Here is a 56,012-nt window from a genome sequence, read left to right as displayed (position 1 = left end):
AGCTTGGCAGTCATCAATTCACGCTCAAAAGTTGATCAATATGGCAGAAGCTTACCCACTCAAATTTCAAGAGAACCAACAATGTCTTGCCCGGCTGGATTGACAGCTTGCCCGCCAAAGAAGAGCGCCGCGAAAGCGTGCCCATGCAGCGCTATGGCACCAGCGAAGAAGTGGCCGCGACCATCGCCTTTTTGGCCTCAGAAGGCGCGGCCTACATCACGGGCCAGAACATCCGCGTCGACGGCGGCTTGATGCGCTCGGTGTGAACGTCTGCGGGCACGTTCGCCCCTGCCGCTCACGCCCTGCGTTTCAAGGGTTGCAAAAATCACAACGGGCCGGATCGGCCCAGAGTTGGGTGTGGACTGCCCGGTGTTCTTCGTGGCCGCATTTTTTGCAGCCCCAGATTTCGGCTTTGGGCAATCGGGTCAAGCTGCCGCAGTCACGACAGGGCAGGCCCGGAATCTGCTGGCTGAGCCAGTAGCCCGGTGTGTCACAGCTTGGGCACATCGACAGCAATTTTTGAATCAGGTCCCCGGTCGCCTTGAGGATGGTTTTCTGGCGTGTTGGATTGCAAAAAGCCCGCAGATCGTTTTCGACAAACACCACGCCATTGGCGGATTTGGCTTGGGCCAGGTGAAAGGCCTTCAGCAATGTTTCGCGATCGCGGATGCCTTTGTCCATGTCGGGGTGCTCGGCGTGTTCCGGTCGCAGCACAAGATGGTGTTCTGGAAAACCAGCCTCTGCGGCAAAGCGCTCCAGCTCTTGCAGGTTGGTCACCATCCGGTGCAGGCTTTGGGCGGGGCCGTGTGCAAAGCCGGTCACTTCAATCCCTGACAAACGATCGACCCACAACACGACCTCGGTGTTCCAGGGCATGAAAGCGCCAAAAGGGTCGGGGCCAAACGAGCCTTCACTGGCCAAGCCGACAGACGCACCCGTCAGCGCCATACCGATGCTGGCTTTTTTGCGGGCCGCATCGAGTTGGGAGCCGGCTCGGGTCAGTTCACGCGTGAATGTGCCCAATTGGTCGGTGTCATACCCATCGGTGTGAACCAACTGGCAGCCCAACGCGGCTTCGAGCGGCTCGCGTACGAGATCCTGCTTGCCGTGTTGCGTCAGGATGGCGACTTGGTGACCTTGATAAAAGAGGGGCGGTGCTGTGCTCATGTCAGCACCGCTTGCGCCACCGCCAGATAAACCGGGATGCCCAGCACGATGTTCAAGGGAAAGGTCAAGCCCAGGCTCAGTCCGAAATACAGCGCGGGTTTGGCTTCGGGCAGGGCGGTGCGCAGTACAGCGGGCACGGCGATGTAAGACGCGCTGGCGGCCAACACCATGAGCAAGGCCCCATTGCCTGCGCTCAGTTTCAAGATGACAGCCACACCCAGGGCCAGTGCCGCATGAACGACAGGGCCGAGTACGGCATAAGCGATCAGCACGGGTGACTGGCCTTTGACCTGCGGCAGGTTGCGCGCGGCCATCAAGCCCATGTCGAGCAGGAAAAAGGCCAACATGCCCTTGAAGAGGTCCACCGAGAAGGGGGCCATCGCCTCTTTGCCCGCTTCGCCCGTGACCAGGCCGATCACCATGGCGCCCAGCAGCAACAACTGCGCGCCATCGGTGAAGGACTCGTGAAGGATTTTGCCTATCGACGCGCCATGAGGCGTGGCAGGTCCACCCAGTGCGGCCCCGCCACCCGCTTGCATCACCACGCCCGAGGCCTGCTTTTGCCGAAGCGAATTCGCCAACACCACGGCCAGGATGATGGCGGGCGATTCCATCAGGGCCATGGCTGCAGCCATGTGTCCGCCGTAGGGCACGCCCTGGTTTTCCAGCGTCTGCACCGCCGTGACAAAGGTCACCGCGCTCACCGAGCCGTACGTGGCGGCCACGGCCGCTGCGTCAAAACCCGAGACAAAGCGCCGCAGCACGGCGTAACCGATGAGCGGAATGACAATGGCCAACAACACGGCGGCCGCCAGACTGATGCCCACGCTGGCCGTCAGGCCCGATTGCGACAGCGCAAAGCCGCCCTTCAGACCCAGGGCCATCAACAGGTAGAGCGACAAAAAGCGCGAGATGGCGGGCGGGATTTCGAGGTTGGATTTGACGGTGCCCGCCAGCACGCCGAAGATGAAAAAGAGGATGGCCGGGTCGATCAGATTTTGCATGTAGGTGTTCCTTGGGCCGATGATAAAAACGGACCATGCATTTGTAAAATCGAATATTCAATGATTGACTATAGATAAAATTCTATGAACCAGCTGTGGGCTGGGGCGCGGCCGATGAGAGTTTCAGTTCAACCACGGCGATCGTCGTGATCGGCGGACTGCTCACTGTTGATCCGGCGCGATGGTGTTTGCATGAACCTTTTGTTGTAGGAGCAGCGCCCTCGCCGCGATGGAGCCTTGCAGACCACCACACATCACCCAGGTAGCGGGCCTCCCACGCTCATCGCATCGCTGATCGCTGTGCCCAAGACAAACTTTTCACTTCAAACTTCACTGGACCGGATCAATCAGGGAGCCTGTCGGTCAGATTCAATGTCCAGTTCGCACCGGCATGATGTGCAGCGCCCCCGGCGCGATCAACAACTGGACCCAGCCGCCAGCCCCCACTTGCAGGCGCCGCAGCACTCGGCTGGTCAGGTTCAAGGTGATGGTTTGGCTGGGCAGGGCTTCGGGCCGGAGCGTGCACAAGCTGATTTCACCCAGCGACAAGACCTCCAGCAGCTGGCAGCGCAAGCGGGTGTGGCCCGGCTCTGCCAGACTGGGCATCTCGCCGTCGGCCATCACGTCCACCTGCTCCCCGTTCAGCACCCAGGTCACGCGGGTGCCGTCGTCGATCTTGTTTTTGTCAAACACCGCCAGGTCCAGTCCGGCTTGTGGCTGCGAGGGATCTGTCCAGCACAAGCGCCCCCAGCCGGCTTCGCCCTTCAAAAAGCGCCCTTCAAAGTGGTTTTGAATGCCCACCAGTTCGGCCACCCGGGCGTTGCGCGGGCTGGCAAACACGCGGGCGGGTTCTCCCGTTTGCAGGGTCTGACCCGCGTCCACGATCACCACCCGGTCAGCCAAGCGGCGGGCCTCGGCCAGGTCGTGCGTGACCAGCACCATGGGCACCGACACCTTTTGGCGCAAGGCCGCCAGCTCGCGGTAAAGCGTCTGGCGCGTGGGCGCGTCCACCGCAGAAAAGGGCTCGTCGAGCAACAAGACGCCGGGCAAAGTTTCAGGTGGCTTGCCAGGGTTTGACGCCAAAGCGGGCGTGGGCATGACCCGCACCAGCGCACGCGCCAGTGCCACGCGCTGCTGCTGCCCGCCCGAGAGTTGCGAAGGTCTGCGCTGGCTCAGCGTGGCCAGCCCCAACCGCGCAAGCAATGTCTGCACATCCGCGCCCGACCAGCCCGGCCCGGCGGCCAGCGCCACGTTGGCCTGCGCCGTCATGTGCGGAAACAGCGCGTAATGCTGGAACACCAGGCCAGCACGGCGCTCTTGCGGGCTGAGCTGCACGCCCGCCGCCGTGTCCAGCCAAGCCTGGCCCGCCACCCGAATGTGGCCTTGCACATCGGCAGGCGTCCACAAGCCCGCGATGGCGCGCAGCATGCTGGTCTTGCCGCTGCCCGAAGGCCCGACCAGGGCCACCAACTCGCCCGCACCGCAGTCAAATTCGGCCTCCAGCCGGATCGGGCTGGCCGAGCGCAATTGCACTTGCAGGCCGTTCATCAGCGCTCCTGCAGGGCGCGGCCACGCTGGCCCACCCGGTCAAACGCCAGCACGAGGCTGAGCGCCAGCAAGGAAATGCCGACCAGCGCCAGCGCCATGACATGGGCCGACTGCAAATCCATGCCTTGCACCTTGTCGTAGAGCGACACCGACAGGGTGCGGGTCTCGCCCTCGATGTTGCCGCCCACCATGAGCACCACGCCAAACTCGCCCAACGTGTGCGCCACCGTGAGCGCCATGCCGGCCAGCAAACCGGGCCAGGCCAGCGGCAGCTCGATGCGCCAAAAGGTCTGCCAAGTGGACAAGCCCGACACCCAGGCCGCCTCGCGCAGGCTGTGCGGCACGGCTGCAAAGGCGCGCTGAATCGGTTGCACCATGAAGGGCAGGTTGACCAGCACGCTCACCAGCAGCAAGCCTTCGAGCGTGAACACCAGCCGGATGCCCGAGGCCGCCAGCCACGCGCCCAAAGCGCTGCCTTGGCCAAAGGCCACCAAAAAGTAAAAGCCGATCACTGTGGGTGGCAGCAACAAGGGCAGCAGCAGCAAAGCCTCGACCACCGGCCGCCCGGCCCAGGCGGTCACGGCCAGCCAGCGGGCCAGGGCCAGACCCACCGGCAACAGCGCCAGGGTGGTCAAAACCGCCAAAGTGAGCGAAACGTGAAGGGCGGACCAATCCATAAGGCGGGGTTTGCAGACGAGTGGAAGTGCAGGTTGTTGGGCTGGATTATTGCGGCAAGGCGTACCCATGCCGCACAAACACCGCCTGCGCCGGCGGGCTGAGCAAAAACCGGTGCCAATTTGCCGCCGCCGCACCCGCGCCCTTGAGCAGCACCATGCGTTGATGCAGGGGGGCGTGCAATTCAGCAGGCAAGGGCAAGACCTGCAAGCTGAGGGCGATTTCAGGGGCTTGGGCCAGTGCCAAAGCGGTGATGCCCGCCTGCGCTGCACCCGTGGCCACAAACTGGGTGGCCTGGCCGATGTTGTCGCCCAGCACCTGGCGTGCGGCCGGCAATGGCCCAACGCCTGCGCGCTGCAAAGCTTCCACAGCCGCCACGCCGTAGGGGGCCAAGGTCGGGTTGGCGATGGCGAATTTGTCGCCGGGCTTCAGGGCGCGCACCACCGCTGCCAAGCCTTGGGCCAGCGGCAGTGCTGAATTTTTAGGCACGATCAGCGCCAGTCGGCCCGTGGTGTAACGCTGCCCGGCGTCCACCGCGCGACCGGCTTTGTGCAGCTCGGCCACCCAATCCTCATCGGCGGAGATGAATTGCTCAACCGGCAAGCCCTGCAAAATCTTTCGCGCGAGGTTGCCCGAAGCGCCGTAATTCACGTCCACCTGAACCCCAGTTTGTTGCTTGTATTGGCTCGTCAAGTCAGCCAGCACAAACTTCAGGTTGCTGGCTGCGGCGATTTTGAGGCGCACAGGCCCCTGGCCTAGGGCCAGCGCAGAAAACGGCGTCATGGTCACCAGGGCGAGCAGGGCACCAGTGAGCAAGGTGCTGGCGCGTCGGTCTTTTCGGAAGCGGTCAGAAAAAACAGCGTGCATAACGTCATGCTTCTTTTGCATAGATATAAAGGTGTTTTGGTCACAACTGACAGGCACGCAACAGGCAGGCTCCCTAAAATCGAGACCCCGCTGGTTACCAAGCCGTTACAACCCGAATCCGGGCTCATCAACCAGTATCTCAGCCCCACAGCCGTTTTTTCAAAGCCCCTGCGCAGAGGTTTTGAAAAAACGATTTTTAAACTTGGAGCACTTCCCATGAACTCACCCGTGATGCAGGGCCTGAACCTCAATACGCCCACTTACGTGAAAAACGCCAAGCTGATTGCCTGGGTCGCCGAAATGGCCGCCCTGTGTAAGCCCGCCAAGATCTATTGGTGTGACGGCAGCCAAGAAGAATACGACCGCCTGTGCGCCGAACTGGTGGCGGCCGGCACCTTCAAAAAGCTCAACCCTGCCAAGCGCGCCAACTCTTACCTGGCTTGCTCCGACCCGTCGGACGTGGCCCGCGTGGAAGACCGCACCTACATCTGCTCGGCCCAAAAAGAAGACGCCGGCCCCACCAACAACTGGATGGAACCCGCGCAAATGCGCGCCACCCTGAACCCGCTGTTTGACGGCTGCATGGCTGGCCGCACCATGTACGTGGTGCCGTTCTCGATGGGCCCCTTGGGCTCACACATCAGCCACATCGGCATTGAACTCAGCGACAGCGCTTACGTGGCCGTGAACCAGAAAATCATGACCCGCATGGGCAAAGCCGTGTACGACGTGCTGGGCACCGACGGCGAGTTCGTGCCCTGCATGCACACCGTGGGCGCACCTTTGGCTGCTGGCCAAAAAGACACCACCAGCTGGCCTTGCAACCCCACCACCAAGTACATCGTGCACTACCCCGAGACCCGCGAGATCTGGTCTTATGGTTCGGGCTACGGCGGCAACGCGCTGCTGGGCAAGAAGTGCTTTGCGCTGCGCATCGCGTCCAACATGGGCCGTGCAGCTGCCAATGGCCCCTCCGGTAGCCAAGGCTGGTTGGCCGAGCACATGCTGATTTTGGGCGTGACCAATCCCGAAGGCAAAAAGTACCACGTCGCAGCAGCATTCCCCAGCGCCTGCGGCAAAACCAACTTCTCGATGCTGGTGCCACCCGCTGCGTTTGACGGCTGGAAAGTCACCACCATTGGCGACGACATCGCCTGGGTCAAGCCCCACACCGACGGCAAGATGTACGCCATCAACCCCGAGGCTGGCTACTTTGGCGTGGCCCCCGGCACCAACATGAAGACCAACCCCAACTGCATGCTGAGCCTGCACAAGGACGTGATCTTCACCAACGTGGCCCTGACGGACGATGGCGACGTGTGGTGGGAAGGCATGGAAAAGGACACCGGCTCTTTGCCCGACCATTTGATCGACTGGCAAGGCAAGGACTGGACGCCCCAGATTGCCAAAGAGACCGGTGCCAAAGCCGCTCACCCCAACGCCCGCTTCACCGTGGCCGCCACCAACAACCCCGCACTCGACCCCGCTTGGGACGACGCTGCGGGCGTGCCGATCGACGCGTTCATGTTCGGTGGCCGCCGCTCCACCACCGTGCCTTTGGTGACTGAAGCGCGCAGCTGGACCGAAGGCGTTTACATGGCCGCGACCATGGGCTCTGAGACCACCGCTGCCGCCTTTGGCGCGCAAGGCGTGGTGCGCCGCGACCCCTTCGCCATGCTGCCGTTCTGTGGCTACAACATGAGCGACTACTTCCAGCACTGGCTGGACACCGGCGCCAAGGCCCAGGCCGCTGGCCACAAATTGCCCGCCATGTACTGCGTGAACTGGTTCCGCAAGGGCGAAGACGGCTCGTTTGTCTGGCCCGGCTACGGCGACAACATGCGCGTGCTCAAGTGGATGATTGACCGTCTTGAAGGCAAGGCACAGGGCGAGCAAACCATGTTCGGCGTGGCCCCTACGTACGGCGAAATCAATTGGTCCGGTCTGGATTTCAGTGTCGAACAGTTCACGGCTGTGACCAGCATCGACCCCGCCGCTTGGCAAGCCGAGTTCAAGCTGCACGACGCGCATTTCGAGCAACTGGCTTACAACATGCCCAAGGCATTGCTGGACACCAAGGCCGCGCTGGAAGCACGCTTGGGCTAAAGAGCAGGGTCTGCGCCCAACCGGCGTCGAGTCTTGAAACCGCCACGGCCACAAACCGAGGCGGTTTTTTTACGCGTCTTACAGATTCGGCACGCTGAGGTTTGACAATTTGTTCACTTAACCTGTTGGTCGGCGGCTTCAGCCCCGACGTGAAGCCTGCACTGAAGGCCGCAATGTCGGGGCTGAAGCCACCGACCTACAGGACCCTTGTCAAAACTTCTACGTGTCGAACCTATAAAAATCACTGCTTGAAATAAAACTCACCAATCGCCTGGTCATAAAGTGCGGGGGTTTGTTCATGACCCACGGAGCGGGCCAGGCGGACCACTTCATTGCGTACATTGCGCAAGACCCGATCTACAGAAAGGCCTGGCTTTAACATTTCCTTGACAAAAATGCGGGTGAACAGGCCATTTCTTTCTTTGTCGTTGTCGCCCAGGCGGTCCAGCGCCTGCTGACCGGAACCGGCCGAGAACATGATCATTTGCCCGGTGGCAGCCGATGTGGGGGCCAGACCCCGACCCCCAATGGCGCGGCCTATGCCTTTGAAGGGGTTGTCGCGGCAAGCGTCGATCACGGCCAGGGCAAACTTGGTTTTCTTCTCTTCCAGGTCATCCAGCACTTTTTGCAAGAGGATGGCATCGTCCTTGACCTGGTCTTCCTGATCCCCCTTCACATCGATGGGCAACAAATAGTTGGCATTGCCCAGCTGCACCCCATGGCCTGCGTAAAAGAACAAGACTTCATCACCTCCGCTCAATTGCTGCCGGAAATCGCGCACGGCTTGTTTGAATTTCTTTTCGCTGAGGTTCAAGTGCTTGTAAACCTTGTAGCCCACCGCCTCCAGCGACTTGGCCATGGCATCGGCATCAGCGCCTGCGTTGTTGAGTTTGGGCACGTCGGTGTAGAGGTCATTGCCAATCACCAAGGCCTTGCGATTGGCGTAAGTCACAGGGGCTTTGGCCGCAGCTTCGGTCTGGGCCAAGGTTGCAGCTTCATCTTTGGCTTTAGCCGTAGCGGCTGCTGCTGCTGCTGCCGCGTTTTCCTTTTGCAGTTTGGCCAGCATTTGCGTCATGGCTTCCAGCTGCTGGGCCATTTTGCGTTTTTCTTCATCCAGGGCTTTGCGCTCTTGATCGAGTCGCAGCTGTGCGGCTGTGTCGGGGGCAGCTGCCACAGATAGAGCGGCCGGCGGCAAGGGCTTGGGGGCGGCCGTTGGAGCTTCTGTTTTGGCCGGGGCAGTGACGCTGGCCACCACCGCAGCAGGAGCGGGCTTGACTGCCGCAGCAGGTGCGGGCTCAATTTTGGCGGGTGTCACAGCCGCTGGGGCCACAGCAATGGTGACGGCAGGAGGCGCAGGCGGTGTTATGGTCACCGGCACAGCGGCGGGTGCTGACAAAGCGGAGGGAGTGGAGGGAGTGGAGGCTTGTGCCACCGCGTTCACCGGATAAGCCAGCGCCATGATGGGTTGAGGCTTTTTGTTGAAATAACTTTGTTGCATCGACTCGATGTAAATCGAGGCCCAGGTGTCGAGCATGGTTTGCTCTGGCCGTGGATCACCTGCTTTGACGGCTTCCCTGAATTGAACAGCGCCGATGCCTTTGGGCGGCAAGATGAAAGCATCAATGCGCAGGCCCTTGCCGTTGAACTGCTGAACCGACAATTCGGCTTGGAACATGCTGGATTTGAAGGATTTGCCCGGCTCTTCAAAACCTTTGACCACATCAAGCCACCACTCTTTGTCATTGGCGTTGGTCCAAGCGCTGACATTTCGCCAATTGTCAAAATTACCCAGGGCAAAAAAGCGTGAGCACTTGTTGATCAATTGGTTGGCTTGAGTTCCATGTTGGTTGACCAGGAAGTGATTGGCCGTGCTGGACTGACAATTCGTGTTGCCCCATCGCACCGATCCCGTGGCCTGGCGTACCACCAAAAACGGTACGCGCGCATCGGCTTGTGTGTTTTTCAGGGTGTAGGTTTCCCAGGCATAACCCACGCGTGTGTTCGTGCTGTTGTGGCTGGACAGCCAGGCGCCTTCAGGCAAGGCCACGCTGGAGCCCCCGCCCATCGGCAAGAAATCTTTGTAGGTCGAACCGACCACGGGTTGTGCCATGCCAGGCAACAGCGAAAAAGCCAGACACGCAGGCATCACCCATCGCAAAACGACCCTCGCCTTGTCCTGAAGCTTGTGGAGAAATAAACGGCTTATGTTCGGGGTCATGCCAATGGGCCTTCAAGAGTGAATGCACCCTGGATGCCGCAGCGCGTTCAACGCAGGGCTTTGGGATGCGCAAATTCAATGGTTCTGATTGTTACACTGATAGCCAACACACAGACTAACCAGCCCAAACGACCTCTGAATCATGCGCCTGCCCTACATTGCCACCTGGCTTGCACTGAGCTTGATCACCCCTTGGGCTGCACAGGCCCAGGTCAAGTTGATCACCGAAGAAGAGGCCAAAGCCCCAAACCTGCAAGTGCCCACCACTCGGGCCATCACGCGCGGGCCGGGCATCAAGCTGTTGTCATCCCCGGACGTACAGGCCAAAGCATTTGCTTTGAAAATTGCCTTTGAGCCCCGGGGCGGCGCCCAAATTGATGCGGCGTCGATCAAGTTGGAATACCTCAAACAACCTGTCCTGGACCTGACCGCACGCATCCAATCAGGATTGGGCGGCAACCAGTTGAACCTGCCGCAAGCCAGTGTGCCTGTGGGTGCCCACCCCATCCGGGTGTCCGTGCGCGACAGCGAAGGGCGTGAGGCCAGCACCGTGATCCATCTGAGCGCCAAGTGAGCCGCAGCACCTTTGACTGTCCTTATTGCTGCAGCGACATCCCGCTGCAGGCCTCGGTGTGCAGCCATTGCACCCGCGATCTGGTGCTGTTCAAGCCCCTGGCTTTGCGCTTGCAGGACCTGGCCGATGAAGTGGCGCAGCTCAAGACCCAGGTTCAGCAGCAATCTGAGCTATGGGGGCAAATACCAGTTCAGGAGATGGGTGCAGCGGCTTTGTCGTATGCCCATGAACACGAGCAGCCCCCTCAGTCCGAACCCGACCATTTGGTCAAGGCCCCGTCATGGATGGCTTTGAGCCTGAGCGTTGCGCTGACCACGGCCGCCATCGGCCTGTGCCATTGGGTTTTGCTTTTCGTTTATGACGTGCGTCCCCTGTTTTTGCGGCTGCTGACCATTTTGCTGCCTGTGTTGACGGGCTATATCTGCGCACGCCAAAGCCGTCTTGGGGGGCTGTGGCAAGCGCTCGCTGCAGGCGCGGCGGGGATGGTTTCGGTCTGGCTGATGCTGGCGATCACCGCATACATGGATGGCGTGCCACTGTGGCCAGACAATCCCAGGGATTGGCGTGAAACGCTGGAGTACACGGCTTCGATCACCTTGGCCTTCTTCACGGGCTTTTTGATTCACAGCCTGCTCAGCCGTTGGGCGCGTGAGCAGCGCCAGAAAATCAGCCTCAAAGTCCTGCTCTCACGCGATGCCAATGGCAAATACAAAATCGCCGAGGTCACCCATCAGGTGCAAAGCCTGGTCGCTGCGGTCGCGCCGCTCGTGTCTGCGGGCACGGCCCTGTATTCGGGCCTGAAGATTTTTCTCTCGAATTGACCGCACCTTTTGAAAGCGACGCGCCCATGAAAACAATGATGTGGCCCTTGTTGGCACTGACCGCCATGGCCAGCGCCGGGGCACAAGGCCAGACCTCGGCAACGGCGCGTTCGGCGCTGGTCATCGGTCTGAGCCAATATGCGGCCAGCACCGGCGCCGCCACATTGGAGGGCGTGCCCCACGATGTGGACAGCGCGCAGCGCATTGCCAAAGCCATGGGCATACCCGGGCAGCACACACGCGTGTTGCGCGACCAGCAAGCCACCAAGGCTCAAATCCTCGAAGAAATCCGGCTGCTGGGTGAACGCACCCGAGAGGGTGGTCGCAGTTTCATTTACTTTTCGGGGCACGGCACCCGGTATTGGGACCCCAGCGTCAAGGGTTGCGTCGAAGGCCTGCTGACCCATGACGGTCAGGCCATCACCCATGCCGAGCTGGCGCAGGCGGCCCAAAAAGTCACCGCCGGTGCCGACAAGCTCATCACCATGATTGACGCCTGCCATTCCGGCGGTGTGGCTTCTGGCAAGGCGGGCACGCGCTCGCTGGGGGGCATTGAGCTCAAACCCAAATTCAGCTTCAAGGCCAGCAGCGCGGCCGATGCCTGCGCGCAGCCCTCGAACATGAAAACCCGCAGCCTGTTGGGCGAAGTCACCCGTTTGGGCGCCTTGCAGGAAAACGTGGTGCAAATCACCTCCTCCCGCCCCGATGAAGTGAGTTTTGACGAACCTGGCAAAGGCGGCTTGGCCACGCAGGGCGTGCGCGATTGTCTGCTGGGCAAAGCGGTCGATACAGATGGCTCCGGAGCGGTGTCGCTCGCTGAAATCCAGCAATGCGCCCAGAGCGTGATTGACCGCAAGCTGCAGGGCGTCAAAGACCTCACGCCCCACCATGTGACTGTGTCCGGCAACCGCAATTTGATCCCTGTGCCCCAGCAGCGGCCCACCCCCGTGGCAGCGGCCCCCGCTGTGGTGACCGCGCTGGCGGCTCCGGTGCCTGCACCAACACCCGCTCCGGTACCAGCACCAGCACCAGCACCAGCACCAGCACCAGCACCGGCACCGGCACCGGCTCCGGCTCCGGCTCCGGCTCCGCTGGCCCAGGTGCCAAGCAGCCCATCTCCGGTGAAGCCGCCAAGTCCATCCCCTGCTGCAGTGACCAGCAGCACGCCCGCCATGCCAGCCCTTGCAGTGGCTGCACCTGCCAACCCACCGCGCCCTCCTGCGGCCGCACCCGCAGCACCCGCAGTCTCTGCTCCTGTCCCCGCACCGGAACCCCTGCTGGCGTCTTTGGCCACCTTGAAAGACATTGAGCAGCAACGCGACCCGCGCATCGCCGTGAACGTGAAACTCAACAAGCCGGTGCTCAAAATCGGCAAAGACGCGCTGGAGATGAGCATCCAGTCCAGCCATGATGGCTACATCTACCTGGTCATGCTGGGCAGCGATCGCAAGAGCTTTTATGTGCTCTACCCCAATGGCTTGGACAGAGACAACCGCATCCGGGCGGGGCAGACTCGCCAATTGCCACGCCCCGACTGGCGGCTGGAGGCGGCCGGGCCTGCGGGCACCGATCACCTGCTGGTGATGGTGGCCAGCAGCCCCCGCCAAATCAACCGCCTGGTCATGGCCGAGCCCAGCGCCACCAATCCGTTTACCTTTGCCCTCAATGACATCGGTGGCCGTGCCGACCTGATCCAGTTTCTGGTTCACAACAAAGCGGGTGACGGCTCCGAGCGTTTCGGCGCACAAATTCTCACCCTCAAGGAAGTGCCATGAAACACCTGAGCCTCGCGCTTGCCCTGCTGCTGACCCTGGCCCCCGTGGGGGCGCAATTGGTGCAACAAGCCTCCAAGGAAGACTTGATCGACAAACTCACGCCGCCTGCGCCACCGACCACGCGCAGCCTGCGCAACATTGCACCCAAACCGGTCACGGTGGATTTGTCCATCCAGTTCGATTTCGACTCGGCCCGTCTGCAAGCGAGCAGCAAACCCCTGCTGGACAACCTCGCCCAAGCCATGAACAGCGAGCGCCTGTCGGTGCTGAAGTTCAAGGTCGAAGGCCACACCGATGCCAAAGGCAAGCCCGACTACAACCAGGAGCTTTCCGCGCGTCGGGCGCAGGCCGTGCAGACTTACCTGGTCAGCCAGAGCGTCAGCGCTGAACGCCTGCAGGCCGAAGGCAAGGGGGCCAGCGAACTGCTGGTGCCCGACAAGCCACTGGCCAGCGACAACCGCCGCGTGCGCATCTCGGTGAACCCCTGATCCTATGGATCCGGCACGCTGAAGTTTGAGCCGTGTGTTGCCCGTTGGGAGGATTTTGTGGGCGCTTGCCAGCCAAGCGAAAAGCCTGTGGTCCACCAGCGTCTGATCGCCAGCAGGGCGAGCTCCCACAAAGTGCAAACTTGAAGTCACCCTGCAGACTTCACAGGGCCGAATCATGAGAAAACGCAGTTGACCGCTTTGAACCCGCTGGAGACTCCCTGTGCATCCTGAACGCTGTGACCACGAAGACGCTCACCTTGTGGGTGACACCGCTACGCACCCGATGGCAACGCCCAGTGGGGGCACTGGCGGCATTACTCGCCGTTGCAGGGGCATGCTGCGGCCTCCTCGCGTCTGGCCATTGCCCCCACATTGCGATCCAAGGCAGCACCCTCGGGCGCGTCCAACTGCGTTTTCTAGGATGAAGTCCACAGTCACTCGCTGGCTCGCAGGCCTTGTTGCAGGGGTGGCCTTGGGCGCATCTGCGGCACAGGCGTTTGAGCTGGTTTCACTCCAGGAGCAGCAGGCTGCCTTGACTGCGCCTGAATCGCTGTCGCCCAAGACAAACCCCGTGGCGGGCGCGCCCATGATTGACATCGTGGAGCCACGCATGGGCAGTGTCATCACATCGCCCACCAGCATTCAGCTGGTTTTCCAGGCCTCGGCTTCCAGCGCTGTGCGGCCAGAAACCTTCAAGGTGCTGTACGGACGCCTCAGACTGGACATCACCCAGCGCTTGCTGGGCGCAGCTTCCATCTCGGCGCAAGGTATTGCCGTCAAAGGCGCGAGCTTGCCCAAGGGTAGCCACCGGCTCTTGCTGAGCATTGAAGACAGCCTGGGGCGTCAAGGTCAAAGACAATTGGACTTTGAAGTCAACTGAAAGCAGGGGTGGGCGCCCAGAACCTGGCAAGCGCCTGCTCCATCCACACCATTTTGAAAACACCTGAATCCCGTCAACACCTGGCTCTGTGGCTTTTGTGGATCACGCCCGCCATGTGGTCGATCAATTACATCGTGGCCCGCACCGCGCCCGGCGTGGTGGAGCCGCACATGCTGGCGCTGGGCCGTTGGGCTTTGGCGGGTCTGATCCTGAGCGTCATCGCGCGTCAAGAACTGTGGCGCGAAAGGCGCAGCACGCTGAAGGCTGCGTGGCAGTACCTGGTGCTGGGCGCATTGGGCATGCTCATTTGCGGGGCCTGGGTTTACAAGGGTGCGCAAACCACCACCGCCATGAACATCGCGCTGATTTATGCCGCCTCGCCCGTGCTGATCGCGCTGGGCGCGGTGCTGTGGCTGGGCGAGCGGTTTTCCTGGCGGCAGGGCTTGGGCGTTGTGATCGCCCTGTCGGGTGTATTTCATGTGGTGGTCAAAGGCCAGTGGCTGGCGCTGGGCCAAGTGCAGTGGGTGGCGGGCGACGGCTGGATTGTCTTGGCCATGGTGGCTTGGGCGGCTTATGCCCTGTTGCAAAAAAAGTGGGCCAGCCCGCTCAGCGCCACCGCTCGGCTGGCCGCCATTTGCATGGGCGGTGTGCTGGTGCTCTTGCCCTTTGCTGTTTGGGAAGGCCTGCAGGCCGATACCCCGGCCTGGAGTTTTCAGGCCAGTTGGCTGGTGCTGATTGCGGCCCTGGTGCCGGGTATTGGCGCCTATGGGGCTTATGGTTTTTGCCAAAAAGTGCTGGGCGCCAGCCGGGTAGCGGCCAGCTTGTACCTGGGGCCTTTGTACGGCGGTTTGACCGCTTGGGCCGTGCTGGACGAATCCATGGGCTGGCACCATCTCATGGGTGCCTTGCTGATTTTGCCCGGCATTTACCTGGCTTCACGCCAGGCAACCGAGACGCCCGAGCCCTGAACCTGGCAGGTAAATGTCGGACTCTGCGAGTGCCGACCAACGGGAAGACCTGCTGTGTCCCCTGTAGGTTGGCACTCGCAGAGTCCGACATGGAATGCAGAGGCCACGACGATGCCTTCGGGCTCCGTAAATGTGTAGGTCGGTACCCGCAGAGTCCGACATGGGATGCAAAGGCCACAACCATGCTGCAAGATGCCCAAGAAAAAAGCCTCCAGAAGGAGGCTTTGAATGGTCCAGTCCGAAGGACGGATCAGATGTAGTGCAGGCGGTTGCGCACAATGCGCGCGGCCCGGCGGCCCATCAAGGTGGCCATATCCTTAGACGCTGTTTGGATGACTTCAGCACGGTCCATGGCGGTTTGCAAATCCTGCATCAGGCGCTCGTCCGATTGGGCCATGGTCCACAGGCGCTCGTCAGCGCGGCGACGCGCCACACGGGCAGACCAGCCATCGAGTGCGATCATCATTTTTTGTGCAAACAGGCGGCTCACACCTCGCAGCGCGCCAATGGCCAGCACGGCCACGGCCCACAAGGCCAGCCAGGAAGCGATGACGTGGGTTTCAGCCCAGTCGTCGATCAACTGGTCGGCCATGACGACCAGACCAGCGACGCCGGCAGCCAGCAAGAAGGTGGCCAAGGTTTTGGTGGAGGTGGCGGGCGCCGCAACAGCGGGAGTGGGCAGGTGGCCCAGCATGGATTTGGTGGTCATGGTCATGATGTTTTTTCCTTTTTAAAAAGATATTTCAGCTTTTATTGCAAACAACTGATAAAAATGTGAACCGAATATTAGGGTTAATACTGGTATTGTTCAACTTTATATTCATGATGGTTATCATTCACATTGGTGATGAATAGATGGATTGACAGAAAAACCCCATGAACTCGCACATCCCGGCCGTATTTCGCACGCTGGACCTGAACCTGCTTCGTGTCTTTGATGAGGTCATGGCCGAGCGCAGCCTGACCAAGGCGGCGCGCAATTTGTCGCTGACACAGCCTGCAGTCAGCAATTCACTGCGTCGCCTGCGCCATGCCTTGGACGACGAACTGGTGCGCAGGCAGGGCCACGGCATCGAGCCCACCCCGCGAGCCCTGGCCCTGTGGCCCAGCGTGCGTGAGGCGCTGCGCCAATTGCAAGAAGCCCTGGTGCCCCAAGCATTTGTGTCTGCCGAGGCCCACAACACTTTTGTGCTGGCCATGGCCGATGCCACCGCCGCAGAGTTGATGGGCGGCCTGGCCCGCCAGATGCAGACCGAAGCACCCGGTGTGTCCATGCGCGTGGTGCCCCTGACCACACGCGATCCGCGCCGACTGCTCAGCGACGGTGCGGCCGACATGGCGGTGGGCTACTTTCCGGCGGTGCTGACCGATTTGACCGGCCGCGCCCAAGCCGGGGAGGCGGTGGCCTTTGAACACCAGCGCCTGTATGCAGGCGAATATGTGTGCGTGATGCGCCAGGGCCATCCTCTGGCCGATGTCCCCATGACACTGGACACCTACTGCGCAGCGAGGCACCTGTTGGTGAGCTTTTCAGGCCGCCCCTATGGTTTTGTGGACGAAGCACTGGCCTCGATCGGTCGGCAGCGCCGCATCGTGCTCACGGTGAACCAGTTTTTCACAGCGGGTCAGGTGGTGGTCAACTCGGACTTGCTGACCGTGTTGCCCCGTCATTTTGTGCCCACCACGGGCATGACCGAGCAGTTGGTGCTGCGCGACCTGCCGCTGGATGTGCCGCCCGTGCACGTAGAGGCTTTGTGGCACCGCAAACAGCAACACGACAGCGCCCACCAATGGCTGCGTGCCCAATTGCTGCAAGTGGCACAAAGCGCATTCTCCGAATCAGGGACACCATGAACATCCAATTGCTGTCGGATTTACATCTCGAATCCAACCCCGGCTTCGAGCCTGTGCCCGCTCCGGGTGCCGATGTGCTGGTGCTGGCCGGAGACATTGGCTCGTACCAAAGCAACTCCGCGCTCAGCGCTGCGGGCGACACCGACTTTGGCCTGGGCCGGTTTTCGCCGAGCCGTGGCTGGCCTACGCCGGTGCTGTTTGTGCCCGGCAACCACGAATACGATGGCCTGGACTTTGACCAGGCCCACAGCCGATTGCAAGACACCTGCGAACGGCTGGGCATCACCTGGCTGGAACGCGAAATGCAAATCTTGCACGGCATCCGCTTTGTGGGCACCACGCTGTGGTCAGACTTTGACGCACTAGGGCCCCTGGCGGGCCAAGTGCTGCCCGAAAAACTGCCCGCACATTTCAGCCACCCCAACAGCCAGTACACCCGCCAGCTCAAAGCCCGCGACAAGGCCTTTCGCGCGGCCAACTACTACTTGCGCAAAACCGGCACCACGCGTGCAGGCCAGCCCTGGCTGGCCGAGGCCATGCGCGAACAGGCCCTGCAATGCCAAAGCTGGCTGAGCGACACGCTGAGCACCCCGTTTGAAGGCCGCACCGTCGTCGTGACCCACTTTGCCCCTAGCCTGCGCAGCGCCGATCCGCGCTATGGCGAGACCCCCGGCACTGCGGGCTTTTGCAATGCCCTCGATGCGCTGCTGCCGCACGCCCAGGCCTGGCTGCACGGGCATTTGCATTGCCCGAGCGACTACACCCACCAAGGCTGCCGGGTGGTTGCCAACCCGCTGGGCTACGCACACAAGAACGAACAAATTCGCTTTCAGGCCCAACAGGTCTTGAGCCTGGGCTGATGCCCACGTCGGGGTCTTCGACCGCCGACCTACGGGGAGGACGGGGCCAGATTTAAAACAGCGGTGACACGGCCCGATACAGCGCATGAAAGCGTGTGTGGCGCTGGCTGTGTGCCGCATGGGCAGTGGCGTTGGGGGTGAAGGATCGGGTCACCGGAGGCGTGATGCACACCGCATCCAATGCGCCGCCGCACGCCAGCCAGGCCAGACGTGCCGCCCCCAGCGCAGCGCCGGTTTCGGCCCCTTCATGCAAGGTCAAGGACAGGCCCAGAACATCGGCCATCAGCTGAGCCCACCAGGCGTTGCGTGCCCCGCCGCCGACCAAAGACAAACTCTGTAGAGCGGGCTCCGAAGTGCCCAGCGTCTGCAAGCCATCACGCAGCCCAAAAGCCACGCCTTCAACCACGGCATAGGCCATGGCCTCGCGCCCGTGAGCGGCCGTCAGGCCCCACCAGCTGGCCGTAGCCAGGGGCTGGTTGTGCGGGGTGCGCTCGCCACTGAGGTAGGGCAAAAACAAGGGGGCGGTGCGCCGGTCTGCTTCAGGCAGTTGTGCAGCCGCCGCCAGCAAGCTGGACTCGTCGGCAAATGCCAATTGCTTGGCCGCCCAGGTCACCGCACTGGCCGCACTCAGCATGACCGACATCTGGTGCCAGCGGCCCGGCAGCGCATGGCAAAACGCGTGCAGGCCCTGCGCCGGATTGGGCGCAAAACGCGCACCGCTGATAAACACCACACCCGAGGTGCCGAGCGACACAAAGCCCTGACCGGGTTGCACCAGGCCCATGCCCACCGCGCTGGCCGCGTTGTCGCCCGCGCCCCCGGCCACCGCCACCCGCTCGGGCAGGCCCCAGCGGTGGCAGAGTTCGGGCTTCAAAAAAGCCGAGACCTCGCTGCCCTCGACCAGACGCGGCATGTGGCTGCGGTCCAGCCCGCAGGCGGCCAGCAGGGTGTCCGACCAGTCGCGCAAAGCGGTGTCCAGCAAGAGGGTGCCTGCCGCGTCGGACATCTCGCTCACGGCCTCGCCGGTGAGCTGCCAGCGCAGCCAGTCTTTGGGCAGCAACACCCGGCGCGTGCGGGCAAACAACTCAGGCTCATGCGCACGCACCCACAGCAGCTTGGGGGCGGTAAAGCCTGGCATGGCCAGGTTGCCGGTGATGCGCGACAAGTCAGGCACTTGCGCCGTGAGCTGTTCGCACTGCGCACCGCTGCGCCCGTCGTTCCACAAAATGGCCGGACGCAGCACCTCGCCTTGCGCGTCCAACAAGACCGCGCCATGCATCTGCCCGGACAAACCCACGCCCTGCAACTCAGACAGCGCTGTTGGGTGGCTGCGCTGCAAACTGTCCATGACCTGCTGCAAAGCCTGCCACCAGCTGGCGGGGTCTTGCTCGGACCAAAGTGCTTGCGGGCGCTGCACCGTGAGCGGTGCATGCGCCGTAACCAGCACCTGGTGCTGATCGTTCAACAACAAGGCTTTGAGTTCGGAGGTGCCCAGATCAAGGCCGAGAAACATGCCGCAAGCTTTCAGAAAAAAATCAGTGCGCCCCGCTGAAGCGCGTGAGCGACTGGCGCCGGAAATCCGAGGGTTTCATGCCCTTGATTTCCAGAAAGCGTCGGTTGAAATTGGCCACGCTGTTGAAGCCCACTTCGTAGCAGATGTGGGTGATCTGCTGGTCGGTGTCCATCAGCAACTGGCAGGCGCGGCTGATGCGCACGCGGTTCACAAAATCGGTGAAGGTGTTGCCCGTGGCCTTGCGGAAAAAACGGCTGAAGCGGCTCTCGCTCATGCCCAAATCGGCGGCCCAGGCGGCGGCAGAATGGGGTTCGGCCAGCTGTTCGGTGATGCGGCTGACCACGTCGTTGATCAGGTCCAGCGAGGTGTCGTCGTTGTCGCTTTGCAGCTGCGCGCTGGACAACAGGCGGTAATCGTTGCAAGCGGCCAAATCGGCCAAAAATTCACAAAATGCGGTGAACCGACGCAGGCCATGTGAGCCCTTGACCTTGTGCCAGTGGGCATGGGCGATCTCGGAGACGCCAAAAAACTCGATGCCGTGGCGTGCCCGCTCCAACAGCGGCAGCACCTCGGCCAGCTCGGGGATGGTCTGGCTGGCCTGCACCAGCGGATCGTGGGCGAACTGGATCACCAGATCGCGCTCGGCCACGCCGCCCTCGGGCAAATCCAGGGTGACCCAGTTGTGCGGCAGGCGAGGGCCCGTCAGCACCAGTTGGTCGGGCTGAAACGGCCCGATCCAGTCGCCCACAAACACCTTGCCCGAGGTGGCGGTGATCAGGTGCAGCTCGTATTCGTCGTGGTAGTGCCAGCGCGCCAGCGGCGTGGGAAAGCCGTGCGCCAGGCAGCGCACAAAGCCCACGTCGGTGGACGACTCGTAGCCCATATTGGGCGAGCGCACCAGTTCATGCTCCAGCTCGGGCTTGATCTGGCGGGGCACGGTGCGGTTTCGGACGGTCATGGCGCAACTCAGGGGCTGTGTAGCCCGTCAGTTTGGCACAGCAAGAGCACCCGTGTGGGCGCTGACAAAGCGGCCCACCCGCTCATGGGCACGGCGCACGGCGTCCACCAGGCGGGGGTCTGCAGCCAGCTCGCCCCACAAGGTGGTGTCGGCGCAAAAGGCCGCCACCGGGTCTGCGGCATCACACATCGCGTGCGCCACCTCCGGCTGCATGGCCTGGTCCTGGTAGGTGTAGGGAATCTGCCCCACATGCCAGCGTTGCAAATAGGCCAGAAACAGCGCGGGCAGCATGGCCACGCTGTCAATGCTGTCGCCACGCGCCAGGCGCTCGCGGATGGTGGGGGCGATGAAGCCCGGCACCTTGGAAAAACCGTCCATGGCCACACGCTGGTTGGTGTCGCAAATCGCGGGGTTGCCAAATCGGTCGAGCACCACATCGCGGTACTGAGGCAGGTTCAGCGGGCAGGGGTTTTCAGGCGTGTCCAGCACGGGGATCACGTCGTCGGTCACGTAGTCATAGGCCATGCGGCGGATCACCGCATCGTGTGTGCCTTCGTGGATGAATTGGTAGCCCACCAGCGTGCCCGCCCAGGCGATGCAGCTGTGTGTGGCGTTGAGCAAGCGGATCTTGGCTTCTTCATACGCATCCACCGAGTCCACCATGTCCACACCGACGCGCTCCCAGGCGGGACGCCCGGCGATGAAGCGGTCTTCAATCACCCACTGGATGAAGCTTTCGGCCATCAGCGCGGCGGGGTCGTTCTGCCCGGTGGCCGCCAGCACGCGTACGGCCACATCGGGTGTGGGCCGGGGCGTGATGCGGTCAACCATGGCGTTGGGGCTGGTGGTGTGGTCCTGCACCCATTTCAGCAAAGCGCTGTCGCCCAGGGCTTCGATGAATTGCAACAGGCCGCTGCGTGAACGTTCGCCGTTGTGGCGCAGGTTGTCGCAGTTCATCAGCGTGACCGGGCCACTGCCGGCCTGCATGCGCGCACGCAGGATGGTAACCAGCGCGCCATAAATGGTGTGGCCCGCTTGGGCCGTCTTGACCGCTTCCAGATCGGCACGCAGGTCCGCAAAACTGACCCAGTCGAGCCGGTTGTGGGCGTCCAGGTAATAGCCCGCTTCGGTGACGGTGAAGCTGATGATGCGCGTGGCCGCCTCCATCCCCACCGCCACCAGCGGGGCCAGGTCGTCCTGGTAGGGGATGACGCGCTGGATGGACGTGACCCGGGTGTAGGTTTTTTCGCCCTGCGGGGTCACGGTCTCGAGCGTGTAGGCACCGCCTTGGGCTTGCAGTGCCGCGATGGTGCCCAGCATGTCGGGGCGCAGGTTGCCAGCGGCGATGCCCCAGCCCAGGTCACCGCTTTGGCGCAGCTGGTGGACATAAACGGCCTGGTGTGCGCGGTGGAAAGAGCCCAGGCCCAGGTGCAAGATGGTGTTCATGGTCAATAAGGAAAGAGGGGTTCTGGAACTCGGTTGAGCAGAAAAATGCGGGTGGACAGGCCATGGCTGCCGCGTGCTGAAGTCTGTACTGAGGCACCCAAACAATGTGTTGTAGGAGCCAGCCCTGCTGGCGATAAGGCGCTTGTGGACCACAGGCTTTTCGCTGGCAGGGCAAGCTTCCACACACTGTTCAAAATCGCAAACCCAGCAGTCAAAAAAGCAAGCGTCATGGGCCGAATCAACAGATTCAAAGGTCGAAATTTGTGGGCATCATGACCACGTCGCGGATGGTCATGCCGCGTGGGCGTGTGAGCATGAACAGCACGACCTGCGCTACTTCGGCGGCGTCGAGCAGGCTGCCGCTGGCTTTGGCGTCAGCCAGTTTTTCAGTGGGCCAGTCGGCCAGCAAAGCGGTGATGACCGGCCCCGGCGAAATCGCGCCCATGCGGATGCCGTGCTTGAACACCTGTCGGCGTGTGGTCTGCACAAAACAGTCGATGGCCCATTTGCTGGAGGCATACACCGGCTCCCAGGGCGTTGGGAAATGTGCCGCCAGCGAGCTGGTGACGATGATGTCGCCCGCGCCGCGCGCGATCATGTGCGGCAGCACGCCGCGCACGTTCTTCATCACCACATTGACGTTGAGGTTGAGCATGCGGTCGATGGCCTCGTCTTGTGCATCCACCAGGTCACCGCCGACATACAGCCCGGCATTGGCATGGAAGATGTCGAGCCGCCCGGCCAGCGCCAACACGCGCTCGGGCATGGCTGCGCATTGCACCGGGTCCAGCAGGTCCAGCACCAGCGGCAGGGCTTGGGCACCCAATCGGGCGCATGCTTTGTCCAGCGCCTGGCTGTCGCGGTCTACCAGCACAACGGTCGCGCCCGCTTCCAACATGGCCTGCGCGCTGGCCAAACCGATGCCCGATGCTGCGCCGGTGACGGCGGCCACCTGGCCGCTCAAAGGGAGTGAGTTGTTCATGGTGGGGTCTGTCTTGAAGAGGCGCAAATCTCAGGTCAGGCTCAGGCGGCGGTCGCGCTGTCGGCGTGTCGCACCACGCGGCCGCTGGGGTCAAACCAGTGGGCATGCTCGGTGGCCACGTCCAGCGTGACCGTGTTGCCCGCCACCAGTGGTGTGCGCTCGCTCAGGCGGGCCACCAAGGTGGCACCTTCGGGTGTGCTGACGTAGACCAGGGTTTCAGCGCCCAAGGCTTCGACCAGATCGACCCGGCCTGCGATGGGGCCTTGCCCGTCTGGGCGCAGCAGCACGTTTTCGGGGCGCAAACCAATAGCGCCGCCTGCAGCGCCTGCGGGGGCCAGCTGCTGCACCACGGGCGGCAGTTTTTCCAGCGGCACCACGTTCATCTGTGGCGTGCCGATGAACTGGGCCACAAACTGGTTGGCCGGTCGGTCGTAGAGCTCCAGCGGCGTGCCCACTTGTTCAATCTGGCCATCACGCAGCACCACCACGCGGTCGGCCAGCGTCATGGCCTCGACCTGGTCGTGCGTCACATAGATGGTGGTGGCCCCCAGGTCGCGGTGCAGCTTGGCGATTTCAACGCGGGTCTGTCCACGCAATGCAGCGTCCAGGTTGGACAGCGGCTCGTCAAACAAGAACACCTTGGGCGCACGCACGATGGCGCGGCCAATCGCCACGCGCTGGCGCTGACCGCCCGACAGCTCTTTGGGCGTGCGCTGCAGATAGGGCGTGAGGTTCAGGATGTCAGCAGCCCGCGCCACTTTGTCCCGGATCACCTCGGCGGGCACCTTGGCCAGCTTGAGCGCAAAGCTCATGTTCTCAAACACACTCATGTGCGGGTACAGCGCGTAACTCTGGAACACCATGGCCAGATCGCGCTGGCTGGAAGGCAAATGCGTGATGTCACGGCCTTCCAGGCTGAGCTTGCCGCCGTCAATCTGCTCCAGCCCCGCGATCAGGCGCAACAAGGTCGATTTGCCGCAGCCCGATGGGCCGACAAAGACGATGAACTCGCCCGGCTCGATGGCCAGGTCAATGCCTTTGATGGCGCGGTGCTCCCCAAAGAATTTTTCAATGCCCTGAAGTTGTAGGTAAGCCATGGTGTGTGATCTCGAAAAAGGTTTACTTGACGGCGCCGAAGGTCAAGCCTTGCACCAGTTGTTTTTGGCTGAACCAGCCGAAGATGACGATGGGCGCAATGGCCATGAGCGAGGCCGCCGACAACTTGGCCCAGAACAAGCCCTCCGGGCTGGAGTAGCTGGCGATCAGCGTGGCCAGCGTGCCGCCTTTGGCCGCCGTGAGGTTGAGCGACCAGAAGGCCTCGTTCCAGCTGAGCACCAGGCACAGCAAGCCGGTCGATGCCAGGCCCCCCATGGCCAGCGGCAGCAGCACCATGCGCACTTCTTGCCAGAGCGTGGCACCGTCCATGCGGGCCGCTTCCAGAATTTCGTGCGGGATGTCCTTGAAGTGCGAGTACAGCATCCACACCATGATGGGCAAATTGCTCAGGGTGAACACGATGATCAGTGCCAGCTGCGAATCGAGCAAATGGCTTTTTTGTGCCAGCACATACACCGGCACCAGCGCGCCCACGGCGGGCATCATCTTGGTGGACAGCATCCACATCAGGATGTCTTTGGTGTATTTGCCTTTGAAAAAGGCCATGGCATACGCCGCAGGCGCGGCGATCATCAGCCCCAACAAGGTGGACACCACGCTGGTGATGACCGAGTTCTTGGCATACAGCAGGTAGTCGCTGCGCTCTTGCACTTCGTGGAAGTTTTCCAGCGTGGGCGCAAAGAAAAGTTCTGGCGGCACTGCAATGGCCTGCAACTCCGTTTTGAAGGCGGTCAGCAGCAACCAGCCCAGCGGGAAAAACAGCAGCAAAGCCACGCCCCAGGCGGCCAGGGTGCGCACCAGGTACGCGGGGGTCAGGGTAGAAGTTCGGGACATGGGCGAGGTCTTATTTGTCGAGGTTTTTGCCGACCATGCGGATCATGAACACGGCCGCGATGTTGGCCAGCACGACGGCGAACAGCGCCCCCGCAGAGGCCACGCCCGCATCAAAGTTGAGCAGCGCTTGCTTGAAGATCAGGAAAGCCACGTTGGTGCTGGCGTCGCCCGGACCTCCCCCCGTGGTGGTGTAAATTTCAGCGAACACGCTGAGCAAGAAAATCAGCTCAATCATGACCACCACCGCCACCGAGCGACCCAGGTGCGGCAGGTAGAGGTAACGCAGTTGCTGGCCATAGTGGGCACCGTCCATGCGCGAGGCTTCGAGCTGCTCACGGTCCATGCTTTGCAGCGCGGTCATGAAAATCAAGGTGGCAAAAGGCAGCCATTGCCACGACACCATGATGATGACGCTCAGCAAGGGAAAGTCGGTCAACCAGTCAATGGGCGTGAGACCGAAGAAGAGCCAAACTTGCGCCAGCACACCATAGATCGGGTTCATCATCATGTTTTTCCACATCAGCGCATTGACCGTGGGCATGACAAAAAAAGGTGCAATCAACAGCAGGCGAACCAGGCCGCGTCCGGCAAAGGGCTCGTTGATCAGCAGCGCAATGGCCACGCCCAGCACCACGGTGATGGCGATCACGCTGCCCAAGAGCAGCACTGTGTTGATCACTGCGGTGCCAAACGAGGGGTCGGTGATGAAAAATTCAAAGTTTTCGAGCCCCACAAAACCGGTCTGGTCAGGCTGCAACAGATTGAAGCGGATGACGCTGAAATAAATCGTCATCACCAGCGGCACGATCATCCACAGGAAAAGCGTGGCCACGGCAGGCGTGAGCAGGAGGCGAGGCAGCAGTTGGGGGCGTGGTCGGTTCATGGGGGGAATCTCTCAACGGGCAGGAAGGCGGCAGAACTGGCGCAGGACCTGGCTGCCCCTTCGTCACCGCTTACGCAGTGGCGCAATTTCAGGCAAAACAGGCAGGCCCACCACCGTGGAGCCCGCCTGTGTTCCGCATAGGCGGTTTACTTGTAGTAACCGGCTTTCTTCATTTCGCGGTCAGCCACAGTCTGGCTGGCCTTCAAAGCGGCATCCACGGTGGATTTGCCGGCCAAAGCCGCGCTCATTTGCTGCCCCACGGCGATGCCAATGGACTGGAACTCGGGGATGGCCGCGAACTGCACACCCACATACGGGCTCTTGGGCAAGGTGGAGTCGTTCGGGTTGGCCGAGTCGATGGCGGTCTTCTCAGCCGATGCAAAGCGTGCAGCCTTCACGAACTCGGCGTTGGCATAGGTGCTCTTGCGGGTGCCGGTGGGTACGGTGCCCCAGCCATTGGTCTTGCCCACCAGGTTGATGTAGTCCTTGGACGTGGCCCAACTGACAAACTTTTGCGCCGCGTCCACTTTCTTGGAACCCGCAGGAATGGCCAGCGACCAGGCCCACAGCCAGTTGGCACCTTTGGGGGTGTTCATGGTGGGGGCTTGTGCAAAGGCCATTTTGTCAGCCACTTTGGACTGTTTGGGGTCGCTCACAAAGGATGCTGCAATCGTCGCGTCGATCCACATGCCGCACTTGCCAGAGTTGGTCAGCGCCAGGATTTCGTTGAAGCTGTTGGCTGCAGAGCCGGGTGGGCCGTAGTTTTTCAGCAAGTCAACATAGAAGTTGATCGCGTCTTTCCAGGGCTTGGACTCGAGCTGTGGTTTCCAGTTCATGTCAAACCACTGACCGCCAAAGGTGTTGACCAGGGTGGACAGAAAGGCCATGTTGTCGCCCCAGCCAGGTTTGCCGCGCAGGCAGATGCCGTACACGCCATTCTTGGGGTCGTGCATTTTGGCCGCCAGGTCCTTGATTTGCGGCCAGGTGGGGCGCTCGGGCACTTGCACACCGGCCTTGTCGGCCAGGTCCTTGCGGTACATCAGCATCGAGCTTTCGCCGTAGAAGGGGGCCGCAAACAGCTTGCCGTCCACGCTCAGGCCATTGCGCATGGCGGGCAGCAGGTCGTCCACGTCATAGGCGGCATCGGTTTTGAGTTCTTGCAACCAGCCTTTTTTGCCCCAGATCGGGGTTTCGTACATGCCGATCGTCATCACATCGAACTGACCGCCCTTGGTGGCGATGTCGGTGGTCACACGCTGACGCAGCACGCCTTCTTCCAAAGTGACCCATTTGAGCTTGATGTCGGGGTTGGCCTGTTCAAAGTTCTTGGACAGTTTTTGCATCTCGATCATGTGGCCGTTGTTGACGGTGGCGATCACGAGTTCGGTAGCGGCTTGGACCATGCCTGCGCTGAACAGCGAGGCGGCGAGGACTGAAGCGAAGCGGAATTTCACAAAGGTCTCCTGATAGGGTGGGATGCGAGCGCAACGGTTGAAGCAACCGTGGGGTGAATTTTCGCGATGAATCACTGCGGAATTTATACAAAAATCGCTGACATCTGTACTTTATTGCGCAAGATGATCGGGATATACCCCGATGCGTGGGGCAAAGTTTGTGTCAAAGATGCCCCTTTGATGGGGCATCGGGCAGCCATGCAGGCGCAATGTGGCTTGCTTGAGCCTGTGGCAACGCTGTGGAGCACACCGGCATTCATGGCCCAAGAAGTTTCAGGCCTTGCTCATGGCGGGATCAAGGGGCCTTGAAACACCATCACAGGCCGGCATTGAGCTCAGCGAGCCGTTCTGGCGTCCCCACATCTGTCCATGCACCCAGAAAAACTTCGCCGCTGACCTCGCCACGGTCCATGGCGGCGCGCAGCAAAGGGGCCAAGGGTGCGGCCACGCCCTGGGGGTTGCCGACCGGCAGGCCGGTGAGGTGGGTGTCAAAAAATGCGCGCTTGTACAGCGCCATGGTGCTGAAGGTCAGGCGCCGGTCCTCATGGCCTTTGGGCAAGTTCAGCACGCGCCCATCGTCTGCCAAACCAAAATCGCCCCCCAGGTTGTGCGCCGGATTGGGCACCAGCCACAGGTGGGCCAGCGCATTGCTTTGGGCAAATCGCGCCATCACGGCGGAGTCAAAACTGAAATCCGGTGCGAACACATCACCCGCCACCACCCAGAACACCTCGTCCAGTTGCGGCAAAGCCCGAACGATGCCCCCCGCTGTTTCGAGGGCATGCCCGAAATCGCGGCCTTCGTGCGAATACGACAAATACACCATAGGCACACCGGGCCAGCTTTTATGCGCGCCGAAATGTTCGGCGATGCGCTCCCCCAGCCACGCGGTGTTGACCAGTTGCCGGGTAAAGCCCGCCCTTGCCAAGGCCTGCATGGGCCACTGCATCAAAGGCTGCCCGCGAACCGGCAGCAAGGGTTTGGGGGTGGTGTCCGTCAGCGGCCGCATGCGCTCGCCGCGACCGGCCGCCAGCACCATGGCCTGCGCCAGGCCATGGGATGTTGAGAGTGTTTGAAAAATGTCATCCATCCCCGAATGGTGCCACGGCCAGGCACCGGTCCACCTTCGACATGACCGCTTTGCTGAAGGGGTCCCGATGCGTCCAACCAATGGTCGATGCAGCATGGCTGCCTGTTCTGTTGGAAAGTCCAAGCACTGGATTCCATCGAAATGACCTGACGATTTTGGTCAGCGGAACAAGGTGAAGAAGCGCGTCACGCAGCTGAAAAGAGCTTGGCGGCAACAGATCCCGATCTTTCCATGACTTGCCGAGCTCTTCATGTCAGAGATTGCGCTGTTCCTTCGCTGCACAGGCTGCGTTCACCAACTTTCTGCATTTTGGGCTTCATAGGGGTTCCAGCGGGTTCAATTCAGTCAACTGCGTTTTCTATGAATCCGGCATGTTGAAGTTTGAAATGTGTAAGACATGTCATCTCGTAGGTCGGTACTCGCAGAGTCCGACATGATGGGTTTCTGCACATGCCCATGTCGGGGTCTTCGAGCGCCGGCTTACAACATCTTTGAGCTTTGAAAAATTCACAGGGCCGGATCAAGAATCATGCAGGCCAACCTCCTTGGGTCCTGAGCGGCTGGGCCAGCGCCAAGTTCCCAAGAGCTGATCCCACAGTGGCACGGAGGTGCCAAAGTTCAACGCCTCATCTGCTTGCGTGCTGTGGTGCCAACGGTGGGCTTCAGCACTCCCTATGACCCATGCCAGAAGGCCGATGTGTCCTCGCACATTGGCATGTACAGCCACGCTTTGCAGCAGCATGAACATCGTTGCCCAGGTCAGCGTTTCGGGGGTGAAGCCCAAGGTCCACCAGATCAGCCCACGCGAGGCTACGTTCCATGCCAAGTTGACTGGGTGAACGCGCACACTGTTGCTGACGTTGATTTGTACTGGGCCATGATGCAGGTGGTGCCAGCGCCAACCCAAGGGGTGAATGTGGGCCCAGCGGTGCAATACATAGGGACCCAATTCACCAAGGACAATGGCAGCAGGCACGGCCAGCACCAAGGGCCAAGCACTGGCCCAGCCAGGGCTGTGACCCTCACTTGCCGCCCATTGGGCAAGCCAAAGGCCACCATGTTTTAGGAGTCCATCGACCAGTGCCGCTGCCAGCAATAAAAGCCCATCGGTGCCCATGTCTTTGCGCGCAGGCCGCCAGTCGATACGGTATGGCCAAAATTTTTCGGCCATGGCAAAGCCAAAAAGGCAGGTGACCAGCCAAATGGCCGTTGTGGTGGTGGGTGACCACATTGCAAGCATCCATGTTCCGAGTGGGAAAAACAAGATCAGTCCAAGCAAATGGGCAAGGTTCCACCGGCCTAAAAAACGTGTGTTGACCTCAACTTTGTGGGTGCGGCGGCTGGATGTGTTGGGCGGCTCATAATTCATGGTTCAACTCATTTGTGAAAACCATCACTTTGCGCAATAGAGCAGCAGGCCGCATTAACCCAGGTTCATGAATTACCCATTGGAAATCCACCCAGCCGGACAAGCGCCGTGTACCGTCTGTGAGCCGGGCTGGTTGATCAGTCTGTGCGCTGATGCCCGAATGCGCCACTATTGGGAAGGTTTGCCACGCATCAATCTGGCAGCTGGCCAAGCTTGGAGTTCAGGGGCTGAAAGTGACGCTGTTTGCTGGGTGGAGACCGGTCTGCTGGCGACCGTGTTTGCCGACGCACAGGGGCGAGAGCGGGTCCACCATTTCCATTCTGCTGCCCATTGGTTGACTCCGCCATTCGGGTTGCCTGCGCAGGATTGGCGGATTGAGGCTCAAGTACCGAGTCGTCTTTTGGTAATGAACGCCCGACAACTGGATGAGGCCAAAGTGTTGGATAAGCGTGTCCACGACTGGATGCTGCAAGCCCTGATGGCTGAGCGCCAGCGGTTGATTCAACGAGAACATCAGTGGCTGATGTTCAGTGCCGCAGAGCGTTACCTGAAGGTCTTGCAAGAAGCGCCGGGCTGGCTAGAACAGGTCCCTCAGCACCGTCTAGCCAGTTATCTCGGCGTGACCGATGTGGCACTCTCGCGTATTCGGCGGCGGTTGAAAACAGGGCATTGAAGTGGTGTGTTGCCTTGCAAAGCGCGTGTCGCAGTAGTCAGTGGAATTGATTTGAAGAAAGAACAAAATCTGCAGGTGGTTGTGAGCAGTTTCTGAATGAGGCGGTCAGCATTGAAGGATCAAGTCACGCATCCGCACCCGCCTGAAATCCCGCGCCGATGCAAAGCCGCAGGCTTCGGCCAGTTGTTCTTGGGTCATGCGCGGGTGCTGAGCGAGCAGCTCGCGTGCTCGCGCCATGCGCAGTTGCTGCTGGTAGTCCAGCACGCTGACGCCGGTGTGCTGCATGAACAGGCGCGACAAATGCCGGGGGCTGACGCAAGCGATGTCGGCCAACTCCGTCAGTGACCAACGCCGTGTCGGGTCTTGGGCAAGACTTGTCGTGATGGCGTCTTGTGCGAGGTGCACCGCCGGGTGCATGTGGTTGCGGTGCGCCAGCCAAGGCGAGAGCTGTGGGTCGTTGGGCCCGCGCCGGGTGTACATCACCAAACGCCGTGCCACTTGCGCGGCCAGTGCGGCACCGGCCGCTTGTTCAACGATGTAAAGCGCCAAATCGATGCCGGTGGTGATGCCTGCGCTGGTGAGCACACGGCCATCGTCGACAAAAATACGATCAGCCTGCACCTGGGCGGTGGGGGCCAAGGCTTGCAAATCGTCGATGAGTGTGTGGTGTGTGGTGCAACGCAGGCCGTCCAGTTGGCCGGCCATGGCCAGCAGCAAAGCGCCCGAGCAAATGCTGGCCAGCCGCGTGTCGGGCCGCATGACGGTTTGCAGCCAGCGCACCACTTGCTGGGCTGCCGGTGTGGCGTAGTCTTCGCGTTCGTGGCTGTTGCCGGTGATCAGCACCAGGCTGTTGGGTGGCATTTGGGCGGGCAGGGGGGCCAGCCCGCCCAGCTGCGTGCCAAGCGATGTGGGCACATCGGGCAGCGGCCCGCAAGTGTGCAGCGTGAGCGGCGCGCCCATGTCTCGCGCCATGCGCAGTGCCTCGGCCGGGCCGACATAGTCGAGCATCAACACGCCGGGCGTGATGACCAGATAAACCGACAAATTTAGGTCTTGCATGCCCAGCGTTTCAGCAAGGGTTGGAGCAGGGGCTGCCCAAACACATTCATCAACAAGCCCAGCATCAGCAATGCGCCACCGGCCCAATGCAATGGCCCCAGCGTTTCGCCAAACACCAGCCAGCCGGTGGACAGGCCGACCAACGGCACCAGCAGGGTGAACGGTGCCACACGGTTGGTGGGGTAGCGGCTCATCAAATAGGTCCAGAGGCCGTAGCCCAGCAGCGTGGCCATCCAGGCCAGGTACGCAACAGCGGCCAGCGTGCCAGCGGTCAGGTGGGTCAGTGCCTGGTTGATGGCGTCAGGGCCTTCCAGCCACAGGGACAAAGCCAGAAATGGCAGCGGCGGCACCAGACTGGCCCACACCACAAAAGCCAATTGGTTCATGGGGCCATAGCGGCTCACCAGCCGTGTGACGATGTTGCCGCACGCCCACGACAGCGCCGCCAGCAGCGTGAGCCCAAAGCCCAGCAGGGGCAAACTGGCCCCGGACGCCACCGCGCCATGCGCCACCCCAATCAGCACCAGCCCGGCCAACGCCAGCAAGAGGCCTGCCATCTGGTGCGCATGCCAGCGCTCATGCAGCCACCAGCTGGCCAGCAGCAGCGTAAAAAACGATTGCGATTGCAGAACCAGCGAGGCAAGACCCGAGGGCATGCCCACATGGATGGCGCTGAACAAAAACGCAAATTGACCGACCGAGATCGTCAACCCATAAGCCAGGTACCAGCGTAACGGTACGCGGGGTGCTTTGAAGAGCAGCAAAGCCGGAAATGCCGCCAGCATGAAGCGCAATGCCCCCAGCAGCAGTGGCGGGACGCCGACGATGCCGATTTTGATGACGGCAAAGTTGACACCCCAGACCCCGATGACGAGCAGAGCCAGCGCCAGGTCTTTGGGTCGCATGGGCAGTGTGCTCATGCTTTGGCTTCGGCTGTAACGGGTTTGCAGCCTTGCGGCTTGAACACCCGCTCGGTCGATGCCGGGTTGTTCACCAGCTTGGCCGCAGGCCGCACCGGGCGGCGCACCAGTTCGCCACCGCAGTTGGGGCAGATGCCCTGCAAGCGCGTATCTGCGCAATCGGCGCAAAAGGTGCATTCAAACGAGCAAATCCGAGCTTCCAGCGCATCAGGCGGCAGGTCGCGGTTGCAGCATTCGCAGTTGGGGTGCAGTTGGAGCATGGGGTTCCCTGATGGGCGGTTCAAAGGCTGGACAGGCAAGTATCCACGTTCACGATGCGCGCGAAGCGGTCAGCCAAGACCAACTCGGTGCGCGTGGTGATGTCTTGGGCGCTGAAAGTCTGGCCGGTGCCTTTGTGCTTCATCGGGAAAGTCAGCGTCGCTTCGGACACAAAGTCCACCGCATAACCCAAGTCCGAGCCCACACGGGCCGTGGTCTCGCAACACTGCTCGGTGCGGATGCCGCTGATGATGAGCCGCTGCACGCCTTGTCGGCGCAGCCAGTTGTCGAGCCCGGTGTCGGTGAAGGCGTTGTGCACATGCTTGTCAAAGCGTGCGGCGGGCTCGCCCGGCAGCCAGTCCATGGCACGGATCAGGCCCGAGTCGGCACGAAAAGGCGCATCGTCGTCGATGTGAAAAATTTGCACCACCGGTACATTCGCTGCGCGACAACCTGCTTCCAGTTTCAACAGCGCTTGTTGAAATGGCGCGAGTAGTCCAGACGACCAATACGGCATGCGCATGAACGACTGCTGCACATCGATGATGAGCAGGGCGGATTTGGGCGGCTTGGTGTGGCGGGTCATGATGCACTGGCTCAGGCGTTGAACATGGCGTCATTGTGCGAATCAGACCGGGCGTTGCACAGGGCTGGGCAAGACCAGAAGGGGACGAAAAAGGACAGGCTCGCCGATCAAGCCTCGCGCAATACCTGCATCAATTCCACCAAGCCAATGGCTTGTGTGCCATAACGCATCGGAAAGCGTTCTGTGCCGGGGTAGACCACAAAGCGCTGCTCGATGTTCAGGTCTGCGCAGGCGATGTCAAAGCCCTTGCTCAGGGTGGGCGCGGTGGATCGTTTGATTTCGATGGCCATCCACGGCTGACCGGAACGCTCAATCAAGAGGTCGATCTCTGCCCCCGCATGGGTGCGGTAGCTGTAAGCAGTGCATTGCGGGTGGGCGGCGGCCATCAGGTTGTCGATGCAAAAGCCCTCATAACTGGGGCCGCACACAGGGTGCCCAGCCAAGTCATGCAAGTTGCCCAGGCCCAGCAAAGCGTGCACCAGCCCGCTGTCGCGCACATACACCTTGGGCGCTTTGACCAGGCGCTTGCCTACATTGCCGCTCCAGGGCCGCAGGCGGCGTACCAGTTGCAAGTCCACCAGCAAGTCGATGTAGCGCTCCACTGCCGGGCTGCTCACCCCCAAGCCACTGGCCAAACGGCTTTGTTGCAGCAGAGCGCCTTGTTGGTGCGCCAGCATGGTCCACAGGCGCCCCACAGTTTCGGCCGGCAGGCGTGGCGCAAACATGGGCACGTCGCGTTGCAGGTAGCTGCGCACAAAGTCTTCGCGCCAGCGCAGGCTGGCCGCATCGCTGGCGGCCAGCAAGCTGTCTGGGAAACCGCCGCGCAGCCACAGCGTGTCCAGATAGGCGGCGGGCCATTCGAGCCCGTGAACAGGGCCAATCTCCAGATAGGCCACGCGCCCAGCCAGCGTTTCACTGCTTTGCTGCATCAAGTCCAGCGAGGCCGATCCCAGCAGCAAGAAATGGCCAAAGCGCTGGCTTGCACGGCGGCGCTCGTCGATGATGCCGCGCAGGACTTCAAACAGACCCGGCATGCGGTGGATTTCATCGAGGATCGCCAACTTGCCACCTTGGGCGCGCAAAAATGCGTCGGCGTCTTGCAGCCGCAAGCGGTCTGCCGGACGTTCCAGATCGAGGTAAGTTGAGCCAGCTTGCCAGGTGTCGGCCAGCGTGAGCGCCAAGGTGGTTTTGCCCACCTGACGCGGTCCGAGCAGCACCACTGCTGGGGCTTCGTGCAAGCGCTCAGACAGCGTGGTGAGGGTTAGACGGTCAATCATCCTTGAAATTTTAACGTGTGGCGTTAGTATTTCAATGTTTAATGGGTAAATCCTGGATCGCCGACCTGGATTGCCAGCCCCATAAGTCCTTTTCCTCATCCGGCAAGGCCTGCGCCCGAGCACGCCCAAATGCCCAGCCGGGTAGGATTCAACGCTGGATGGCAGACCGCGCTGGCAAAGCGCACAGAAAGGACAAGACGATGGCGATACCTTGGTTGTTGGCGCTCAAAGTGATTCCCTGGGGCGATGTGATCGAACACGCACCTTCGGTGCTCAAAGCCGCACGCAAGCTGATGGACCGCCAACCCCCTCAGCCGCCCGGTCAAGCAGGCACGCCCGCTACAACAACCCCGGTCAGTGCCGTGCCTAGCCTGGGCGAACTGAAGAACGCCTTGATCGCTGCGCAAGGCCAAATCGACCGCCAAGCCCAAACCCAGCGCGAACTCACCGAAACCCTGGCCGAGTTGGCCGAACAAAATGCGCGCTTGGTCAGCGCCGTGGAAATGCTGCGCCTGCGTACACGGGTGTTGGTGTGGGGTGGCGTGGCGATGTTGGTTTGGTTGGTGGTGCTGACTTGGTGGGGTTGAATCAAGGAGCCGGAACGGGTTGGAAGCCCATCATGCAGAGCCGTTGGTCACGGCTGGCAGACCAACGGGCAGGGGGATAACCGAGTCGTCTGATACCAAACCCCCTCAATTTGATATCAAAACACCATCAAGCCGCCAACGCCGCCTCAATGTCCTTGGCCATTTTCTCGGGCGAGTCTTGCCGCGCATAGCGCTTGATCACCCGCCCGTCCTTGCCCACCAGAAACTTGGTGAAGTTCCATTTGATGGCCTTGCTGCCCAAAATGCCGGGCGCTTCGGCGGTGAGCCATTGGTACAGCGGGTGTGCCTCGTCGCCGTTCACTTTGACCTTGCTCATCATCTGAAAGCTCACGCCGTAGTTCTTTTGGCAGAAGTTGGCAATCTGCGCGTCGTCGCCCGGGTCCTGGCTGGCGAACTGGTTGCAAGGAAAACCGAGCACGGCCAAGCCTTGGTCGGCGTAAGTTTTGTGCAGCTTTTCCAGCCCGGTGAACTGGGGCGTGAAGCCGCAGGCGCTGGCGGTGTTGACGATCAGCATCACCTGACCTTGGTAGCGCGACAGGGGCACGTTTTGGTGGTCGATGCTTTGGGCTTCGAGGTCGTACAGGCTCATGGGGTGCTTTCCGGTGGAAATGGGCAAAAGGACATCATGCCAGCGACAGCCTATGGCTGTGCAAGCTGCGTCATTTGGCCTTGTGGCCCGGCCAGACGATGGACAGCAACGCCGCCAGCAAAATCAAGGACCCGCCAATCAGGGTTCGGCTGTCCCAGCTGGAGGCCCCCAGCAGCACCGACGACACGCTGGCAAACAGCACCTCGGACAGCATGACCAGCGCCGTAGTCTGGGGCCAAGCCGGGGCTGCGCCGATGACAAGCACCCCTGTGGGCAAACCCGCAATGGCCCCTCAATCTGGCCATGACCGCGCCGCGCGACGAGTTGGGGGGGGGCTGCCAGCATCACCGACCAGGATGACCTGGCACTGATGAAGGGCCTGAGGCTGATCGGTGGGTGCGAGGTGCATGAGGAAGTTCATGCCATCTTCACCCGCCGCAACCGCCACCATCCCCTGGTGCAGGCCATATTGCGGGCCCCATGAACGCGACCACGTTCTAGCCGAGCACTTGCTGGTCCCGGATGCGCTGTATGTTTTCGATGTCCACCACCCAGACCAGGCCATCCCCGATCTGGCCGGTGTGGCAGGCTTCGATGATGGCCCGCCGGACAGGCTCCACCATGTCGGATTCGACCAGGACGCAGACCATCAGTTTTTCCGTGAAGTCGGTCAGCTCATCACGCACCGTGCGTTTGTGAACCGATGCCGGCGCAGTGAAGCCCTCGGCCCTGAAAATGGTCACACCTGGGAAGTTGGGGATGGTGCGCAGCGCATCGCGAAGACGTTGCAGCCGGTTCGGCCGGACAATGGCGCGTATTTCTTTCATGAGGATCTCCTTGGTGTTCAGGCTTCGCGGGGTGGCTCGTCGAACCAGCGGTAGAGGGTGGGCAATACCACCAGGGTCAGCAGTGTCGATGAGATCAGACCGCCAATGACCACGATGGCCAGGGGGCGCTGGACTTCGGAGCCGGGACCTGTGGCGAACAGGAAAGGCACCAGTCCCAGCAGCGCCACAGTGGCGGTCATCATCACAGGTCTAAAGCGCTGCACGCAGCCTTCCCGCACGGCACTGCTCACGTCCATACCGTCTTCGCGCAGACGGCGTATGCAGGTCACCAGCACCACGCCGTTGAGCACGGCAATGCCCCACAAGGCAATGAAGCCAACCGAGGCCGGGACGCTCACGTACTCACCGGACACGAACAGTCCGATCAGACCGCCAATGGATGCAAAAGGCAGCACCAGGATGATCAGCGCCGCTTGCCTGACCGAATTGAAAAGCACAAACAACAGGAAGAAGATGGCTGCGATGGTCAAGGGCACGATGATGGCGAGCGTGCCCATGGCCCGCTCCATGTTCTCGAACTGACCGCCGTACTTGAAGTAATAGCCTTCGGGCAGCTTGACCTCCTTGTCGATGCGTTGCTGCACCTCGGTCACAAAGCCACCCAGGTCACGCCCTTCGACGTTGGCACCCACCACCACGCGGCGTTTGCCGCTTTCCCGACTGATTTGCGCAGGGCCATCCACGAGCTCGATGCTGGCCAGGCTCGACAGCGGCACCTGCCCGCCGCCCGGTGTGGGCAGCAAGGTGCTGCCAATGGCTTCGGCGGATTGACGGACGTGGCTCGGGAAGCGCACGACCACGCTGTAGCGTCGCTCGCCCTCGTAGAGGGTGGTCACGTCCTTGCCGCCAATCGCGGTTTCAATGATGCTTTGCACATCCGCCACATTCAGCCCTTGACGCGCGATGGCTTTGCGGTCAATGTCAATGGTCAGGGCTTGTTGACCCGACAGGCGTTCAATGCGGATGTCACGGCTGCCCGCCACGCTTTTGAGGATGCGGGCCACTTGCTCGGAGATGTCTTTGAGATCGGCGATTTCGTCCCCGAACACCTTGATGGCCAGCTGCGAGCGCACCCCTGTCACCATTTCGTCGACACGCTCGGAGATGGGTTGAGACAGCACGATCTGTACGCCGGGGATGTTCGACAGGCGCTGGCGAATGTCCTCGTCGATCTCGTCCTGACTTCTGCCCGATTTCGGGTCCAGCAACACGATGGGATCTGACTCGTTGGGGCCCGCAGGGTCAGCAGGCGATTCGCCACGGCCGAGTTTGGAGACCACCATGCGCACGCCAGGAACCTCGGCAATGGTTTTCATGGCCGACATTTCCATGCGGATCGACTCGTCCAGTGAAATGCTGGGCACCCGGTTGATTTGCGGGGTGAGCGCCCCTTCCTTCATGGTCGGCATGAAGGATTTCCCTAGCAGCGGAAACAGTGCCATGGAACCCAGCAACAAGGCCACCGCCACACCGAGCGTGAGACGGTTGCGCGCGGTGGCCACGTCCAGCAAGCGCAGGTAGCCGCTTTTGAGGTAAGCGATCAGTCGCGTGTCTTTGTCAGCACCACCTTTGAGGAAGTAGGTGCACAGCACGGGGGACAGGAAAAGCGACACGATCAGCGAAATGCCCAGTGCCATCGCGATGGTCAATGCCAGCGGTGCAAACATCTTGCCCTCGATGCCTTGCAGGGTCATCAATGGCAGGAACACCAAGATGATGATGGCAATGCCGAAGATGGTCGGCGTGGCCACTTCACTGGTGGCCGAGAGCACCGTACGCACCCGTTCGCCCATGCTTTTGCCTGCATGGCCAAGGCGGTGGAAAACGTTCTCGACCACCACGACAGTGGCATCGACCATCAGGCCAATGGCAATGGCCAGCCCACCCAGCGACATCAGGTTGGCCGAAATGCCGTAGCGGTTCATCAGGATGAAGGTGGTCAGCGGAGCAATGATCAGCGTCGCCACCACGATGAGGCTGGAGCGCACATCGCCAAGGAAGACAAACAGGACCACCACCACCAGAAAGATGCCCTCGATGAGCACTTTGCCGACCGTCCACAGCGCCGAGTCCACCAGTTCGGTCCGGTCATAGAAAGGCACGATCTGCAGTCCGTCGGGCAGCATGCCCTTGCTGTTGATTTCCTGCACGCGCTCCTTGACGCGGGTCACCACTTCCTTGGCGTTGCCGCCACGCATCATCAGCACAATGCCCGAAACGCTCTCGGTGTAGCCCCCCTTGATGATGGCACCCTGGCGGACTTCGCTGCCCATTTGCACCGTGGCCACATCGCGCACATAGACGGGGATGCCGCCTTGCTCCTTGATCACAATGTTGCCGATGTCTTCCAGCGTTTTGATCAAGCCCACGCCACGGATCAGGTATTGCTCGGTGACTTGCGAGAGCACACCGCCGCTGGCGTTCGAGTTGTTGGCAGAAATCGCCTGAACCACTTGCTGGACCGACAGGTTGTAGTGCCGCAGGCGACCCGGATCGACCAGGGCCTGAAACTGTTTGACGTAGCCGCCTTGCGAGTTGATTTCGGCCACACCCGGGATCGAGCGCAACAGGGGACGCACTACCCAGTCCTGCACTGTGCGGCGCTCGGCCAGTTCCTCAGGGGTGAGGGCGCGTTGGCCATCGTCCGGTTTTTCGAGGGTGTACTGGTAGACCTCGCCCAGGCCCGTGGAGACGGGGCCGAGCACCGGCACGATGCCTGCGGGCATGCGTGGGGTGACTTCGATCAGCCGCTCGGTGACCAGCTGACGCGCAAAGTAGACATCGGTCTTGTCGGTGAACACCAGGGTGATGATGGACAGGCCGCTTTTGTTCAGTGAGCGCATCTCGACCAGGCCGGGCAAGCCGGTCATGGCGATTTCCAAAGGCACGGTAACGAAGCGCTCGATTTCTTGGGGCGATCTGCCCGGTGCTTCGGTGGCCACCTGGACCTGCACATTCGTCACGTCGGGAAACGCATCGACCGACAGGCGACTGGCCGCCCTCAGGCCGAAGGCGCAGAGGATCAAGGCCAGCACCACAACAATCAGGCGCTGGCTCAGCGCGGCACGGATCATGGAATCGACCATGGTTTACTCCAGTTCTGCGCGTTTGCGTTCGTTGTTCATATGGAAGGCGCCTTCGGTCACCACCTGGGCGCCTGCACTCAGCCCCTTGATGACGGGGCGCATGCCGTCGCTGAGCGTCCCCAGTTCGACGGGGGTCAGGCGAAAACGCAAGTCGCCGGTACGCACGAAAACGTGGTCGCGGTCGTTTTCACGCACCACCGCCTGTGCCGGGATCGCCGGGGATTTGTAGGGCTCTCCTCGAATGCGCATGGTGGCCAGCATCTGCGGCTTGAGTTCGCGCTGGGCGTTGTCGACTTGGGTGCGGATCGCGACGGTGCGTGTATCAGGCGAGACCGTGTCACCCACAAAAATGATCTTGCCCGAAAGCATTTTCTGCCCCAGGGCCGGCACTTCGATGGTCACTGACTGGCCGGTTTGCACGGAGCGCGCGACCTGCTCGGGCAAAGCACCGGCCACCCAGACGTTGCTCAGATCGGCCACGGTGAACAGAGGGTCTCCGGGCTGGGCCACCTGGCCTTGACTGACTTTGCGCTCAATCACTACGCCGGCAATGGAGGCGGTGACGGCTGTGGCGGGGTGAAGGATGCCGTTTTCGCGGAGTTTGTCGATGGCTTGTGCGTCAAGCCCGACTTGCCGCAGCTGGTCATGCGCAGCCCTCAGTTCGGCGCGTGCCACCGATTGCTCCGATTCGCGGCGCTGCAGTTCGGCCGAACCGATCACATCGGCCTGAATCAGCTGTTTGGCACGGTCCACCGCACGCTCGGCTTGGGATGCCGCCGAGTGGGCGCGCAGATAGTTCATTTGCATGGTGGTCAGCTCATGGCTGGCCACTCGGGCTAATGGCTGACCTGGGCGGACTTTTTCACCCAGATCCGACAGCACCTCGGTGACCCTGCCCGTCACAGAAGCGCCAATGCGTGTCACCAGCCTTTCGTTGGCCTCGATGCGTCCTGCAATGTCGAGCAAGGGGGTGATCTCGATTTCTTCGATGGGACTGACCTTGAATTGGGCGCCCATTTCGGCTCGGATCGACACCTCCGTCGGGTCTTGGTCTGCGGACTTCTGGGTTGCTGCTGGCGCAGGCGCAGACTTGTTGCACGCCGAGAGCATGACGGCAGAGGAGCCGATCAGCAGGGACAGCATCATGTGCTGCAGAGCGGGGGAAAGGTTTTTCATGACAGGGCTTTCTTGTTCTTTCAAATCAGAGGCTGTTGGACAGGCTGTGTTGGCCCGTGAGTTCTTCCAGAGCGATGCGTGCAGCTTGCAGCTGGAAGCGGGCATCGATCAGATCGGTGCGGACGCTGCGTAAAACCCGTTGTGCATCAAGCACATCCAAGATGCCGCGTTCGCCAAATCGGTATGCGGCTTGCGCCACACGCAATGCCGCTTCAGCCTCGCGCAAGGCGCCCTGGCTCAACGCTTCGATGCGCAGGCGCGCCATCTCCATGGACTTCCAGGCCAGCATCACCTGCTGGAGCAGCTGAGCCTGATGGCCTTCAAGCCGAATTTGTGCCCTTTGCAGTTCGGCGCTTGCCTGCGCGATCGGACCTTGGCGCGTGTCCAGCAAGGGCAGCTGCACGCCGACACTGAGTTGGTTCTGACGCCACTCGGCATCGCGCACCTGGCTGTAGCGCAGCTCTACACCTGGCAGGCGTTCGGAGCGTGCCTCGCTCAGGCGGGCGAGGGCACGGTCTTGCTCTGCCTGCAAAACCAGCAAAGCGGGGTTGTTCTTGAGCACGAGTTCCACCAACTGCGACACGGGCTGCATTTCGGGCGTTTGGTCCAACTCGCCCGCGAGCTTCCAGTCGTGGGGCAACTGGCCTGCTGCCAGGCGGTTGAGTTCGAGCTGGTTGTGTTCAACCATGAGGCTGGCCGTTTGCAAGCGCTCCCGAGCGCTGATGATTTCAGCATCGGCCTTGATGATTTCGTAGCGAGGCGCTTCGCCGGTGCTGACCCGCAGGCGCACCCGCTCCCTGACCTGTTCCAGCAACTGCACCGCATCTGATGCGGCCTGGGTGTGGGCTTGGTGCTGCAAGCATTGGTAGTAAATGGACCGCACCTGTGCGATCAATTCATTGCGAACGCGGATGACTTCGAAACCACTTTCCCTTTCCTTGGCGCGTGCCGCGTCAGCTCTCGCTCCACGTAACGCCGGGTTTTCCAGAGGCTGGCTCACACCCCAGCCACGCACCGGCCCAGTGACCAGCCCGGGCATCTGCGCCACGTTGCGGCCTTGTATCGCTTCCAGACGGGGGTTGGGAAAAGCCTTGGCAGTTGTGACGCCTGCTTGCGCGACGCTCATGCCCATTTCTGTTGCGCGCAGCTGGGGGTTGTGCGCGAGGATGATGCGGACGATGTCCTCCAGGCTCAATTGCGCCTTGCTTGAAGGCGATGGCTGCGCAGTTGCGGCAGCGGTCATGGCCGTGCCGCTGTCGATGGCGGTGCCCGTTTTTGCAGATACCGAGACGGCAGACACCAGCGCCATGGCCAAAACCATCCAGCGCGTTTGGCCGTTGGTGGGGCATCTTTGGTGGGTTGGCACAGCCTGGATGGGCGGTGATGCGAACATTTGGGTTTCTCCGAGTCAACAATGACCCGCGAGTTTGCATCCATCAATCAGCATTAAAAAGCAGATAAAAAATGAATTTAACTTCGTAAAAATCTGAATTTATAGCTTCGTGCACGCACACATGCATGAACTTGTCCATTCGGATGCCCGACAAGTTTTTCTTGATGGGATTCATTGCCACTGCGCAGTGGCAATGAGTGTGCGGCGTATCAGCCTGCCAGCGCCGCCTCAATGTCCTTGGCCATCTTCTCTGGCGCGTCCTGCGGCGCATAGCGCTTGATCACACGCCCGTCGCGCCCCACCAAAAACTTGGTGAAGTTCCATTTGATGGCCTTGCTGCCCAAAATGCCGGGCGCTTCGGCGGTGAGCCATTGGTACAGCGGGTGTGCCTCGTCGCCGTTCACTTTGACCTTGCTCATCATCTGAAAGCTCACGCCGTAGTTCTTCTGGCAGAAGTTGGCAATCTGCGCGTCGTCGCCCGGGTCCTGGCTGGCGAACTGGTTGCAAGGAAAACCGAGCACGGCCAAGCCTTGGTCGGCGTAAGTTTTGTGCAGCTTTTCCAGCCCAGTGAACTGGGGCGTGAAGCCGCAGGCGCTGGCGGTGTTGACGATCAGCATCACCTGACCTTGGTAGCGCGACAGGGGCACGGTTTGGTGGTCGATGCTTTGGGCTTCGAGGTCGTACAGGCTCATGGGGTGCTTTCCGGTAGAAGAGGGCAAAAGGACATCATGCCAGCGACAGCCCATGGCTGTGCAAGCTGCGTCATTTGGCCTTGTGGCCCGGCCCGACGATGGACAGCAACGCCGCCAGCAAGATCAAGGCCCCGCCGATCAGGGTGCGGCTGTCCCAGCTGGAGGCACCCAGCAGCACCGACGACACGCTGGCAAACAGCACTTCGGACAGCATGACCAGCGCTGTGGTGTGGGCGGCCAGACGGGCGGCGCCGTATTGCAGCGCCAGGTTGCCCAACAAAAACGAGATGCACAGCAGGGCCACCATGGGCAGCCAGCTCCAGGTGGGGGCTGCACCGATGGCCACGACGCCCGTGGCCAAACCCACAAAGGCCGCCAGCGTGGCCATGACCGCGCCGCCGCCAAACATGGCCAGGGTGCGCGACGAGCTGGGGGTGTCTTTGAGCTTGAGCAGCAAGGCGTTGGTGATGGCAAACGTCAGGCCCCCCATCAGGGCCAGGCCATCGGCCAGGCTCTCGGGCACGGGCCAGGGCGTTTCGGGGGTTTTGAGCACGATGAACAAACCGGCCAGCGCCAGCAGCAAGCGCAGCAAGGCCATAGGGGTGGGTTTTTCACCCAGCAGCCACCAGGCTACCAGCACCGACCAGGCCGGCATCAAATAAAACAGCAGCACCACGCGCACCACGTCGCCCACCGTCACGGCCCAGTTGAAGCCCACATTGGTCAGGCCCGAGCTCAGCAGCAAGAGCCACAGCCCGGAGTGGCCGCGCCAGCTTTGCAGTTGGCCGCTGCGCCACAACCACAAGGCGATGGACACGAAGACAAAGGCGTAGACCAGCGCCGTGGCCCACAGCGGGTGCAGGCCAAGGGCCTCGAGTTGTTTGAAGGGCCACCAGCACACGCCCCATACAAAAGCGTTGAACAGGAGCCCTGCAACCGCCAGGCTTTTGGGGGAGGTGTGGCCCATGTGCGGGCGGCTTAAGAGGCGTCGCCTGGGGCTTTGGCAGCAGCTGTGGCATGGCGCTTGCGCCACCAGCGCCAGCCCAGCCAGACGATGCCGATGCCCAGCAGTCCAAAAATGCCATGCTGGAATTGGCGCAGCACGCCAAACATCCAGTCCCAGTTTTGCGCACCAAAGTAGCCCAGGTACACCCAGATCGGCACGCTGATCAAGGCGGCAAAGCCGTCCATGAAAAACCAGGTGGAAAAGCTGACGCGTCGGCTCATGCCAGCCGAGAAAAACACCGGGGTGCGCAAGCCAGGCAAAAATCGGGCCACGAACATGACCCATTTGCCGTATTTCTGGAAGGCATTTTGGGCGCTGGCAAAGCGCTCGGGCGTGAGGATTTTGCGAAAGCCAGGTAATTTGGAAATGCGCTCACCGTAAAGTCGACCCAAGGTGAACATCAGGCCTTCCCCGACCATGACGCCCGCCATGCCCACCGCAAACATGGTGTGCACATCGGCATGCCCCAGACCTGCGATCACGCCGCCAGTGACCAGGGTCACGTCTTCAGGCACAGGAACGCCAAAACCGCAAATCAACAGCATCACGAAAACAGCCAAATAGCCGTATTCGGTGAAGATGGGCATCAAAAACTGAAAAACTTCCATGGATTACAAGGTTCAGCCAGCGCCTGAAAAGCTCAGACGGAATGCGCGGGGTTAAAAGGCAGCGGATCAGTGTAAATCATTTACAAACCCCTTCCAGAGACGGGTCAGACCGGTATTCCCAGGGCATGGCGGTCGAACCGCCATGCGAGTGGCGCGGATAAGCCTGGTTCGCGACAGCACTTTGCTGGCACACTTGCAAACCTCTTTTGTGCAAGCCCTGACCCCATGCCCCGCCCCATCCAAGCCACCATTCACACTGCCGCCCTGCGCCACAACCTGGCGCGAGCCCGGCAAGCCGCACCCGATGCCCAGGCCTGGGCCGTGGTCAAGGCCAATGCCTATGGCCATGGCATCGAGCGGGTGTTTGAAGGCCTGCGCGGTGCTGACGGCTTTGCCCTTTTGGACCTGAGTGAGGCCGAGCGGGTGCGCGCCCTGGGCTGGCGCGGCCCGATCTTGCTGCTCGAAGGCGCTTTTGAGGCGCGGGACCTGGAGTTGTGCTCGCGCCTGCACCTGTGGCACACGGTGCATTGCGACGAGCAAATCGACATGCTGGCGCTGCACAAGACGCACGAGCCGCACCGGGTCTTCCTCAAGATGAATTCAGGCATGAACCGGCTGGGCTTCACGCCGCAGCGTTACCGTTCGGCCTGGACACGCTTGAACGCCTTGCCGCAGGTGGACGAGATTTCATTGATCACCCATTTCAGCGACGCCGATGGCCCCAAAGGCATCGCCGAGCAGATGGCCCGCTTTGAAGAAGCCACCCGCGACCTGCCGGGCGAGCGCAGTGTCAGCAACAGCGCTGCCACCTTGCGCCACGCGCAAGATGCCGCCGTCAAAGCCGACTGGATTCGCCCGGGCATCGCGGTTTATGGCAGCTCGCCGGACTTTCCCGAGCACAGCGCCGCGCACTGGGGTTTGTTGCCTGCCATGAGCCTGAACGCCCGCATCATCGCCGTGCAGGATTTGCAGGCGGGCGACAGCGTGGGTTATGGCTCCAGCTTTGTGGCCGATGGCCCCATGCGCATCGGCGTGGTGGCCTGCGGTTATGCCGACGGTTACCCGCGCATCTGCCCCACGGGCACGCCGGTGCTGGTGGATGGCAAGCGCGGCCGCACCGTGGGTAGGGTCAGTATGGACATGCTGACGGTAGACCTGAGTCCATTCCCCGATGCGGGCGTGGGCAGCACCGTCACGCTGTGGGGGCAGTCGGCCGGGGGCGCGGTGCTCAGCATCGACGAGGTGGCGCAAGCGGCGGGCACCGTGGGTTACGAGCTGATGTGCGCGCTGGCGCAGCGCGTGCCGGTGGGGGTGGACTGATCCGAAGTCAAGCAGAGCAGATGTCGGACTCTGCGAGTGCCGACCTACGGGACTTTGTCTTGGGTAGGTCGGCGGTCGAAGAACCCGATGCTGGGGTGGATGCGGCACAGGTGGCTGATTTGTGCAGCGATCTTTGGCGGGGCCGCTTTGACCAACGACGACTTGTCCTCTTTTGCTGCAAGCGAGACACGGCCCGCCTGCGGGTGACATCACAATCAAGACATGCCCCACAGAGCCCCCCCGCACCGTCACAGCCAGCTGGCCCTGACCGTGGCCTTGATCCTGATCGTCATCTGGGGCGCCAATTTCACGCTGCAAAAATACCTGTTCAACCTGCTCTCACCGGCCGGTTTTTTGATGGCGCGTTACATCCTCATGCCTCTGTGCGCCTTGCTGTTGATGCGCTGGCGTCTGGGCCGCTGGTTGCCGCCCTTGCCCCGCAAGGATCTGCTGTACATGGCCTGGCTGGGTTTTGCGGGTCATTCACTGCATGTGGGGCTGGTCAGTTACGGCATTCACTGGTCCACGGCGTTTTCCAGCTCGGTCATCCTCGCCTGCGGTCCGATCTTCACCTTGCTGATCCTCCAATACAAAGGTTTTGAACGCCTGAGCATGGCGCAGGTGGCCGGGGTCACGCTGGCGCTGGGCGGGGTGTTGATGTTCTTGTCCGACAAGCTTTTGAGTGGCAACTGGCGTGCAGGCGGTGGTGATCTGGTGCTTTTGGTGGCGGCCAGTTTCTTCTCGTACTACACCGTGGCGGCCAAACCCGTCATGGAGCGGCACGGCCCGGTGCTGACCATGGCTTACACCACGCTGCTGGGCGGTTTGCCGCTCTTGATCTGGTCGGTGCCCTTGGGCCTGCAGGCCCCTTGGGCGACGCTGGACGTGTGGGCTTGGGTGGGCTTGCTGTGGTCGGTTTTGGTCTCGGCCTTCATCGGCTGGCTGGCCTGGGGCTGGATCAACACCGTGCGCGGCGTGGCCCGCACTGCGCCTTTGATGTACCTGATGCCCCCGATGGCAGGGCTCTTTGCCTGGGCGTGGTCAGGTGAGCACTACACCTGGATCAAGATCGCCGGTGCAGGGGTGATTTTGCTGGGCGTGGCCCTGGCTCAATACGCGGGCCAGATCAAGTGGCGCTTGCGCTGAGGCCTCAGCGCAGCCAGGTGTCGTAGGCGGTTTTGCAGATCAGCGCCAGCACCACCAGGATGAACACATGGCGCACAAAGCCTGCGCCGTGTTTGAGCGCCAGCCGAGTGCCGATCAGGCTGCCCAAGATGTTGGCCGCGCCCATGGCCAGCGCCAGGTGCCACCAGACGTGGCCCTTGAAGGCAAACAGCGTGAGAGCCGACAAGTTGGTGGCCACGTTGATCATCTTGGCGGCTGCCGAGGCGTTCAAAAAGTCGTATCCCAGAACCCGCACATAGGCAAACACCAAAAAGCTGCCGGTGCCCGGGCCAAAAAAGCCGTCATAAAAACCGATCACCAGGCCAATGCCTGCGGCGATCCAGGCTTCTTGCGAACCGGCAAAGCGCGGCGCATGGCTGCGGCCCAGGTCTTTTTTGACCAGGGTGTAGAGCAAAAGCACGGCCAGCAACACCGGCAAGAGCTTGCGAAACAGACCCGGGTCCACCTGCGTGACCACCCAGGCCCCGACCAGGGAACCCAGCAGCCCCGCAGCGGCGGCAGGCAGCAAGGAGCGCCAGGGCATGACCACCTTGCGGCTGTATTGCACCGTGGCGAAAGCGGTGCCCCAGATCGAGGCGCTTTTGTTGGTGCCAAACAAGGTGGCGGGTGCAGCGTTGGGGAAGGTGGCGAACAGGGCAGGCAGCAAGATCAGGCCGCCCCCGCCCACAATCGCGTCCACCAGGCCAGCCAGCAGCGAGGCCAGCGAAACAATCAGTAATTCCATAGGGGGTGATTTTGACGGATGCAGGGGGGGGGGGCTTGTCATGCAAGCGATGATGGACAGATTACAGGCGCTCTATCGCCAGCAGGCCTGTCGGCAAAGAACGTGCCGTCATCAAAAAAAAGCGCCGCTTGCGCGGCGCCTGAAAATTCACATCTCGTTTGGATGTTGCTTATATTGGAGTTCTTAGGGGTTCGAGTTGTCTCCTCGGCCCTCGGGATGCAAGGTACTGCTTTGCATCGAGTGCCTGAAATGTAAGGGCTGGCTGGAGACTCCAGCCTCAGGGATTTCCCGATTCTGGGGAAATCCCTGACCCGAACTGACATCGAACTGACCCCCAAGGGGCAGATGCAGGACTTCAGGCAGTAGCCTCGGCATCTTGCGCAATCCACTGGGCGGCTTTTTCCGCAATCATCAAGGTCGGGCTGTTGGTGTTGCCGCTGGTGATGGTAGGCATCACGCCAGCATCCACCACGCGCAAGCCGGCCACGCCGCGCACTTGCAAGCGCGCGTTGACCACCGCCATGGGGTCATCGTCACGCCCCATGCGGGTGGTGCCTACGGGGTGGAAGATGGTGCTGGCAATGTCTCCTGCCAGCTTGGCCAGCTCTTCATCGGTCTGGTATTGCACGCCGGGCTTGAACTCTTCGGGCTGGAAGGGTTTCATGGCGGGTTGATCCATGATGCCGCGCGTCACGCGCAGGCTGTCGGCGGCCACTTTGCGGTCGGCGTCGGTGGCCAGGTAGTTGGGCGCAATGGCGGGGGCGTCTTCAAAACGGGCGGTTTTGATGTGCACGCTGCCCCGACTGGTGGGGTTGAGGTTGCACACGCTGGCTGTGATGGCCGGGAAGCTGTGCAGCGGCTCGCCAAAGGCGTCCAGGCTCAGGGGTTGAACGTGGTACTGGATATTGGCGTGCGGCTGCGACGGATCGCTTTTGGTGAACGCCCCCAGCTGGCTGGGCGCCATGCTCATGGGGCCGGTGCGCTTCATGGCGAATTCCAGGCCGATCATGGCCTTGCCCAAAAAGGTGTTGGTCATGGTGTTGAGCGTTTTGGTGCCCTTGACCTTGTAGACCGAGCGGATCTGCAAATGGTCTTGCAAGTTGGCGCCCACGCCGGGCAACTCGTGCGTGATATCCACGCCTTTGCTCTTGAGCAAGTCGGCCGGGCCAATGCCCGAGAGCTGCAAAATCTGCACCGAGCCGATGCTGCCCGCACTCAAAATCACCTCGCGGGTGGCTTTGACCTCGACCATCTCCACCCCCGACCAGACCTGTGCGCCGGTGCAGCGCTTGCTGCCGTCGGCTTGGGTTTCGATGATCAGTTTGGCGACTTGCGCCTTGTTCCACAACTCGAAGTTGGGGCGGGCGTAGCAAGTGGGGCGCAAAAAGGCCTTGGCCGTGTTCCAGCGCCAGCCGTTTTTCTGGTTGACCTCGAAGTAGCTCACGCCCTCATTGTTGCCCCGGTTGAAGTCGTCGGTGGCCGGAATGCCCGCTTGCTGAGCGGCTTGCGCAAACGCATCGAGCACGTCCCAGCGCAGGCGCTGCTTTTCGATGCGCCATTCGCCACCGGTGTTGCGCCCGCGCAAGGTGTGCAGGTAACTGCCTTTGGGTAAATCGTTGGGGGCCAGCAATTCAGACTTGCTGCCTTTGGCACCGTGAAACTCGTTGGCGCCTTTGTAGTGGTCTTCGTGCAGCTTGAAATAGGGCAGCGTCTTCTCCCAGCGCCAGCTGTCGTCACCGGTGATCTGCGCCCACTGGTCGTAGTCACGCGACTGCCCGCGCATGTAGATCATGCCGTTGATGCTGGAGCAGCCGCCCAGCACCTTGCCACGCGGGTAACGCAGGCTGCGGCCGTTCAGGCCTTCAGCTGGCTCGGTCTGGTAAAGCCAGTCGGTGCGCGGGTTGCCAATGCAGTACAGATAACCCACCGGGATGTGCACCCAGTGGTAATCGTCCTTTTTGCCTGCCTCCAGCAGCAGCACGCGTTTACTGGCGTCGGCAGAAAGGCGGTTGGCCAGCAGGCTGCCCGCCGTGCCGCCGCCCACGATGATGTAGTCGAAGGTGTTGTCGTTCATGTGTGCCCAGTCTCTTCAAGGCGACGATTGTGCCTTCTTGCGGGCCGGTGCTGGCGCTTCGGCAAACAACCTGTCGGGTCTGAAGCCGCCGATAGATACACGGACCCCGTAGGTTGTAGCTTCAGCTCCGACAGGGTTGGCTCCGGCACAGGCCTTATGTCGGAGTCTTCGACCGCCGACCTACAGGGGCACGGACCTTGTAGGTTGGCGCTTCAGCTCCGGCATTGTTGGCACCGGCACAGGCCTTATGTCGGAGTCTTCGACCGCCGACCTACAGGCTGAGCGACTGCGATCAATTCAGGCCGATTGGGTCCAAGCAGTGCAGCGAGGGTGGCTGGCCGGGGCTGTAGGGCCGATTTTCTGGCACGAAGCGACTGTGAGGCCCTGCGGCCCCGGCCAGTCACCTTCGTGGAAACAACCCATCAAGTCCAAAAACGGAATTTACTTGGCCGTAGGCATCACAAACTCAGCGCCCTTGCCGATGCTCTCGGGCCAGCGCTGCATGATGGACTTTTGCTTGGTGTAGAAGCGCACGCCCTCTTCGCCGTAAGCGTGCATGTCGCCAAACAACGAGCGCTTCCAGCCGCCAAAGCCGTGCCAAGCCATGGGCACCGGGATTGGTACGTTGATGCCGACCATGCCCACCTGGATACGGCGCGCAAACTCGCGGGCCACGTTGCCGTCGCGGGTGAAGCAGCTCACGCCGTTGCCGAACTCGTGGTCGTTGATGATCTGCACGGCGGTAGCGAAGTCGGGCACGCGCACGCAGCTCAAGACCGGGCCAAAGATCTCTTCCTTGTAGATCTTCATGTCGGTGGTCACGTTGTCGAACAGCGTGCCGCCGAGCCAGAAACCGTTGTCGCAACCGGCACCGGCTTTGGAGCCGTCAAACTCGCGGCCGTCGATCAAGAGCTTGGCGCCTTCGGCCACGCCCGCGTCGATGTAGCCCTTGATGCGTTGACGCGCTGCGTCGGTGACAATGGGGCCCATCTCGGCGGCCAGGTTTTCGCCGTTGAGCACCTTCAAGGTTTTGGTGCGCTCGATGAGTTTGGGGATGATTTTGTCGGCCACATCACCGACCAAGACCGCCACCGAAATGGCCATGCAGCGCTCGCCGGCCGAGCCATAGCCTGCGCCGATCAGTGCGTCCACGGTCTGATCGATGTCGGCATCGGGCATGACGACCAAGTGGTTCTTCGCGCCGCCCAAGGCTTGCACGCGCTTGCCGTGGTGCGCGCCGGTCTCGTAGATGTAGTTGGCAATCGGCGTGGAGCCGACGAAGCTGATGGCTTTTACGTCCGGGTGCTCCAGCAGCGCGTCCACGGCTTCCTTGTCGCCTTGCACCACGTTGAACACGCCATCGGGCAGACCGGCTTTTTTCAGCAAGTCGGCGATGAACAGCGAAGGCGTTGGGTCGGTTGGGCTGGGCTTCAAGATGAAGGTGTTGCCCGCCGCAATCGCCACCGGGAACATCCACATGGGCACCATGACGGGGAAGTTGAAGGGCGTGATGCCCGCGACCACGCCCAGCGGCTGGCGCAGGGTCCAGTTGTCGATGCCGGTGGAGACTTGGTCGGTGAAGTCGCCCTTGAGCAGCTGCGGAATGCCGGTGGCGAATTCGACGATGTCGATGCCGCGGCTGACTTCGCCTTGTGCGTCGGTGAACACCTTGCCGTGCTCGGCGGTGATCAGGTGGGCCAACTCGTCTTTGTGGGTGTTCAGCAGTTCGAGGAACTTGAACATCACGCGGGCGCGGCGCAGGGGCGGGGTGTCGGACCAAGCGGGGAAAGCGGCTTGCGCGGCGGCCACGGCCTTGTCCACTTCGGCTCTGTTGGCCAAGGCCACGTTGCCGGTCACGGCGCCGGTGGCGGGATTGGTGACGGGTTGGCTGCGGTCTGACGCGCCTGCGGCGGTTTGGCCGTTGATGTAATGGCCAATTTGAGAAATGCTCATGATGAACTCCGAGTGTGTGGATTTGCACGCAGTTTAGGCACCCTCGATTCCCCCGGCAATGCCCCAAATCTGAATTGATTGTTCAAAATAATGAACAATACCTGCATGGAAGAGCAAAAAATCAACACCCTCTGGACCCACCTGCACTGGCTGAGCGTGCTGGCGCAGCAAGGCAGTTACACGGCCGCCGCCGCCCGTCTGGGCGTGAGCAAGGCGGCGATGAGCCAGCGTATTGCCGAGCTGGAACGGGCCGCCAAGGTGACCCTGGTGCAGCGCACCACCCGCAGCCTGCGGCTGACCGAGGCGGGACAGCGCTTGGTGGATGAGACCCGCGCTTCTTTTGAGCAGATTGAGCAAAGCTTTGCTCAGGTGCGCGACTTGGCCGAACAGCCCAGCGGTTTGCTCCGCGTCACGGCCCCGGTGGCGCTGGCTCGCCAGCAACTGGTGCCGCTGTTCGCCGCTTTTTTGCAAGACTTTCCGGATGTGCGCGTCGAGCTGGACCTGTCCGACCGCCTGAGCGCCTTGGCCACCGAAGGCTACGACCTGGCCATTCGCCACACGGCCCGCCCACCCGACACCCATGTGGCCTGGGCGCTGTGTGCCACCGAGTCGGTGCTGGTGGCCACCCGTGCCTACATCCGCCAGCACGGCGAACCGCAAAGCCCTGCCGAGCTGCAAACCCACAACTGCCTGCATTACCCCCGTTCGCAAGACACGCCTGTATGGACCTTTGAGCGGCGAGAGTCTTTAGAGGCGGGCGAACGCGTCACGGTGCCCGTGAACGGCAACTTCGCCGCCAACAACAGTGAAGCCTTGCGCGAAGCGGCCATGACCGGTGCAGGCATCGCCCTCTTGCCCGACTTCAGCGCCCAAGCCGAATTGCGCAAGGGCCAGTTGGTGCGCGTGCTGCCCGGCTGGAAACCCGTGGGGGCCTTTGCCGAAACCATTTACGCCATCCGCCCGTATGCGCCGCATGTTCCTCGGGCGGTGGCGGCGTTGGTGGCGCATTTGAGGGTGGGGCTGGCGGCGGGGTTTGGGGTGTGATTTCCAGCCAGCGAAGAGACTTGGCCCCGCTGTTTCAATGCTGCCAAGCTGAGCTCAATCGGATTCAGTTTCAAGCCAAGCAGGGATATCGCGTTGACCGTGCAGAACGCGCCAAACATCGATGTGGTCCGCTTTTTCGATGTAAAAAACACCATGTGGGTAGCGAGTCAGTGGCCAAAATCGAAGACCCGCCAGGTTCAATTCGTGGGCATACCGTGGCGATCCCGTGGCGGGGTGCCGACCGATGTGGGCATAGGCTTTTTCAAGCGCATCAATCAGACCGAGCGCAGCAGAGGGCGCACCCTCGTCTAAATAGTAGGCAACAGCTTGCTCAACATCCCGAAGGGCCAATTCTCGTGGGATGACTGGCTTGGTTTTCAACGGGGTGTATTGTCTGAGGTGGCTTGGTGAACCCGATCTCGCAGGTCATCAAAGTACGTGCCACTGACCGGTACCGTGGTTGCTGAACCCGCGCCGATGAGGAGTTTTTCACGCAATTGCAGTCGATCTTGGTCCTTGCGGATCAGTTCACGCACGTACTCGCTGCTGGTGCCGTAGCCGCGTTGGCTGACTTGCAGATCCACAAAGGTCTTTAAGCTTTCAGGCAGGGAAATGTTCATGGTGCTCATATGGAAAGCTTAGTGAGTTTGGCAAAAATTGGCAAGATGCGTGAAGTCCCTTGGATCTTTCAGCCCCAACTGAGCAAATGATGGGCCACTTCGCGTGTCATTGGATGAAGTGGTCAAAGCGGCGCGTGCGGTCAGATGCTGAGTTGGATCTGGCCATTAGCCAGCGCCCGTTTGGCATCTTCTTGCCCCAGCGCAAACGCATCGTCCACCGTAGTGCCCGGGCGGCAATCCCATGTGGACACGGGCACCTTGCGGCTGGGTTGCCAGTAGGTGCGTCCATGCACCTCAAACAGGGACGGTTTGTCGGGGTAGTGGCGCGTCAGCAAGACCAGGGTGGATGCTTTTTCGTTGGCGGTTTGAGCCGGGATCGGCGCGTTGTCGGTGTAGCCACCGTCAAAAGCCCATCCACCTTGCAGAAGAACGCCGGACATGAAAGGCGGTGCTGCAGCGGCAGCCCGCAAGGTGGTTCGGGCTTCTTGGGCGGTTGTGCAGTCTTGTAGCGCAAAGAAAGCCTGCTTCAAACCCAGAAACCGGGGCAGGGCCGGGTGGATGTTGTGAAACAGTTTTTTGTCCACCAAATAAGCCAGCGTGCCGGCCGCTACGCTGCCAGCCAGGCCCAGCGCCCGAGCCGGGCGCGTCACGGCCACCAGCAAGCGGCTGGGGGTGGATTGGATGGCTTTGAAATGGCCTTCGTTGACGAAAGCGGCCAGCCAAGCAGGGTAAACCGTTTGGTGGGCAAAGTTCAATTGCAGGCGGGTCAGGCCGCGCCAGTCAAAGAGTCGGGCATTGGCCGCGTACAAACGCTGGCAAGCCTGAAGGGCCGTGGCTGTGCTGCCCGCCAAAAGCGACGCGGCAATCGCCGCCCCTGCGCTGGTGCCCACCATTGAGGCGGGCAAACGTGCACCGCAGGCCTGCAATTGCGTCAGCAGACCGGCTTGCCACCAGCAACGGTTGCCGCCACCTGCAAAAGCCAGGGTCTGGAATTGTGAAAAATTCAAGTTTTGCATGCGCTTTGACTGAGTAAATAAGTATTCTATGGGTCTGTTAATCAAGAGGTGTGCCCATGAAATTCTGGCTCAAAGACAACCGCAGTTTCATCCTGTTCCTGTGCTGTTTCGGTTTTTTCCGGCTGGCTGTGGCCGACTGGAACCCGATCCCGTCGGGCTCCATGCGTCCGACTTTGTTGGAGGGCGATGTGGTGCTGGTCAACCGACTGGCCAAGCGGCTGGTGGCGCTGCCCGGCGATGTGGTCGAGATGCGCAACGAAGTGCTGTTCATCAATGACTTGGCGGGAGAGTACCTGTCCCCTGTGGCGGTGTCTGAACCCTTGGAAGGTGGGCTGACCACCGCTATCCAGGCCCGTGAGCGCGTGGCCGACCATGAACGTGCGGTGCAGGTTTTGCCCGAGCTGAATGCCTTGCGCAGTTTTGGCCCGGTGCAGGTGCCTGCAGGTCAGTACTTCTTTTTGGGCGATAACCGCGACAACAGTGCCGACTCGCGTTTCATTGGGATGGTACCGCGCCACTTGCTGATCGGCCGCGCCCACCGCGTACTGGTGTCGGCCAACATTTTGGGCAATTGGATGCCCCGCTGGGGACGTACGCTGGAAAGAATTGAATGATGCGAATTCGTCATGCAGAGCCTGAAGATGCCAGGGCCGTGGCTGAAATCCATGTCGAGGCATGGCGGGTCGCCTATGCGGATATCTTTCCTGAAAACTTTTTGAAATCCTTGACGGTGGCGTCGCGGCAGGCGTTCTGGGCACAGTTTCTGAAAGAGAAGCAGGGTGATTTGCAAGTGGCCATCGACGGTGATCGCCTGTTGGGCTGGGTCAATACCGGGCCGTGTCGTGATCCGGATGCAGCCAAGGGGGATGCCGAAGTTTGGGCCTTGTATGCATCGCCTGCTGTCTGGTCAACTGGTGTCGGGCGACAGTTGTGGTGGGCGGCTCAAACCACCTTGCGTGAACAAGCTTATCGCCGCTGTTGCTTGTGGGTTCTGACACAAAACGCCAGGGCGATGCGTTTTTACCGGGCGGCCGGGTTTGAGCGGGATGTGGTTCCTGCAAAAACCATGGAGCTGGGCGGCGTGAAAGTGGAAGAAATCCGCCTTTCCTGCAACCTGCAGGTTCAGGAACCCCACAGAACAAGCGCTCGTTGAGCAAATCCTCTTGGCTCTGACTTGCTAGGACTTGACGTTCGCCTGCGTGTACGTCCATTTTGTAGGGGCCCATTTTGCGCACCATGGCCGCCTGCTTCGAGCCAGCCCTGAATGTCATGAGCTACTGCGCCGTAACAAATAACAGAATTATTTGAGTTCTTTGGAAATAGGCGGATTCAAGTACGAGGTGCAACACGGTTTAACGAGGCGTGAAACACCTCGTGGGGTGTCTTGAATCCCAGCCGCTTTCTGGGGCGGTGATTCAATCTGTTTTCAATCATAGTCAACTCCTCATCGGTGACAGTTTCCATGCGCCGCTTCTTGGGAATGTATTGGCGCAGCAAACCATTGAAGTTCTCGTTGCTGCCGCGCTGCCAACTGCAATACGGATCGGCAAAGTAGGTCTGGATGCCAAGGGTCTGATCGATGGCCTGGTGATCCGCAAACTCCTTGCCGTTGTCCACCGTCAAAGTCTTCACCCGTGAGATCAGGGGCTTGAGTTTGGCTTCAATGGCCCGACCCACCAAATCAGCAGACTTGTTGGGCACTTTGGCCAGCACAGCAAAGCCACTCTTGCGTTCTACCAGTGTCACGATGGCTTGTTTGTGAGCCGCGCCAATGACGGTATCTCCCTCCCAGTGGCCACATGCTGAAAATTCACCAACTCGCCTCCGGCAGCCACCGGCAAACGACA

Annotated in this window: 55 protein-coding genes and 2 pseudogenes (1 of these 57 running past the window's edge); 18 read left to right on the top strand and 39 right to left on the bottom strand. The window is 61.3% G+C overall.

The genetic code is table 11. The features are described 5' to 3' along the window. Nucleotides 1-14: pseudogene (locus AMM33_RS14605) on the bottom strand (ISL3 family transposase); its annotated part reaches 353 nt to the left of the window's first position; the annotation flags it as partial. Nucleotides 15-71: 57 nt separating this feature from the next. Here AMM33_RS14605 and AMM33_RS14600 point away from each other — a divergent pair. Beyond that, nucleotides 72-266: pseudogene (locus AMM33_RS14600) on the top strand (SDR family oxidoreductase); the annotation flags it as partial. A 43-nt stretch (nt 267-309) separates the two neighbouring features. On the opposite strand, the gene AMM33_RS14595 reads toward AMM33_RS14600, so the two are convergent. The 5 genes from AMM33_RS14595 to modA form a co-directional block, all read right to left on the bottom strand. After that, a complete protein-coding gene (locus AMM33_RS14595) occupies nt 310-1,167 on the bottom strand; it encodes a DUF6671 family protein (protein WP_090142031.1) in 858 nt (285 codons plus the stop codon). Then, complete coding sequence (locus AMM33_RS14590) at nt 1,164-2,171, bottom strand: sodium-dependent bicarbonate transport family permease (RefSeq protein WP_090142030.1); 1,008 nt, start codon at nt 2,169-2,171, stop codon at nt 1,164-1,166. Before AMM33_RS14590 ends, AMM33_RS14595 begins: the two co-directional genes overlap by 4 nt. A gap of 369 nt (nt 2,172-2,540) precedes the next feature. Continuing rightward, nucleotides 2,541-3,719: an ABC transporter ATP-binding protein gene (locus AMM33_RS14585; protein WP_090142029.1), complete on the bottom strand. Its 1,179-nt coding sequence runs from the start codon at nt 3,717-3,719 to the stop codon at nt 2,541-2,543. Beyond that, a complete protein-coding gene (gene modB / locus AMM33_RS14580) occupies nt 3,719-4,396 on the bottom strand; it encodes a molybdate ABC transporter permease subunit (protein ID WP_090142028.1) in 678 nt (225 codons plus the stop codon). Before modB ends, AMM33_RS14585 begins: the two co-directional genes overlap by 1 nt. Nucleotides 4,397-4,442: 46 nt before the next feature. Next, a complete protein-coding gene (gene modA, locus AMM33_RS14575) occupies nt 4,443-5,261 on the bottom strand; it encodes a molybdate ABC transporter substrate-binding protein (protein ID WP_228768150.1) in 819 nt (272 codons plus the stop codon). Between the two features lie 216 nt (nt 5,262-5,477). Between modA and AMM33_RS14570 the strand changes: the two genes are divergently transcribed. Continuing rightward, a complete protein-coding gene (locus tag AMM33_RS14570) occupies nt 5,478-7,367 on the top strand; it encodes a phosphoenolpyruvate carboxykinase (GTP) (RefSeq protein WP_090142026.1) in 1,890 nt (629 codons plus the stop codon). A gap of 241 nt (nt 7,368-7,608) precedes the next feature. Here AMM33_RS14570 and AMM33_RS14565 read toward each other — a convergent pair whose 3' ends face one another. Further along, a complete protein-coding gene (locus AMM33_RS14565; RefSeq protein ID WP_194945476.1) occupies nt 7,609-9,477 on the bottom strand; it encodes a caspase family protein in 1,869 nt (622 codons plus the stop codon). 250 nt (nt 9,478-9,727) lie between these two features. Between AMM33_RS14565 and AMM33_RS14560 the strand changes: the two genes are divergently transcribed. From AMM33_RS14560 to AMM33_RS14535, 6 genes are all read left to right on the top strand, one after another. Further along, nucleotides 9,728-10,159 carry a hypothetical protein gene (locus AMM33_RS14560; RefSeq protein ID WP_090142024.1) on the top strand — a complete coding sequence of 144 codons (432 nt, stop codon included), beginning with the start codon at nt 9,728-9,730 and terminating at the stop codon, nt 10,157-10,159. Next, nucleotides 10,156-10,980 carry a hypothetical protein gene (locus tag AMM33_RS14555; RefSeq protein ID WP_090142023.1) on the top strand — a complete coding sequence of 275 codons (825 nt, stop codon included), beginning with the start codon at nt 10,156-10,158 and terminating at the stop codon, nt 10,978-10,980. Before AMM33_RS14560 ends, AMM33_RS14555 begins: the two co-directional genes overlap by 4 nt. Nucleotides 10,981-11,006: 26 nt before the next feature. Continuing rightward, nucleotides 11,007-12,755, top strand: coding sequence for a DUF4384 domain-containing protein (locus tag AMM33_RS14550; protein ID WP_090142022.1), 1,749 nt, complete (start codon nt 11,007-11,009; stop codon nt 12,753-12,755). Then, on the top strand, nt 12,752-13,243 hold the full coding sequence (locus AMM33_RS14545; protein WP_228768149.1) for an OmpA family protein: 492 nt from the start codon (nt 12,752-12,754) through the stop codon (nt 13,241-13,243). Before AMM33_RS14550 ends, AMM33_RS14545 begins: the two co-directional genes overlap by 4 nt. A 421-nt stretch (nt 13,244-13,664) precedes the next feature. Beyond that, entirely contained in the window at nt 13,665-14,123 is a 459-nt protein-coding gene (locus tag AMM33_RS14540) for a hypothetical protein (RefSeq protein WP_090142021.1), read from the top strand. A 53-nt stretch (nt 14,124-14,176) separates the two neighbouring features. Beyond that, on the top strand, nt 14,177-15,091 hold the full coding sequence (locus tag AMM33_RS14535; RefSeq protein WP_228768148.1) for a DMT family transporter: 915 nt from the start codon (nt 14,177-14,179) through the stop codon (nt 15,089-15,091). Nucleotides 15,092-15,341: 250 nt separating this feature from the next. On the opposite strand, the gene AMM33_RS14530 is transcribed toward AMM33_RS14535, so the two are convergent. Further along, nucleotides 15,342-15,806, bottom strand: a complete 465-nt coding sequence (locus AMM33_RS14530) for a hypothetical protein (protein ID WP_090142020.1) — start codon at nt 15,804-15,806, stop codon at nt 15,342-15,344. Between the two features lie 161 nt (nt 15,807-15,967). Here AMM33_RS14530 and AMM33_RS14525 point away from each other — a divergent pair, with 161 nt between their 5' ends. Continuing rightward, on the top strand, nt 15,968-16,945 hold the full coding sequence (locus tag AMM33_RS14525; protein WP_228768147.1) for a LysR family transcriptional regulator: 978 nt from the start codon (nt 15,968-15,970) through the stop codon (nt 16,943-16,945). Next, nucleotides 16,942-17,805, top strand: a complete 864-nt coding sequence (locus AMM33_RS14520) for a metallophosphoesterase (RefSeq protein WP_090142019.1) — start codon at nt 16,942-16,944, stop codon at nt 17,803-17,805. The genes AMM33_RS14525 and AMM33_RS14520 overlap by 4 nt, the downstream gene beginning before the upstream one ends. Nucleotides 17,806-17,857: 52 nt before the next feature. On the opposite strand, the gene xylB is transcribed toward AMM33_RS14520, so the two are convergent. The 8 genes from xylB to AMM33_RS14480 form a co-directional block, all read right to left on the bottom strand. Continuing rightward, nucleotides 17,858-19,318, bottom strand: coding sequence for a xylulokinase (xylB, locus tag AMM33_RS14515; protein ID WP_090142018.1), 1,461 nt, complete (start codon nt 19,316-19,318; stop codon nt 17,858-17,860). Nucleotides 19,319-19,340: 22 nt separating this feature from the next. Further along, nucleotides 19,341-20,276 (bottom strand): AraC family transcriptional regulator, encoded by a 936-nt coding sequence (locus AMM33_RS14510; RefSeq protein WP_090142017.1) that lies wholly within the window; start codon nt 20,274-20,276, stop codon nt 19,341-19,343. A gap of 27 nt (nt 20,277-20,303) precedes the next feature. Then, the gene (gene dalD, locus AMM33_RS14505) at nt 20,304-21,722 is read right to left on the bottom strand and encodes a D-arabinitol 4-dehydrogenase (RefSeq protein WP_194945475.1); all 1,419 of its coding nucleotides are present in this window, start codon (nt 21,720-21,722) and stop codon (nt 20,304-20,306) included. Nucleotides 21,723-21,969: 247 nt separating this feature from the next. Continuing rightward, nucleotides 21,970-22,704, bottom strand: coding sequence for an SDR family oxidoreductase (locus tag AMM33_RS14500; RefSeq protein ID WP_090142016.1), 735 nt, complete (start codon nt 22,702-22,704; stop codon nt 21,970-21,972). 41 nt (nt 22,705-22,745) lie between these two features. Next, nucleotides 22,746-23,801 (bottom strand): ABC transporter ATP-binding protein, encoded by a 1,056-nt coding sequence (locus AMM33_RS14495; RefSeq protein WP_090142015.1) that lies wholly within the window; start codon nt 23,799-23,801, stop codon nt 22,746-22,748. Between the two features lie 22 nt (nt 23,802-23,823). After that, the gene (locus tag AMM33_RS14490) at nt 23,824-24,654 is read right to left on the bottom strand and encodes a carbohydrate ABC transporter permease (RefSeq protein WP_090142014.1); all 831 of its coding nucleotides are present in this window, start codon (nt 24,652-24,654) and stop codon (nt 23,824-23,826) included. 10 nt (nt 24,655-24,664) lie between these two features. Next, nucleotides 24,665-25,537 carry a carbohydrate ABC transporter permease gene (locus AMM33_RS14485; protein WP_090142013.1) on the bottom strand — a complete coding sequence of 291 codons (873 nt, stop codon included), beginning with the start codon at nt 25,535-25,537 and terminating at the stop codon, nt 24,665-24,667. 146 nt (nt 25,538-25,683) lie between these two features. Continuing rightward, the gene (locus AMM33_RS14480) at nt 25,684-26,940 is read right to left on the bottom strand and encodes an ABC transporter substrate-binding protein (RefSeq protein WP_090142036.1); all 1,257 of its coding nucleotides are present in this window, start codon (nt 26,938-26,940) and stop codon (nt 25,684-25,686) included. 117 nt (nt 26,941-27,057) lie between these two features. Between AMM33_RS14480 and AMM33_RS14475 the strand changes: the two genes are divergently transcribed. After that, a complete protein-coding gene (locus tag AMM33_RS14475; RefSeq protein ID WP_090142012.1) occupies nt 27,058-27,300 on the top strand; it encodes a hypothetical protein in 243 nt (80 codons plus the stop codon). Between the two features lie 7 nt (nt 27,301-27,307). On the opposite strand, the gene AMM33_RS14470 is transcribed toward AMM33_RS14475, so the two are convergent. Together AMM33_RS14470 and AMM33_RS14465 are read right to left on the bottom strand one after the other, a co-directional pair. Then, entirely contained in the window at nt 27,308-28,081 is a 774-nt protein-coding gene (locus tag AMM33_RS14470) for a nucleotidyltransferase family protein (protein WP_369802447.1), read from the bottom strand. Nucleotides 28,082-28,601: 520 nt separating this feature from the next. Then, complete coding sequence (locus AMM33_RS14465; protein ID WP_194945474.1) at nt 28,602-29,312, bottom strand: sterol desaturase family protein; 711 nt, start codon at nt 29,310-29,312, stop codon at nt 28,602-28,604. 205 nt (nt 29,313-29,517) lie between these two features. On the opposite strand from AMM33_RS14465, the gene AMM33_RS14460 reads away from it, so the two are divergent. Continuing rightward, on the top strand, nt 29,518-30,123 hold the full coding sequence (locus tag AMM33_RS14460) for a Crp/Fnr family transcriptional regulator (RefSeq protein ID WP_194945473.1): 606 nt from the start codon (nt 29,518-29,520) through the stop codon (nt 30,121-30,123). Nucleotides 30,124-30,228: 105 nt separating this feature from the next. Here the strand turns inward: AMM33_RS14460 and AMM33_RS14455 are convergent, their stop codons facing one another. The 5 genes from AMM33_RS14455 to AMM33_RS14435 all read right to left on the bottom strand — a co-directional run bounded on the left by AMM33_RS14455 (nt 30,229) and on the right by AMM33_RS14435 (nt 34,223). Beyond that, a complete protein-coding gene (locus AMM33_RS14455) occupies nt 30,229-31,182 on the bottom strand; it encodes a GlxA family transcriptional regulator (protein WP_090142009.1) in 954 nt (317 codons plus the stop codon). Then, nucleotides 31,170-32,102 carry an EamA family transporter gene (locus tag AMM33_RS14450; protein WP_228768146.1) on the bottom strand — a complete coding sequence of 311 codons (933 nt, stop codon included), beginning with the start codon at nt 32,100-32,102 and terminating at the stop codon, nt 31,170-31,172. Before AMM33_RS14450 ends, AMM33_RS14455 begins: the two co-directional genes overlap by 13 nt. Next, complete coding sequence (locus tag AMM33_RS14445; protein WP_090142008.1) at nt 32,099-32,362, bottom strand: DUF1272 domain-containing protein; 264 nt, start codon at nt 32,360-32,362, stop codon at nt 32,099-32,101. The genes AMM33_RS14450 and AMM33_RS14445 overlap by 4 nt, the downstream gene beginning before the upstream one ends. A 20-nt stretch (nt 32,363-32,382) precedes the next feature. Then, nucleotides 32,383-32,946, bottom strand: coding sequence for an isochorismatase family protein (locus AMM33_RS14440; RefSeq protein WP_090142007.1), 564 nt, complete (start codon nt 32,944-32,946; stop codon nt 32,383-32,385). A 107-nt stretch (nt 32,947-33,053) separates the two neighbouring features. Beyond that, nucleotides 33,054-34,223 (bottom strand): ATP-binding protein, encoded by a 1,170-nt coding sequence (locus AMM33_RS14435; RefSeq protein ID WP_090142006.1) that lies wholly within the window; start codon nt 34,221-34,223, stop codon nt 33,054-33,056. Between the two features lie 200 nt (nt 34,224-34,423). Between AMM33_RS14435 and AMM33_RS14430 the strand changes: the two genes are divergently transcribed. After that, nucleotides 34,424-34,810, top strand: a complete 387-nt coding sequence (locus tag AMM33_RS14430) for a hypothetical protein (protein WP_228768145.1) — start codon at nt 34,424-34,426, stop codon at nt 34,808-34,810. 127 nt (nt 34,811-34,937) lie between these two features. Here the strand turns inward: AMM33_RS14430 and AMM33_RS14425 are convergent, their stop codons facing one another. From AMM33_RS14425 to AMM33_RS14385, 9 genes are all read right to left on the bottom strand, one after another. Beyond that, nucleotides 34,938-35,420 carry a glutathione peroxidase gene (locus AMM33_RS14425; protein WP_090142004.1) on the bottom strand — a complete coding sequence of 161 codons (483 nt, stop codon included), beginning with the start codon at nt 35,418-35,420 and terminating at the stop codon, nt 34,938-34,940. A gap of 70 nt (nt 35,421-35,490) precedes the next feature. After that, entirely contained in the window at nt 35,491-35,697 is a 207-nt protein-coding gene (locus AMM33_RS14420) for a hypothetical protein (RefSeq protein WP_369802446.1), read from the bottom strand. Nucleotides 35,698-35,917: 220 nt separating this feature from the next. Continuing rightward, entirely contained in the window at nt 35,918-36,253 is a 336-nt protein-coding gene (locus tag AMM33_RS14415) for a P-II family nitrogen regulator (RefSeq protein ID WP_090142003.1), read from the bottom strand. A gap of 11 nt (nt 36,254-36,264) precedes the next feature. Then, nucleotides 36,265-39,354 carry an efflux RND transporter permease subunit gene (locus AMM33_RS14410; RefSeq protein WP_090142002.1) on the bottom strand — a complete coding sequence of 1,030 codons (3,090 nt, stop codon included), beginning with the start codon at nt 39,352-39,354 and terminating at the stop codon, nt 36,265-36,267. 3 nt (nt 39,355-39,357) lie between these two features. After that, on the bottom strand, nt 39,358-40,530 hold the full coding sequence (locus AMM33_RS14405) for an efflux RND transporter periplasmic adaptor subunit (RefSeq protein ID WP_090142001.1): 1,173 nt from the start codon (nt 40,528-40,530) through the stop codon (nt 39,358-39,360). Between the two features lie 25 nt (nt 40,531-40,555). After that, nucleotides 40,556-41,923, bottom strand: coding sequence for a TolC family protein (locus AMM33_RS14400; protein ID WP_228768143.1), 1,368 nt, complete (start codon nt 41,921-41,923; stop codon nt 40,556-40,558). Between the two features lie 209 nt (nt 41,924-42,132). After that, entirely contained in the window at nt 42,133-42,615 is a 483-nt protein-coding gene (locus AMM33_RS14395) for a glutathione peroxidase (protein WP_090142000.1), read from the bottom strand. A gap of 70 nt (nt 42,616-42,685) precedes the next feature. Further along, complete coding sequence (locus AMM33_RS14390; RefSeq protein ID WP_090141999.1) at nt 42,686-43,582, bottom strand: DMT family transporter; 897 nt, start codon at nt 43,580-43,582, stop codon at nt 42,686-42,688. An 11-nt stretch (nt 43,583-43,593) separates the two neighbouring features. Next, on the bottom strand, nt 43,594-44,229 hold the full coding sequence (locus AMM33_RS14385; protein ID WP_090141998.1) for a DedA family protein: 636 nt from the start codon (nt 44,227-44,229) through the stop codon (nt 43,594-43,596). Nucleotides 44,230-44,454: 225 nt separating this feature from the next. Between AMM33_RS14385 and alr the strand changes: the two genes are divergently transcribed. Together alr and AMM33_RS14375 are read left to right on the top strand one after the other, a co-directional pair. Continuing rightward, entirely contained in the window at nt 44,455-45,549 is a 1,095-nt protein-coding gene (gene alr / locus AMM33_RS14380; protein ID WP_090141997.1) for an alanine racemase, read from the top strand. Between the two features lie 222 nt (nt 45,550-45,771). Beyond that, nucleotides 45,772-46,695, top strand: coding sequence for a DMT family transporter (locus tag AMM33_RS14375; RefSeq protein ID WP_090141996.1), 924 nt, complete (start codon nt 45,772-45,774; stop codon nt 46,693-46,695). Between the two features lie 4 nt (nt 46,696-46,699). On the opposite strand, the gene AMM33_RS14370 is transcribed toward AMM33_RS14375, so the two are convergent. From AMM33_RS14370 to AMM33_RS14360, 3 genes are all read right to left on the bottom strand, one after another. Next, complete coding sequence (locus AMM33_RS14370; RefSeq protein ID WP_090141995.1) at nt 46,700-47,458, bottom strand: sulfite exporter TauE/SafE family protein; 759 nt, start codon at nt 47,456-47,458, stop codon at nt 46,700-46,702. Nucleotides 47,459-47,813: 355 nt separating this feature from the next. Continuing rightward, nucleotides 47,814-49,532, bottom strand: a complete 1,719-nt coding sequence (locus AMM33_RS14365; protein ID WP_090141994.1) for a GMC family oxidoreductase — start codon at nt 49,530-49,532, stop codon at nt 47,814-47,816. 441 nt (nt 49,533-49,973) lie between these two features. Further along, entirely contained in the window at nt 49,974-51,485 is a 1,512-nt protein-coding gene (locus tag AMM33_RS14360) for a CoA-acylating methylmalonate-semialdehyde dehydrogenase (protein ID WP_090141993.1), read from the bottom strand. 105 nt (nt 51,486-51,590) lie between these two features. Here AMM33_RS14360 and AMM33_RS14355 point away from each other — a divergent pair, with 105 nt between their 5' ends. Then, on the top strand, nt 51,591-52,529 hold the full coding sequence (locus tag AMM33_RS14355) for a LysR family transcriptional regulator (RefSeq protein ID WP_090142032.1): 939 nt from the start codon (nt 51,591-51,593) through the stop codon (nt 52,527-52,529). Nucleotides 52,530-52,583: 54 nt separating this feature from the next. Here AMM33_RS14355 and AMM33_RS14350 read toward each other — a convergent pair whose 3' ends face one another. The 3 genes from AMM33_RS14350 to AMM33_RS14340 form a co-directional block, all read right to left on the bottom strand. Further along, nucleotides 52,584-52,910, bottom strand: coding sequence for a type II toxin-antitoxin system RelE/ParE family toxin (locus AMM33_RS14350; RefSeq protein WP_090141992.1), 327 nt, complete (start codon nt 52,908-52,910; stop codon nt 52,584-52,586). Next, nucleotides 52,907-53,158 carry a ribbon-helix-helix domain-containing protein gene (locus tag AMM33_RS14345; RefSeq protein ID WP_090141991.1) on the bottom strand — a complete coding sequence of 84 codons (252 nt, stop codon included), beginning with the start codon at nt 53,156-53,158 and terminating at the stop codon, nt 52,907-52,909. The genes AMM33_RS14350 and AMM33_RS14345 overlap by 4 nt, the downstream gene beginning before the upstream one ends. Before the next feature lie 131 nt (nt 53,159-53,289). Then, complete coding sequence (locus tag AMM33_RS14340) at nt 53,290-54,165, bottom strand: patatin-like phospholipase family protein (RefSeq protein WP_090141990.1); 876 nt, start codon at nt 54,163-54,165, stop codon at nt 53,290-53,292. A gap of 56 nt (nt 54,166-54,221) precedes the next feature. Between AMM33_RS14340 and lepB the strand changes: the two genes are divergently transcribed. Together lepB and AMM33_RS14330 are read left to right on the top strand one after the other, a co-directional pair. Next, a complete protein-coding gene (gene lepB / locus AMM33_RS14335; RefSeq protein WP_090141989.1) occupies nt 54,222-54,779 on the top strand; it encodes a signal peptidase I in 558 nt (185 codons plus the stop codon). Continuing rightward, nucleotides 54,776-55,318: a GNAT family N-acetyltransferase gene (locus AMM33_RS14330; protein ID WP_090141988.1), complete on the top strand. Its 543-nt coding sequence runs from the start codon at nt 54,776-54,778 to the stop codon at nt 55,316-55,318. The genes lepB and AMM33_RS14330 overlap by 4 nt, the downstream gene beginning before the upstream one ends. A 176-nt stretch (nt 55,319-55,494) precedes the next feature. On the opposite strand, the gene AMM33_RS14325 is transcribed toward AMM33_RS14330, so the two are convergent. Continuing rightward, a partial coding sequence (locus AMM33_RS14325; protein WP_194945472.1) for an IS30 family transposase occupies nt 55,495-56,012 on the bottom strand: 518 nt, incomplete at its 5' end.

Origin of the sequence: Limnohabitans sp. DM1, assembly GCF_001269385.1 — a bacterium.
In the GTDB taxonomy this organism is placed as follows: domain Bacteria; phylum Pseudomonadota; class Gammaproteobacteria; order Burkholderiales; family Burkholderiaceae_C; genus Limnohabitans_A.
Note: the sequence above shows the minus strand (reverse complement) of the source record. Positions and strands in the feature narration are given on the sequence as shown.

Bases quoted from the DNA above. Each gene is read 5' to 3' on its own strand.
- AMM33_RS14385 (WP_090141998.1), bottom strand. From the start codon at position 44,229: ATGGAAGTTTTTCAGTTTTTGATGCCCATCTTCACCGAATACGGCTAT.
- AMM33_RS14450 (WP_228768146.1), bottom strand. From the start codon at position 32,102: ATGAGCACACTGCCCATGCGACCCAAAGACCTGGCGCTGGCTCTGCTC.
- AMM33_RS14495 (WP_090142015.1), bottom strand. From the start codon at position 23,801: ATGGCTTACCTACAACTTCAGGGCATTGAAAAATTCTTTGGGGAGCAC.
- modB (WP_090142028.1), bottom strand. From the start codon at position 4,396: ATGGATTGGTCCGCCCTTCACGTTTCGCTCACTTTGGCGGTTTTGACC.
- lepB (WP_090141989.1), top strand. From the start codon at position 54,222: ATGAAATTCTGGCTCAAAGACAACCGCAGTTTCATCCTGTTCCTGTGC.
- AMM33_RS14330 (WP_090141988.1), top strand. From the start codon at position 54,776: ATGATGCGAATTCGTCATGCAGAGCCTGAAGATGCCAGGGCCGTGGCT.
- AMM33_RS14520 (WP_090142019.1), top strand. From the start codon at position 16,942: ATGAACATCCAATTGCTGTCGGATTTACATCTCGAATCCAACCCCGGC.
- xylB (WP_090142018.1), bottom strand. From the start codon at position 19,318: ATGTTTCTCGGCCTTGATCTGGGCACCTCCGAACTCAAAGCCTTGTTG.
- AMM33_RS14570 (WP_090142026.1), top strand. From the start codon at position 5,478: ATGAACTCACCCGTGATGCAGGGCCTGAACCTCAATACGCCCACTTAC.
- alr (WP_090141997.1), top strand. From the start codon at position 44,455: ATGCCCCGCCCCATCCAAGCCACCATTCACACTGCCGCCCTGCGCCAC.
- AMM33_RS14355 (WP_090142032.1), top strand. From the start codon at position 51,591: ATGGAAGAGCAAAAAATCAACACCCTCTGGACCCACCTGCACTGGCTG.
- AMM33_RS14485 (WP_090142013.1), bottom strand. From the start codon at position 25,537: ATGAACCGACCACGCCCCCAACTGCTGCCTCGCCTCCTGCTCACGCCT.
- AMM33_RS14470 (WP_369802447.1), bottom strand. From the start codon at position 28,081: ATGGATGACATTTTTCAAACACTCTCAACATCCCATGGCCTGGCGCAG.
- AMM33_RS14560 (WP_090142024.1), top strand. From the start codon at position 9,728: ATGCGCCTGCCCTACATTGCCACCTGGCTTGCACTGAGCTTGATCACC.
- dalD (WP_194945475.1), bottom strand. From the start codon at position 21,722: ATGAACACCATCTTGCACCTGGGCCTGGGCTCTTTCCACCGCGCACAC.
- AMM33_RS14530 (WP_090142020.1), bottom strand. From the start codon at position 15,806: ATGACCATGACCACCAAATCCATGCTGGGCCACCTGCCCACTCCCGCT.
- AMM33_RS14550 (WP_090142022.1), top strand. From the start codon at position 11,007: ATGAAAACAATGATGTGGCCCTTGTTGGCACTGACCGCCATGGCCAGC.
- AMM33_RS14395 (WP_090142000.1), bottom strand. From the start codon at position 42,615: ATGAGCCTGTACGACCTCGAAGCCCAAAGCATCGACCACCAAACCGTG.
- AMM33_RS14490 (WP_090142014.1), bottom strand. From the start codon at position 24,654: ATGTCCCGAACTTCTACCCTGACCCCCGCGTACCTGGTGCGCACCCTG.
- AMM33_RS14405 (WP_090142001.1), bottom strand. From the start codon at position 40,530: ATGAAAAACCTTTCCCCCGCTCTGCAGCACATGATGCTGTCCCTGCTG.
- AMM33_RS14400 (WP_228768143.1), bottom strand. From the start codon at position 41,923: ATGTTCGCATCACCGCCCATCCAGGCTGTGCCAACCCACCAAAGATGC.
- AMM33_RS14375 (WP_090141996.1), top strand. From the start codon at position 45,772: ATGCCCCACAGAGCCCCCCCGCACCGTCACAGCCAGCTGGCCCTGACC.
- AMM33_RS14360 (WP_090141993.1), bottom strand. From the start codon at position 51,485: ATGAGCATTTCTCAAATTGGCCATTACATCAACGGCCAAACCGCCGCA.
- AMM33_RS14475 (WP_090142012.1), top strand. From the start codon at position 27,058: ATGAATCACTGCGGAATTTATACAAAAATCGCTGACATCTGTACTTTA.
- AMM33_RS14500 (WP_090142016.1), bottom strand. From the start codon at position 22,704: ATGAACAACTCACTCCCTTTGAGCGGCCAGGTGGCCGCCGTCACCGGC.
- AMM33_RS14565 (WP_194945476.1), bottom strand. From the start codon at position 9,477: ATGGCACAACCCGTGGTCGGTTCGACCTACAAAGATTTCTTGCCGATG.
- AMM33_RS14540 (WP_090142021.1), top strand. From the start codon at position 13,665: ATGAAGTCCACAGTCACTCGCTGGCTCGCAGGCCTTGTTGCAGGGGTG.
- AMM33_RS14390 (WP_090141999.1), bottom strand. From the start codon at position 43,582: ATGGGCCACACCTCCCCCAAAAGCCTGGCGGTTGCAGGGCTCCTGTTC.
- AMM33_RS14510 (WP_090142017.1), bottom strand. From the start codon at position 20,276: ATGACCGTCCGAAACCGCACCGTGCCCCGCCAGATCAAGCCCGAGCTG.
- AMM33_RS14365 (WP_090141994.1), bottom strand. From the start codon at position 49,532: ATGAACGACAACACCTTCGACTACATCATCGTGGGCGGCGGCACGGCG.
- AMM33_RS14460 (WP_194945473.1), top strand. From the start codon at position 29,518: ATGAATTACCCATTGGAAATCCACCCAGCCGGACAAGCGCCGTGTACC.
- AMM33_RS14410 (WP_090142002.1), bottom strand. From the start codon at position 39,354: ATGGTCGATTCCATGATCCGTGCCGCGCTGAGCCAGCGCCTGATTGTT.
- AMM33_RS14590 (WP_090142030.1), bottom strand. From the start codon at position 2,171: ATGCAAAATCTGATCGACCCGGCCATCCTCTTTTTCATCTTCGGCGTG.
- AMM33_RS14595 (WP_090142031.1), bottom strand. From the start codon at position 1,167: ATGAGCACAGCACCGCCCCTCTTTTATCAAGGTCACCAAGTCGCCATC.
- AMM33_RS14370 (WP_090141995.1), bottom strand. From the start codon at position 47,458: ATGGAATTACTGATTGTTTCGCTGGCCTCGCTGCTGGCTGGCCTGGTG.
- AMM33_RS14430 (WP_228768145.1), top strand. From the start codon at position 34,424: ATGGCGATACCTTGGTTGTTGGCGCTCAAAGTGATTCCCTGGGGCGAT.
- AMM33_RS14340 (WP_090141990.1), bottom strand. From the start codon at position 54,165: ATGCAAAACTTGAATTTTTCACAATTCCAGACCCTGGCTTTTGCAGGT.
- AMM33_RS14480 (WP_090142036.1), bottom strand. From the start codon at position 26,940: ATGGTCCAAGCCGCTACCGAACTCGTGATCGCCACCGTCAACAACGGC.
- modA (WP_228768150.1), bottom strand. From the start codon at position 5,261: ATGCACGCTGTTTTTTCTGACCGCTTCCGAAAAGACCGACGCGCCAGC.
- AMM33_RS14545 (WP_228768149.1), top strand. From the start codon at position 12,752: ATGAAACACCTGAGCCTCGCGCTTGCCCTGCTGCTGACCCTGGCCCCC.
- AMM33_RS14585 (WP_090142029.1), bottom strand. From the start codon at position 3,719: ATGAACGGCCTGCAAGTGCAATTGCGCTCGGCCAGCCCGATCCGGCTG.
- AMM33_RS14465 (WP_194945474.1), bottom strand. From the start codon at position 29,312: ATGTGGTCACCCACCACCACAACGGCCATTTGGCTGGTCACCTGCCTT.
- AMM33_RS14345 (WP_090141991.1), bottom strand. From the start codon at position 53,158: ATGAGCACCATGAACATTTCCCTGCCTGAAAGCTTAAAGACCTTTGTG.
- AMM33_RS14455 (WP_090142009.1), bottom strand. From the start codon at position 31,182: ATGCAAGACCTAAATTTGTCGGTTTATCTGGTCATCACGCCCGGCGTG.
- AMM33_RS14435 (WP_090142006.1), bottom strand. From the start codon at position 34,223: ATGATTGACCGTCTAACCCTCACCACGCTGTCTGAGCGCTTGCACGAA.
- AMM33_RS14525 (WP_228768147.1), top strand. From the start codon at position 15,968: ATGAACTCGCACATCCCGGCCGTATTTCGCACGCTGGACCTGAACCTG.
- AMM33_RS14445 (WP_090142008.1), bottom strand. From the start codon at position 32,362: ATGCTCCAACTGCACCCCAACTGCGAATGCTGCAACCGCGACCTGCCG.
- AMM33_RS14440 (WP_090142007.1), bottom strand. From the start codon at position 32,946: ATGACCCGCCACACCAAGCCGCCCAAATCCGCCCTGCTCATCATCGAT.
- AMM33_RS14425 (WP_090142004.1), bottom strand. From the start codon at position 35,420: ATGAGCCTGTACGACCTCGAAGCCCAAAGCATCGACCACCAAAACGTG.